We start from the raw sequence: 51523 nt of genomic DNA on the forward strand, positions 1-51523 counted from the left end.
ACACTACCATTATTCTTTAGTACCTTAGTATATTTGACAAAAAGCTTTGTTTTTAAAAAGTAAAATAGAAGCTTATGAGAAGATTCATTTTGTAGCAATTTCTAAAATACGAGACATTTATATATTAACCTTTTTTACATGCTAAACGCATCAATAAAAATAATATTTTTTTATTAAGAACGGTCATCTATCCCCGATCCTGTTACGGATAAAAGATAAATAATGGTTTTTTGTAGAATACTACTTAGGAAAAAGTTCAGTATGAACAAAGGAGGGTTATTTGTGTAATTCTTCTTTCAATATGGATCAAGTGTGGTGGTGAAGGATATGGTATGGCAAGACATGGTGATTCGATTGGTTGTGGCAGTATTCGCTGGGGCATGTATAGGAACCGAACGTCAATGGCGGCATCGGATGGCTGGATTACGAACGAATGCTCTTGTCTCATTGGGAGCCTGTTTATTTGTGATATTATCTGTCATGATTCCAGGAGAATCAAGTCCTACACGGATTGCAGCTCAGGTTGTAAGTGGAATTGGTTTTCTCGGCGGGGGAGTCATTATTCGAGAAGGTCTGAGTATACGCGGATTAAATACAGCTGCCACATTATGGTGTGCTGCGGCAGTAGGAACTCTTGTCGGGGCGGGATTTCTAAAAGTAGCTATAATAGGTGCTTTGGGAGTTGTGTTGGCAAATGTTTTACTCCGTCCTATCGCATTGTATATGAATAAAAAGTCTAGAGATTATATAAAAGAAGACATGAACTATGTAATATCTGCAACATGTTTAGATAAGGATGAGGGCCATATCCGAGTCTTGTTGATGCATTTGGTGCATGCAGAAGGCATCGGCCTTAAAGAATTGAATAGTGAAGACATCGAGAATAGCCAAAAAGTAAATGTACGTGCATTTTTACATTGTGACACGAAAAAAGCAGCACTTATTGAAAAAATAGTAAGCCGTTTAAGCCTGGAATATAGTGTAACCTCTGTCGGGTGGAAATCAATTCCTGAACAAGATAATGATTAAACTATTGAAAACAACTGAATCTAATATAAAGGTGAAAAAGAATAGCAGAAACACCGCTATTCTTTTATTAATTTTCTTTCCAATAAGCCGACCAATTGGTACATGATGGTAGCGAGTACTGCGATAACCAGTAGTGCTAAGAATACAAGTGTAAAGTTAAAAACTTGGAAACCGTAAATAATCATGTAACCCAATCCTTTCGATGAAACAAGGAACTCCCCGACGATCACACCAACCCATGAAAGGCCGACATTTACTTTTAATGTAGAAATAATGGTTGGAAAGCTTGCCGGCATGATCGCTTCTTTAAAGCATTGAAAGCGTGTCGCTCCAAGTGTTTGCAGCACTTTTAAGTAGTTGGGGTCTACTTCTTTGAACGAAGTATAGACGACAATGGCGGTAATGATAACGGAAATGATGACCCCATTAGCAATGATCGATGTATAGCCTGGACTTAAGGCAACTATGATGACTGGTCCTAGAGCGACTTTTGGCATCGCATTAAAAATAACAAGATAAGGGTCCAATATTTTAGAAATCATTGGTGACCACCAAAGAATAGCAGCGATAATGACTCCAAAAATCGTGCTGATCAGAAAGCCCGCCACGGTTTCCATTAGTGTAGCTTCTAGATTGATCATTAATGTCCCATCCTGAATTTTCTCTATACCTAAATGCCAAATTTTTGACGGTGAACTGAATATGAGCGGGTCAATCCAATGCATCCGGCTTAAAAACTCCCAACTTGAAAAAATGAGCAGGAAAATAATCAGCTGATAAAACCGGACCCAACGTTTTTCGATTTTAAGAGATTGAATGTAATGGTTATGGAGGAGTTCCACCTTATCCTTTTCCTGGTTCAAGCGACTCCAACTCCTTCCATATCATTTGAAAGATGCTTGTATAAGCTTCATGGTTTCTTGCTTCAAATGGTGAGAGTATTCTTAACTCCTCAGGCATTGAAAAAATTTTGTGAATCCTGCCGGGATTCGAAGCAAATAAATAAACTCTGTCACTCATCGCGATCGCTTCGCCAATATCATGGGTGACGAGAATGGCAGTCTTGCCAAATTCATCTAACGTACGGGATACCAAATCTTCAAGCTTTAATTTTGTTTGATAATCAAGCGCGGAAAACGGTTCATCCAGCATCAAAAGTTTAGGTCCTGTGGCCAGTGTGCGCACAAGGGCCACGCGCTGCCTCATTCCGCCGGATAATTGCTTTGGTAGTTGTTTTTCAACCCCTTGCAGACCAATTTGATGTAATAAGCTGAGCGCGGTCGTCTTTGTTTCTTCTGTGAGCTGTTTCGATAATTTTAGGCCAAGTAGCACATTTTCTTCAATCGTTTTCCAAGGAAACAAATAATCTTGCTGCAGCATATAACCAATTTCATTTTTTGAGGTCGATACTGGTTTATTCTCCAAAAGGACAGTTCCTTGAGTGGGTTTTAATAAGCTAGAGATAATCGAAAGTAGGGTCGTTTTCCCACACCCGCTGGGACCAAGAAAGGAGATGAATTCCCCTTCCTCTATTGTCAAACTTATATTGGAGAGGGCCGTGACAGCAGTGTCTTTGGTGAAATAGGTGTGATGGACATCTTGAACGGTCAAGAAGCTCATGATGACGGCCTCCCTTTCTGATTATTTTTTCATTACTTTCTCGGCAATGGCTGTATTGACAAGGGTTTTATAATCCACTTGCTTCGGCAGATCGCCGGCTTCTTTCATAATGTTTTGCAAATTATTCCATTCAACTTGATCCAGAATGGGATCAGTTGCATAGGAGCCCTGGTTCTTATAGCGGTCGATCACTGTTTTCATAATCTCGGGATCGGTATCGGGAAAATAGGATTTTACCGCATCGGCAATTTCCTCGGCACTATGGGTTTGCACCCATTGTTGTGCCTTATAAATCGCTCTTGTAAATTTTTCAATCGTTCCTTTATTTTTGTTAATATAGCTTTGTTTGGCCATGAAACTGGTATAGGGAACATGGCCGGATTCTTTCCCGAAGGAAGCAACAATATAGCCTTTTCCTTCTTTTTCAAAAATGCTCGCAGTCGGCTCAAATAATTGTACAAAGTCGCCGGTTCCGGAAGCATAAGCATTCGCAATATTGGCATAATCGATATTCTGAATTAATTTCACATCTTTATGGGGGTCGATGCCATGTTTCTTTAACACGTACTCCCCAACCATTTGCGGCATTCCGCCTTTGCGCTGTCCGAGGAAGGTTATTCCTTTTAATTGATCCCAAGTGAAGTGATCGATTTTCTTCCTGGAGAATAGGAAAGTGCCATCTGTTTGAGTCAATTGCGCGAAATTGATCGCTGGATCATCCGAGCCCTGAGCATACACATAAATGGATGTTTCGGAACCAACTAGCGCTACATCGGCAGCTCCCGTCAAAAGGGCAGTCATCGTTTTGTCACCGCCGGGTACGGTTGTCAAGGTGATATCCAGACCTTCATCTTTATAAAACCCTTTGGATATGGCAACATATTCAGGAGCGTAAAAAAGCGACCTTGTTACTTCGGCAATCCGTACTTTTTCCAGTTTCTTCGGGGCTTGTGTTTTCGTATTGTTAGTACATGCAGCTAAGGAAAACGTTAGCATAGTAATAAGGAAAAGGGAGAAACTGAGTTTTAGCCATTTTTTCATATCGGAACCTCCTTTAAACGATTTGAAAATTACAGGGCTGTTTGCCTAAAATATCGTATGAATGGGAAAAAAATGTGTGAATGCCTAGTTCCGAAATTTTTTATAAAGGGTCGAAAAGGATGAATGAATATAATGGTAAAATAATAGAAATTCAGCGGTTTCCTTCACCTAACCCTAATGTTGAATTAAAGATGGTTACATATATTTCCGAGGGATTTAGGGTCAAGGGCATGCTGGCTGAACCAAGGGCTGCCGGGAATTATGATGGGTTTCTATATTTGCGAGGCGGCATTAAAAATGTCGGGAAAGTCAGGCCGGCACGAATTGCCCAATTTGCCCAAGAAGGGTTTATTGTCTTTGCCCCATTTTATCGCGGGAATCAGGGAGGGGAAGGCAATGAAGATTTTGCAGGAGAGGATCGTGAGGATGCTTTTAGTGGGTTTTTGTTATTAAAGTCACTGCCAAGAGTAAAAAAAATTCATATTTTAGGATTTTCACGGGGCGGCGTCATGGCTCTTTTGACGGGCATTCATTTTCCGGAAGCAGCGTCTGTAGTTACATGGGGCGGGGTGACGGATATGGCCTTAACCTACATGGAGCGGAAAGATTTGCGGAGAATGATGAAGCGGGTAATCGGTGGCACACCTAGGAAATTTCCTGATCGGTATCGGTTAAGAACTCCATTATATAAATTGGAGAAGCTTGAGGCACCTGTTCTGATCATTCATGGCCTGAACGATCACAATGTTTCGATCGAGCATGCTTACCGGCTCGAGAGGCGGCTCAAAGCATTGGGCAAACCGGTCGAATCATGGTATTTTCCCGAGTTTACGCATTATTTTCCTCCAGCTATTAACCGAAAAGTTGTCTCTGATTTGACGAAATGGATGAAAAGTCATCACGAAAAATGATAAAATATAGGTATTAAGTGCAGAGGAGCGGATTAGTATGGGAATGCCCCTTGAATTAAATACGCTGATTGTAACAAAGGGAAGAGAGAAGCGGATAGAAGAGAACTTGTTTGTTTTAGAAAAAGAAGGCTACAGGCTTTATCCGATCGACATCCCCGTTGAGGTGAAAAAAACGCTGGAAAGTGACACAAGCGGAACAGCTGTGATCAAAAAAATCGAGTGGCAAAACCATCTTACTACGATAACGTATCAATTAATTTCATTAAATTCCACGAACTAAAGTGGGTATCAATGCCTGCTTTTTTCTTTTTGGCCGATAGATCAACACAAATTGCAGTGATATCAACACAAAATAAGACGATATCGACATAAAATGATGCAATATCAACAAAAAAGCTGGCACCATATCGGGTACCAGCTTTACTTTTACTATTAAGCAATCGGACCGCCTTTTTCGGAAATTTCCGGAGAAACGTTGGAGAATTTTTTGAAGTTTTCCCGGAATTTTACGGCTAATTCCTTGGCTTTCTGATCATATGCTTCTTGGTTTGACCATGTTTTTCTTGGCTGCAGCACTTCATCAGGAACGCCGGCAATATGAAGCGGGATATTTAAGCCGAAGTACTCGTCTTTAACCGTTTCAATATGGTTTAATTCTCCTTCAAGAGCCGATTGCACCATGGCTCTTGTGTAGGAAAGTTTCATGCGGCTGCCAACCCCATATTCCCCTCCAGTCCAGCCAGTATTGACAAGGAACACATTTACATTATGTTCCAATATTTTTTCTCCGAGCATTTCAGCATAACGGATTGCTGGCAGTGGCAGGAATGGAGCCCCGAAACAAGTCGAGAAGGTGGCCTCAGGTGATGTTACACCGCGCTCTGTTCCGGCAAGTTTTGACGTATATCCGCTTAAGAAATGGTACATCGCTTGTTCCTTCGTCAATTTAGCAATTGGTGGCAACACTCCAAAGGCATCTGCTGTTAAGAACACAATCGTATGCGGGTGGCCGGCAATGCTTGGCAGGACAATATTGTCAATCGCCTCAATTGGATAGGCAGCCCGTGTGTTTTCTGTCAATGTATTATCATCATAATCAGCAATTCGTGATTCCGGGTTAATAATGACGTTTTCTAATACGGTTCCGAAGCGGATGGCATCAAATATTTGCGGTTCTTTTTCACGAGATAAATTGATACATTTTGCATAGCAGCCGCCTTCAATATTAAATACCCCATTGGAGGACCAGCCGTGTTCGTCATCACCGATCAGTTTGCGGTTCGGATCGGCTGACAGTGTTGTTTTGCCGGTTCCTGACAATCCAAAGAATAAGGCAACATCACCTTCAGGTCCGACATTGGCCGAACAGTGCATTGGAAAAATATTTTGTTCTGGCAGTAAATAATTCATGACTGAAAAAATCGATTTTTTCATCTCGCCGGCATATTCTGTTCCGCCGATTAACACAATCCGGCGTTCGAACGAAATAATAATAAAGGTTTCAGATTTTGTTCCGTCAACAGCAGGATCTGCTTTGAAATGTGGTGCCGAAACAACCGTGAATTCCGCTTCATGGTTTAACAGCTCTTCTTCGGTTGGGCGGATAAAGAGCTGATGAACGAATAAATTGTGCCAAGCTAATTCATTAATCACTTGAATAGGCAGTCTGGATTTTTGATCTGCACCGGCAAATCCTTTAAAAACGAAAATTTCGTCCTTTTGCTTCAAGTAATCCAGTACTTTATAATAAAGGTTAGTAAAAGCTTGTTCGGAAATTTGCTGGTTTGCATTCCAGTCAATTTTATCTTTTGTTGATTCTTCAACGACAATAAATTTATCTTTCGGAGAACGGCCTGTATATTTGCCTGTTTCAGCACAAATAGCTCCGGTAGAAGTTAACGATCCTTCGTTTCTTGCCAAGATTTTTTCAACTAACTGTGGAACAGATAGTTGTACTTGTACATTGCTTTTCTTTAATAATTGTTTTACATCAGTGGGAATGTGAACAGAATTCATTTTTTCTGAAACCATCCTTTGCAAAATTTTTAACCATAAAAATAGTATATCACATTAAAACGAATAGTCTATACTAATAAATGAAATTATCATTTTTTATACTATATTCCTTATATTGCTTCAACAAGTGGAAAGTAATGGATTTTAATTTTCATCTATCAAAAGCCAAAAAATTATTGACAATATTCTTCATATTACGTTATGATTTTACCTTGAACGGATACTCTCTTATCCCGAGCTGGTGGAGGGACAGGCCCGATGAAACCCAGCAACCTGCAACAAAGAAAATGGCCGAATGACGGACATTTTCCGAGCAAAGGTGCTAAACTGATGCAAGGCTTGACCTTGAACGATAAGAGTGAAAGGCGCGCGAGAACAGTATTGCTCTGAAACCTTTCCTCATATGGAAGGTTTTTTTGTTTTTTGCGAAGGATATTTATCATGGAGTTTAAAATAAATATTCCATTTTTATTTCATACTACAAAGGGAATGAGTTCCGTTTCAACCCGAGGTTAAACGGGAAGGTCCATAAAAAGCCAAATCAGATAACCTCACTTACTTCATCAATATAGGAGGAATTCAGATTGTCTGCAAAACGTCGTTTGTTTACTTCTGAATCAGTAACGGAAGGTCATCCGGATAAAATCTGTGACCAAATTTCTGATTCCATTTTAGATGCCATTTTAGAAAAGGATCCTAATGCCCGTGTTGCGGCTGAAACATCCGTTACAACCGGATTGGTTCTAGTTGCCGGTGAAATTACCACATCTACATATGTAGATATTCCGAAAATTGTCCGTGAAACGATTAAAGAAATTGGCTATAATCGTGCGAAATACGGTTTTGACTCAGAAACTTGCGCTGTTTTAACATCAATTGATGAGCAATCTCCTGATATTGCTATGGGTGTTAACCGTGCGCTTGAAGCACGTGAAGGTCAGATGTCTGATGAGGAAATTGAAGCGATTGGTGCAGGGGACCAAGGATTAATGTTCGGTTTTGCCTGCAATGAAACAAAAGAGCTAATGCCTTTGCCAATTTCCCTGGCTCATAAGCTGGCCCGACGCTTAACGGAAGTACGTAAAGACGAAATTCTTCCTTACCTGCGTCCGGATGGAAAAACACAAGTTACAGTAGAATATGATGAGAATAACAAACCTGTCCGTATTGATACGATTGTTATTTCTACTCAGCATCATCCGGAAATTTCACTGGAGCAAATTCAACGGAATATTAAAGAATATGTTATTAATCCGGTTGTTCCGCAAGAATTAATTGATGAAAATACCAAATACTTCATTAACCCGACAGGACGTTTTGTAATTGGCGGACCACAAGGGGATGCAGGGTTAACTGGCCGTAAGATTATTGTCGATACGTACGGCGGTTACGCACGCCATGGCGGTGGTGCCTTCTCCGGTAAAGATCCGACGAAGGTTGACCGTTCCGCTGCCTATGCAGCCCGCTATGTGGCGAAAAACATTGTCGCAGCTGGTCTCGCGGAAAAATGCGAAGTACAGCTTGCCTATGCGATCGGTGTTGCCCGTCCGGTTTCCATTTCGATTGATACATTCGGCACAGGGAAAGTTAATGAAGAAGTTCTTGTTGAGTTAGTTGAGAACAATTTTGATTTGCGTCCAGCAGGAATTATTAAGATGTTAGATTTAAGACGTCCAATTTACAAGCAAACTGCTGCCTACGGACACTTTGGTCGTTCTGATGTGGATCTTCCTTGGGAGCGGACCGATAAAGCGGAGGCCCTGAAAGAACAAGCGGCAAAATAAATAGTTAACCAATAAAATGGGAGTTGCAAATTGCATAAAACTCCCATTTTATTTTTGTTTAAGTCTCCTTTTATCGGGTATAGAGGGTTTAAGTAGGACAATAGAAGTAAAAAATGGAGATACGTTAAATTTTCCTATTGTTCACAGTGCCATTTTTAATAAAAAATGTTAGTATTAAATAGTGTGTTTTTTTGAAGAATACCCTTTACGGGTGATATGAATGGAGTAGGTGAAGTACATAATGTGTGGCTTTATTGGTTGTGTACACGAGAAACCGCAGGATTATCGTGAAGATCAGAAACAGCTGTTTAAAAATATGAATAATATTATTACCCACCGTGGACCGGATGATGATGGTTATTATGTTGATGAGCATATCCAATTTGGTTTCCGCCGTTTAAGTATTATTGATATTGAGTCCGGTCATCAACCGCTGACTTATGAAAATGAGCGCTACTGGATTATTTTTAACGGCGAAATTTATAACTATGTTGAGCTTCGGGAAGAGCTTTTAAAGGAAGGCCTAACATTTTCGACAAGCTCTGACACAGAAGTGATTATTGCCCTTTACAGCCATATAAAAGAAAAGGCCGTGGAAAAGCTACGCGGAATGTTTGCCTTTGTTATTTGGGATAAACAGGAACAAACTCTATTCGGTGCACGTGATCCATTTGGTATTAAACCGTTCTTTTATTTGGAAGATGGAGACAAAACTTTCTTCGCTTCAGAGAAAAAAAGTATCTTGCTGGCACTTGAGAACGATGTACTGAATTATGATGCCCTGCAGCATTATTTAACCTATCAATTTGTTCCGGAGCCAGATACGCTTTCATCCGGAATTAAAAAGCTTGAACCGGGCCATTATTTTACGAAAAAAGCTGGCGGAAAAATGGACATCAAGCGTTATTGGAAGGCAAGCTTTAAGCCGGTGAATCAATCAGAAGCTGATTTCATTAAAGAAATTCGCGATGTATTGTTTGATTCGGTTGAAAAACATATGCGCAGTGATGTTCCAGTTGGTTCTTTTCTTTCTGGCGGGATTGACTCTTCGGTCATCGCTTCTATCGCGAAAGAATTCCATCCGTCTATTAAGACGTTTTCGGTCGGTTTTCAGCGCGAAGGCTACAGTGAGATCGATGTAGCCAAAGAAACAGCAGAGAAGCTTGGGGTTGAAAATATCAGCTATGTGATCACACCTGAAGAGTATATGAAGGAAGTACCGAAGATAATGTGGCACATGGATGACCCTCTCGCAGACCCGGCATGTGTTCCGCTTTATTTTGTCGCACGAGAAGCGAGAAAGCATGTTACAGTTGTTCTTTCCGGAGAAGGTGCGGATGAGTTGTTTGGTGGCTATAATATTTACCGTGAACCACAAGATTTGGAAGTTTTCAACAAAATTCCGCGGGTTGGGAAAGCATTGTTAAGAGGAATTGCCAACATAATGCCGGAAGGAACAAAAGGCAAGAGTTTCATTGAACGCGGGACGACCCCGATGGAAGAGCGTTATATCGGCAACGCCAAAATGTTCACAGAAGAAGAGAAGCGCGATTTGTTAAACGTGTATCGGGAAGGATTGAACTATACGGACGTTACAAAGCCGCTTTATGAAGAATCAAGAGGCTATGACCCTGTAGACAGAATGCAATACATCGATATTCATACATGGATGCGTGGGGATATTTTACTGAAAGCAGACCGCATGACAATGGCACATTCTTTAGAGCTCCGTGTGCCGTTCCTTGATAAAGAGGTATTCAAGGTGGCGTCTAAAATTCCAACCAGCTTGAAAACAGCCAACGGAACGACCAAGTATGTTTTAAGAAAAGCGGCTGAAGGGGTTGTTCCGGATCATGTTCTAAACCGTAAGAAGCTTGGATTCCCAGTGCCGATCCGTCACTGGTTAAAAGCAGAAATGGATGATTGGGCGAAAAACATCATTCGTGAAAGCAATACAGATCATTTAATCAATAAATCCTATCTGCTTAAACTCTTGGATGATCATTGCCTTGGAAAAGCAGATAACAGCCGGAAAATTTGGACTGTGCTGATGTTTATGGTTTGGCATCAAGTATTTGTTGAAAAAGTATATTCATTCCAGTCTGAAGAAAAGATGCTGGCAGCGGTAAAACAATAATGGAGAAAGACACCCAACTAAGCGATGGGTGTCTTCTTTATGCAAGGGATTTTTTTCCTGACAAAGAAATCTTCTTGTATCAATGTTTATTGATCTTTGTGGTAAAATATAAAAATTAAGATTTGCTGTTTGTAACTTATTTTCTAGGGGGAAGCAAGATGTGGAAGTGGGAAGCAGATGAAGAAGCAAAAGCGGTAATCGTGATGGTGCATGGTGCCATGGAACACCATCGCAGATATGGCTGGCTGATTGAAATGTGGCGTATGTCGGGCTTTCATGTCATTATGGGTGATCTTCCCGGCCAGGGCATGACAACAAGATCCCGCCGCGGCCATATTGATTCTTTCGATGAATACATATTTGAGGTAAAGGATTGGATTCAGGCAGCCTACCGTTATGAATTGCCGGTGTTTTTACTTGGCCATAGTATGGGAGGATTGATTGCCATCCGCTTGATGCAAGAACAAAGGTTAAATATTGCCGGAGTTATATTGTCATCACCCTGTTTAGGTCTTGTCCAATCCCCGCCAAAATTATTAGAAATTATGTCCTATGGTTTAAATTTTGTTATTCCTACTTTAAGAGTGAACTCCGGTTTAACCATTCAAATGGCAACTAGAAATAAAGATGTCTGGGAAGTGGATTCGAATGATACGCTGTATGTGACAAAGGTTTCTGTCAGATGGTATCGTGAACTTGCCCATGCGATGAAGCAGGCTTTTCTTAATCTTGGCAAAACCCAGGATATTCCGCTCCTTGTGATGCAAGGCGGAGATGACAAAATAGTAAATAAACTTTCTGTTAAAGAATGGTTCAATCATGTTCCGTTGTCTGAAAAGCGATTTAAGGAATGGCCGAAATGTTACCATGAAATTTTTAATGAACCTGAACGGGAAGAAGTTTTTGATTACGCAAAAGACTTTGTACTGGGACAGTTAAAAGCAATTGGCTATATTGTTTAACAGCCTTGCGATTATTCCTTGCATGCCAAGATCAAAATTTAAACGTTAAAGAAAGGTTGTCGTTTTGAATGATGCCAATCACACTTATGTCGAGGGTATATCGCAAAATACTGCCAGCTGTTCATCAAGAATTAGCTTATTGGAAGGGAAGGGCAGAAAAGATCCCCAATCCGGAACTTAAGAAACAAGCTCTTGCCAGCATCGAACATAAAGCCTTTCATTGCGAGGGAGGAGCGATTCTTGCCTTGACAGCTGGGGAGAAATATAAAAAAGCAGTAAAGTTTATCGTCGCTTATCAAACCATTAGCGATTATCTCGATAATCTTTGTGACCGCAGTACATCACTTGATCCTGATGATTTTGCCGCCCTTCATGAATCCATGTCGGATGCACTTGTGTTAGAAACAGTAGAGAAGAATTATTACCGCCTTCGCAATGATCAGGACGATGCCGGTTATTTGCATGATTTATCCTCGACATGTCGTTCTATTTTGAAGGATTTAGAAAATTATGATCTTATTCAAACTTATTTACTCGAACTTTGCCAGTATTATTGCGATCTGCAAATTCACAAGCATGTGAAACAGGAAGAACGAGTACCCCGGCTTGAAAAATGGTTTCAACATCATAAGAACGGATTGCCGGACATGGAATGGTATGAATTTTCAGCCTGCTCGGGTTCGACGCTAGGGATCTTTTGCCTTACTTCTTATGCGATGCGCGAGGATTTTAAAGCAAGTGATGCGTTAAATATCCGGAATGGTTATTTTCCTTATATTCAAGGTTTGCATATTTTGCTGGATTACTTTATTGATCAAGAAGAGGATAAGGCTGGAGGCGACTTGAATTTTTGTACATATTATGAAAGTGAGGAAGCACTTTTTAATCGGCTTACCCATTTTGTTACGGAAGCAGACCGCCATACGAACTGTCTTCCCCATAAAAAATTCCATCAGCTGATTAATCGTGGGCTGCTTGGCATTTATTTGTCAGATTCCAAAGTGCGAAAACAAAAAAATGTCCGCAAGCTTGCCAAAAAAATTATCAAATCAGGCGGGTGGGCCAGTTATTTCTTTTATTTTAACGGTTTGGCCTATCGCTCGCTTCAAAGATCGGTTCCTTCATTTGTTACCAAGATGATCGCGAGATGACAACCTTTGCCGTACAAAAGAAAAACCAGGTATGGCCTGGTTTTTAACGTTTTTCAATAGCAATAATAAACGGCGGGTTATTTTGTTGGTTAATATATTGGTATTGCAACACATGAGCGAAATTTTGGTCTATTTGCCGGCAATAGTGTAATAATGATTCACGTTCCTGAGCACCGCCTTCATGACCGTGGTAAATAACAAGCACAATGATTCCTTCAGGTGCCATGATGGTAAGCAGCTGTTCGATTGCGGCGATAGTCGTTTCAGGGCGGGTAATGATCGTTTTATCACTCCCCGGTAGGTAGCCAAGATTAAAAATACCGCCTGTGATCAATCCATGGTGGGCTTGTGGAATGGAACTGGAAATTCCTTCGTGTCCTTTATGAAAAAGGGTTACACGCTCAAGCAGGCCGCTTTGGACTAAACGCTCCTTTGTTGCTTGAATGGCCTGTTCCTGTACATCAAAGCCATACACTTTTCCGGTTTTACCAATCAGTTCAGCAAGAAATACAGTATCATGTCCATTTCCAACAGTGGCGTCAACAACAATATCTCCAGGTTTCACACACTTTTGCAATAAAATCTTTGCAAACGGCAGAATTCGGTCCAGTTTCATGATGGATCTGCCTGCCTTTCATTGTAAAACTTCCCCTGCCAGCTATCTCTTCGCTTCAACTCTGTATCGATCGAATTCAATACTTCCCATTTATTTACACTCCACATCGGTCCGATCATAAGATCAATCGGCCCGTCACCTGTAATCCGATGTATAATCATTTCCGGCGGTAAAATTTCCAATTGGTCACACACTAAGTTTACATAGTCTTCCCGGGAAAGAAACTTGAGCATTCCTTTTTCATATTGCTTGACCATCGGAGTGCCTTTTAGCAAATGAAGCAGATGAATCTTAATTCCCTGAACATCCAGCTTGGCTACTTCCCTTGCAGTTTCCATCATCATGTCATAGTTTTCCTGCAGAAGGCCGTTGATAATATGGGAGCACACCCGTATACCGTGTCTTCTAAGTTTATGGACACCTTCGATATAGCATGGAAAATCATGAGCCCTGTTAATCAGCTTTGCTGTCTCTTCGTGAACGGTTTGCAAACCAAGCTCCACCCATAAGTACGTTCTTTCGTTTAATTCAGCCAAATATTCGACAACATCATCGGGGAGACAATCAGGACGGGTAGCGATCGATATACCGACAACGTTTTCTTGTTTAAGGACGGTTTCATACTTTTCACGAAGAACTGATAAAGGTGCATGGGTATTCGTAAAGGCCTGGAAGTAGGCTAAATATTTGCCTTCTTTCCATTTTGTATGCATTTTTCCCTTGATTTTTGTAAATTGTGTTTCTAATGATTCGGTACGATTGCCGGCGAAATCCCCAGAACCGGCAGCACTGCAAAAGGTACAGCCGCCATAAGCGACGGTACCATCCCGGTTAGGGCAGTCAAATCCGCCATCTAACGCAATTTTAAATACTTTTTGGCCAAAGTGCTGGCGGAGGTGGTAATTCCACGTATGGTATCGTTTATTGTCTAGTGCATATGGAAAAGGTTTCGTCTGAAGCATTTCGAAAACCTCCTTGATTTTTTAAAAGAGTGCATAAAAATAATTTTACCATGAACACATACAAAGGTTCCAGTAATTATCAATTGTTTAAGGTTATAGGACAAAGAATCGCCGAACACAATAAGATATGAAGCAGAACGCTTCATTAGTTAGTTGAAGGGGGTTCTTAAATGGCTACTCGCGCTTCAATGGATGTTTTATCACAGCAAGTAGAGGATACAATTCGTTATGCTGAAGAGCAGTATAAACAAAGCAGCCTTGAAGAACACTATAATAACGATGATTATACAAAGGCATTGCAACAGCTGGAAGAAACATACAATGAAATTTGCAAAATGGCCATTAGTGCTAACGCACAGCAGCGGGAAGAACTTCATAGAATGAGGCTGCAAATTCAGCAGCTACAGAACAGTTTGATCCTGCAAGGGACTAGAGGAGGAGAACAGTTTTGAAAAAACGTTCGAAGCAGCAAAATCCTGAACAAAAGACGAGAAACGGTATTAATAATCAAGATCTGGAACTTGGCCGAGATGTGGATTTAGTCAAACAGGCGAAAAAGAAATATGAAAATACAGGTGGACAGCCTGTGAAATCAAAAATGCATCAGGAACCGGAACAATCATCGTAACATTTCAATATCTCCTAACTTTTGTTGGGAGATTTTTTACATATAAAAAGTATTGCACAAGAATAAAAAAAACCATAAAATGAGGGAATCGAAATAAATTTATACAAAGGAGCGATTTTGATGCCGCGCGTCTTATGGATGTTGGTATTGGGGATGGCAGTGAATATAATCGGTTCTTCTTTTTTATGGCCTTTAAACACCATTTATATTCATAATCATTTAGGGAAATCTTTGTCAATAGCTGGGATCGTGCTGATGTTGAATTCCGCAGCAAATGTAATCGGCAACCTGATCGGCGGTCACTTATATGACAAAATCGGCGGCTATAAATCCGTTCTTTTGGGGATTGGAATTGCTCTTTTGTCTCTGACTGGACTTTCAATCTGGAATGACTGGCCGCAGTATATGTTGTTATTTACAATTTCAGGTTTTGGGACGGGAATCATTATTCCGGCAATGTATGCAATGACGGGGGCAGTTTGGAAAGAGGGCGGACGGAAAGCCTTTAATACACTGTATATCGCGCAGAACATCGGGGTTGCAATCGGAACGTCCCTTGGCGGGTTTGTAGCAGATTACTCATTTAAACTTATTTTCTTTGCTAACACCATTATGTATGTCATTTTTCTCTTTATTGCTTTATTTGGGTATCGGAACATATCCACTCCTACAATGGAGCGCAAACAAGAAGCCCTGGTTGCTGTAATTGACAAGAATAGGACCAATCTGCAAGCTCTGTTGATTCTTTGTTTAGGCTACTTGCTGTGCTGGATTGCTTATAATCAGTGGACGACAACTATTGCATCCTATACACAGCAAATCCATATCTCCCTAAAGCAGTACAGCTTTTTATGGACAGTTAACGGCGGTCTTATCGTGCTTGGACAGCCGTTTTTAAACGGATTGTTCAAGCAGGTGAAAATGACACTTAAAATGCAGATGTTAGTTGGGATCGGCATTTTTATTGTTTCATTTCTTATAGCTGCAAAGGCTGGTTCCTTTACAGGATTCCTAACGGCCATGATCATCCTAACCATCGGAGAAATGTTTATCTGGCCGGCAGTACCCACCGTCGCCTTCAACCTCGCGCCAAAAGGCAAAGAAGGCACCTACCAAGGCATCGTCAACAGCTCCGCCACTGGCGGCAGAATGATCGGCCCCGTCATCGGCGGCCTCATCGCCGACATGTACGGCATGACCGTACTATTCATCGTCATGATCGGACTGTTCCTAGCAGCAATCATCACCACACTAACATATGACCGTGCTTTAAAGAAAAGAAAAGTAGTGGTGTCAGGCACCGTTCGTGGACAAATGTAGGTTTTGTCCACGTGGGGTGGACAGTGTTTAAAGTGGTTTCAATTTATGGTAAGCCAAACTTAAGAATTGCAATTTTTTGTAGGACAGGAATGCTTGGTGTTCTTCTTCTTTAATGTTTAAAACTTTTGGGTCTTGTTAAGTATGAAATTAGGCTCGGGTTTACTTGCATCTTGTTTGAAAATTTACTACAATTGTATGTACGTATTATATGAATATTTGAATGACAGTGATTAGGAGTAGTAGTGATTAAACCCCGCTTAAAGAGAGTTGACGGCTGGTGAGAGTCAACCGGGAAGATCATGAACTCGCCTATAAGTTGCAGACATGAACATCAGTAATGTTTGCCGTTTGCCGCGTTAAGGTGGATGAAGCGAGTGCAAATGCACTAATGTGGGTGGTACCGCGGGAAGATACATATAATCCTCTCGTCCCTGTTCGGGATGAGGGGGTTTTTTATTTATACATTAGGAGGAAATGAAGATGAGTTTCGATCATCAAAAAATCGAGAAAAAATGGCAAAAAAGATGGGAAGAAGAAAAAACATTTAAAACAACAGAAGAATATGGAAAACGTAAATTCTACGCCCTTGACATGTTTCCATATCCATCTGGAGCTGGACTGCATGTCGGACATCCAGAGGGATATACGGCAACAGATATTCTCGCCCGCATGAAGCGGATGCAAGGCTATAATGTATTACACCCGATGGGCTGGGATGCGTTCGGCCTGCCGGCAGAACAATATGCGCTGGATACCGGAAATGACCCGGCGGAATTTACAGAGAAGAACATTGACACATTCCGCCGCCAAATTAAATCTCTTGGCTTTTCTTATGATTGGGATCGGGAAGTAAATACGACAGATCCTGAATACTATAAATGGACACAGTGGATTTTCCTGAAACTATGGGAAAAAGGTCTTGCTTATATTGATGAAGTTCCAGTGAACTGGTGCCCGGCACTTGGAACGGTTCTTGCCAATGAAGAAGTAATCGACGGAAAAAGTGAACGAGGCGGCCATCCGGTGGAACGCCGGCCAATGCGCCAGTGGATGTTGAAAATTACCGCCTATGCGGATCGTTTGCTTGAAGACCTTGAAGAACTTGACTGGCCGGAAAGCTTGAAAGAAATGCAACGCAACTGGATCGGTCGTTCAAAAGGGGCAGAAGTCACCTTTCGAATTGACGGGCATAATGAAACTTTTACTGTTTTCACCACCCGTCCAGACACATTGTTTGGTGCCACTTATGCTGTGCTGGCTCCGGAACATGCCTTAGTGGAAAAAATCACAACAGCAGCGCAGCGGGCTGCAGTGGATGCCTATTTGGACCAAGTAAAAAGAAAGAGCGATCTGGAGCGTACTGATCTTGCCAAAGAAAAAACAGGTGTCTTTACCGGTGCTTATGCCATTAATCCGGCAAATGGTGAAAAAATGCCGATCTGGATTGCTGATTATGTTCTAGTCAGCTATGGTACTGGTGCCATTATGGCCGTTCCGGCGCATGATGAGCGTGACTATGAATTTGCCCGGAAGTTTGACCTGCCAATTAAAGAAGTGGTCGCCGGTGGTAACATTGAAAAAGAAGCCTATTCTGGCGATGGCGAACATATTCATTCTGATTTCTTAAACGGTTTAAACAAAGAGGATGCCATCCAGAAAATGATTTCCTGGCTTGAAGAAAACGGGATCGGCACGAAGAAAGTCACCTACCGCCTGCGCGATTGGCTGTTCAGCCGCCAGCGTTATTGGGGAGAACCGATTCCGATTATCCATTGGGAAGACGGCTCAATGACGGCTGTACCAGAGGATCAGCTGCCGTTAACATTGCCAAAGACGAAAGAAATTAAGCCGTCTGGAACAGGTGAATCTCCGCTCGCCAATATTGAGGAGTGGGTAAATGTTGTAGATCCGGCAACAGGAAAGAAAGGCCGCCGTGAAACCAATACAATGCCGCAATGGGCGGGAAGCTGCTGGTACTATATGCGGTATATTGATCCGAAAAACGATCAAGCGTTGGCTGCCGAGGAAAAATTAAAACACTGGCTTCCGGTTGATATGTATATCGGTGGTGCCGAGCATGCCGTCCTTCACTTGCTCTATGCCCGCTTCTGGCATAAGTTTTTATATGATATTGGCGTCGTACCGACAAAAGAACCATTTCAAAAACTATTTAACCAAGGAATGATACTTGGGGAAAATAATGAAAAGATGAGCAAGTCCAAAGGAAATGTTGTAAACCCAGATGACATTGTGAAGAGTCATGGTGCCGATACCCTAAGATTATATGAAATGTTCATGGGGCCGCTGGATGCATCAATCGCATGGTCTACCAATGGTTTGGATGGTTCGCGCCGCTTCTTGGATCGTATTTGGCGATTGATGGTAGAAGAAAACGGTGAGCTGAATCCAAAAATTCAGCCAAATCAAGAGGCGTCCAGTTTGGAAAAAGTGTATCATCAAACTGTTAAAAAGGTGACAGAGGATTACGAAGGCCTTCGTTTCAACACCGCGATCTCCCAAATGATGGTCTTTATCAACGAAGCTTATAAAGCAACTGTGCTTCCAAAAGAATATATGGAGGGCTTTGTTAAATTGCTTTCACCAGTCTGTCCGCATATTGCAGAAGAGCTTTGGGAAAAACTCGGACACAGTGACACCATTTCATATGAATCATGGCCTGCATATGATGAAGCAAAATTAGTTGACGACGAAGTGGAAATTGTCGTTCAGGTAAATGGCAAGGTTAAAGCAAAACTGAAGGTGCCAAATGAAGCAACGAAAGAAGTGTTAGAAGGAATTGCAATGGATGACGACCGGGTGAAGGAACAGATTGAAGGAAAAACAGTCCGTAAAGTCATCACAGTACCAGGTAAACTTGTTAATATCGTTGCAAATTAATTGCATTTGGAAACTCTCGAATAAGGGAGAATGACTATTGGATAAAGGATTATACTTTTGAAAAGCATTCTCAAATGGAGTCTCATCTGCTGTGCGGGCTGTCGGGTCCGCATAGCACCCATAGAAAGGATGATTGGGATGGAAGAAATTAAAATCATTACACCAGAAGAATTACAACAAAAACTTAAGGCGGGCGAAAAACTTGAGCTTGTAGATGTAAGAGAAGATGAAGAGGTGGCAGAAGGAATGATTCCGGGGGCGAAGCATATCCGCATGGGGGACATTCCGGCCAGTCTAGATTATTTTGATAAGAATAAAGAATACATTTTTATTTGCCGCTCCGGCCGCCGCAGTGAAAATGTCTGCTACTATTTACAAGAACAAGGCTATAAAGTCCGCAATATGATTGGCGGAATGCTAAACTGGCCCGGAGACGTAAAATAACCGATTCCAATTTGGAATCGGTTTTATGATCGTCGATAGGAAAGCATAACTTTCCTATCGGCATAAGTATAACTACGTCTTATGAACCGTCTCACCGAACTTGTCAATGGGCGAGCTTTCTAATCAAACTATCTTTCATCAGCACCACACCAAAGATGATAAACGGCAGTATATTTACCACTGCTAAAATGTTGCCGAAAAAATCAGTGCCGGAAAGAAGCCCATGAATCGTTACCATTATATAAAGGATAGGGTTGAGTGCATGCAGCTTTCTCCACTTTTGGTAACCAATAACCTTCCGTAATTTAGAAGTAATAATCGTTAAAATGATAAAATACAATGCCAGTGTTCCGAGAGTCATCGACAACGGCTGATAGTCGGAGGCAAATGGTACCAGCACTTCCAGCCAATTAAAGGACATATATGAATCAATCAATAAGAAACCGATATGTCCGATCGTCAAAACGAGTGCCCAATTGGCGAGTGATTCATGCCAATACAAGGAGGTAGTCATTTTCCTTTTTCTTTTTTTCTGAACTTGTGAATAAAGTCCGACAATGATTGAAAGATATAACATGATATAAGCTACTGTACCTGTTGCTCGGATCATGTACCATTCATACATCTCCATTTTTATAAACCGCCCCCTCTCCAAATTTCACCGTTTTTATTGATTAACACGGCACCAAGTCCTTTTTTGTTTACCCATTCTTGTCCTTTTTTTTCTCCAAGTAACAGAACCGTTTTGGCCCACACATCCGCCACGATGGCAGTTGGTGCTGTAATCGTGGCAGAAACAATCGTGCTGTTAGAGGATGTTCCGGTTCTAGGGTCTATTAAGTGATGTCTTTCCTCGCCATTTACAAGCCACTTTCGTTTGGCAGAAGTTGAGGTGCAGACAGCACCGCCTTCCAATTGAAGGGAGGTAAGGATGTTAGCCGGATCAAAAGGATTCTCAATGCCGATGTTTAATGAACGCGGCAGCTCACCGAAAACACGAATATCCCCTCCGACATTGATAAAACCAAATCCGTGTTTTTCTAACAACTGAGCAGCACGGTCGAGGATCCAGCCTTTGGCAATACCGCCCAGATCGATTGTGGCATGCAGGATAGCTGTTTGTCTTTTTTCATTTAAGGTGACAGGAAATGTCCGAACAGTCTTGAAGTTTTTCGGGACAGTATCTGTCAATTCTTTTCCTCTAATCGTTTCAATCGAAGCGGCATATCCGTTCGTCTCAAGAGCTTCTAAAATGCCAGGATTAAACATTCCGGATGTTTCCCGGTAAAAACGCTCTGCTTCTCTTAAAATGAAATACATTTCAGGAGAGATGCTTATTTCATTTTCAAGCTGCTGATTTAATTTCGACAATTCACTATCCGGCAGGAAGCGGCTGCAAAGATTCTCCACGAACTCAAATTGTTTATAAACAGGAAGCAAATCATTGGCAAACAACTCATGACTAATGGAGATGGTCACCATTGTGCTCATAGAGTTAAATTGATACTGAAACATCAGGTTCCACCTGTCGTTGTATCAAAGCCGCGATGATGTCCGAAAGAACTTCCGTCGCTGGAAAATTGGTCTTGCTGATCGTTAGTTCCGGTGCTATTGTCAAAATTGCTGCCATCATTCGGATTGATTTGGGAACCAAATGTTTGGTTGAATGAATCCCCTTGACTGCTTGGCAGCCCAGCCCCATCTTGTGATTGTTGTCTATTCTGTTGAGAGCTATGATTATTTGTTTTGTCATTATTTGATAACCCAAGGTAAGACACCATTCCTGCTACGAGTGCTAAACTGCTAAAGCTGACACCCCAAGAAATTTTTTGTTTTTTATCCAATTGGATGGCTCCTTTCTTTTTCCTTAAGCTCAACATGAAGTTTACAAGTCCAACCTTAAGTTATACTTAAAAATTTCTGGAAATGTATTTTTAAAATTCAGAAAATAAGTCCATACTGTGAATAAAAAAGAGAGGAGAGAATCTTGGTGATTCAAGTGAAATTATTTGATCTTGAGCATGAAAAGGATTTGGAAAAGGAAATGAATCGATTTTTAAAGGGGCTGGATGAAAAGAGTCTACTGGATATTAAATATAATGTAGCTGCTTTTCCTGAAGAAGAGGAAGAAGAACAAATTTATTGTTTTTCTGCCATGGTTATTTACAGGGCCTGAGATTTTCAGGCCCGATCATTTTTGCTATAAAGAGCAGCGTTTGTGCCGGCAAGTCTCCCGGTTACAAGGGCAGCGGTAATATTATATCCGCCCGTATACCCGTGAATATCAAGAATTTCACCGCAAAAATATAAGCCGGGCATCAGTTTGGATGCCATTGTTTTTGGATCCACTTCTTTTACCGAGACACCACCGCCGGTGACGAATGCTTTTTCGATGGGCAAGGTGCCATTGACGCGAAACTGAAATTGCTTGCAGTGTTTGGCAAAGCGGCGGATTTTCTCATGAGAAATGCTGCCGCCTTGTTCAGCAGGATCGATTTCGCTTTGATCGAATAAAAATAGGAGATAACGTTCCGGCAGTAGTCCTTTTAAGGTATTTTTGATACTTTTTTTCGGTTCAGCTTTGATGAGCTTTACTATTTCTTGGAAAAGCCCCTCTTCCGTTTTTTCCGGAAGGGCATCAAGGCTCATGGTAACTTCTTGTAAATTCCATTTTTTCATTGCTTTGACGACAAACTGGCTCGATCGGAGAACAGCAGGGCCGCTAATGCCAAAATGAGTAAACAGCATGTCCATTTGATGGGTAATGATTGGTTTGCCTTTTGGGTTTAATACGCTTAATTTTATGTCCCTTAAAGATAATCCCTGAAGGGTTTTATTCACAATGAACGGTTCATTGGAAGTAATAGGCACTTCGGTCGGAAAGAGTTCCGTGATCGTATGTCCTGCTTTTTCCGCCCAGGCATAACCGTCGCCAGTCGACCCGGTTTGCGGGACAGACTTTCCACCAACAGCCAGGACAACCGCTTTGGCGCTGATGGTTTGTCCATCTTTTAACAGCACTGCTGATACATGGTGCTGATCATACATAACCTCTTCTGCTGCGCAATTTTTAAATACGTTTACGTGTAATTTTTCTAATTGTGATAATAAGGCGTCCACTACGGATTGCGCTTTGTTGGATACCGGGAACATCCGCCCGTGGTCCTCCTCTTTTAAAGCGACTCCCAGTCCTTCAAAGAATTTGATGATATCTTCATTGCTGAAAATTGAAAAAGCACTGTATAAAAATTTGCCGTTTCCCGGTATATGCTTTATGATTTCTTCTATTGGAAGTCGGTTCGTCACATTGCACCGCCGACCGCCGGAAATTGCCAGCTTCCTGCCAAGCTTGCTGCCTTTATCGATTAATAGCACCCGGGCTCCTTTTTCCCCGGCGGCAATTGCGGCCATTAACCCAGAGGGACCGCCGCCAATGACAATTACATCATATTCCATACTTTCACCACTTTCTAACCACTTCATTATAAACAAAAATAAAAAAAATAAAACGATTTACCAACTTTTTTCTCGAGAATAAAGGAATTGTTGGTAGCGTCCGAGGAAAAAGAGTTGTAAACTATCAGTAGTGTGCAAAAAAAGTCGAATGATCTTGCACGTCTACATACGCGATTGGGAAGGGATTCTATGCAGTCTAAGCTTTTAAGAGGAACATTTATTTTAACAGTAGGAACGATACTTTCAAAAATTCTTGGTTTAATATATGTCATACCTTTTTTCCAAATTGTCGGACTTAAAGGAACCACCCTGTATCAATACTCATACGTTCCATATACGATTTTTATTAGTATTGCCACTGCGGGGGTGCCGCTCGCTGTTTCCAAATTTATCTCGAAGTACAATGCGCTTGAAGAATATGCGGTAGGCAGAAAGCTGTTTAAGTCTGGAGCCTTGATCATGCTTTTGACAGGATTTCTTGCGTTTCTGGTTATGTATCTGGCAGCACCGGTATTGGCAGAAATAAGCACAACCAATAAAGCGGATTTGAAAGGCGTAACGACTGTAATGCGTGCCTTGAGTTTTGCTTTAATTGTCGTGCCATTTATGAGTCTTAACCGCGGGTATTTTCAAGGACATCAGTCGATGGGACCGTCAGCGTTGTCACAGGTTGTCGAGCAAATTGTCCGGGTATTATTTATGTTAATCGGTGCCTGGGCCGTCTTGAAACTATTCAAAGGGTCCATTGTTTCTGCTGTCAGTGTCGCAACATTTGCAGCATTAATTGGTGCAATAGGCGGACTTCTTGTATTATTCTGGTATTGGTATAAGCGAAAGGCTTATTTAGATGAACTCCTTCTTCATGATAAGGGTACAATCGATATTTCCTTGGTCGAAATTTATAAAGAAATCTTCATATATGCTTTTCCGTTTGTGTTAGTCGGAATTGCCAATCCGTTATTCCAAGCGATCGACCAGATTACATTTGAAAGAGCGATGGTGGCGATCGGAAAAACAAAAGAAATGGCATCTGATTATTTTTCTATTTTAAACTTTGAATCACAAAAAATTGTCATTATACCAGTTTCATTGGCAACGGCTTTTTCCTTAACACTGGTACCAAGTATAACGAAAGCATTCGTAGTTGATGATATGAAAAACATGAATCATCAGCTAAATCAGACCTTTCAAGTCCTGTTATTTCTGACATTGCCTGCGTCGATCGGACTTTCGTTATTGGCAGAGCCGGTTTATACGTTATTTTATACACATGATCCAGTTGGAACGGAAGCGTTAAAAGTTTATTCACCTGTGGCCGTTCTGTTCTCGCTTTATTCTGTAACCGCAGCGATTCTGCAGGGAATAAATGAGCAGCGCTTTACCGTATTAAGCTTACTTGTCGGCTTGTTCATTAAATTATCATTAAATATTCCATTGATCAAATCTATGCAAATCAGTGGGGCGGTATTGGCAACAGCACTGGGATATGCTGCAGCAATAATGATTAATTTAATTGTAATTAAAATGTTTTCCCGCTATCATTATCGTTTTGTTTGGAGACGGAGCCTGTTAATTGTCATTTTTACAGCGATTATGTGGTTTTGCACCGGGATTGTCTATAAATTGTTGCACCTATTTCTTTCGCCAGCTTCTAAAAGTCAATCTGTCATCATTGTCCTGATCTGTGGCTTGACAGGAGCAGCCATTTATTTTTATCTCGGGTTAAAATCAGGTTTGGCTCACCGCTTATTTGGTGACAGGCTTGACCGGTTTACATCCAAATTAAAAAAGCCGAAAAGGAGAAAAACAGTTGAGAATTGATAAATTGCTGGCCAATCTGGGCTACGGCAGCCGCAAAGAAGTAAAGCAGCTGCTTAAAAGCGGTGCTGTTAAGGTGGATGACTGTGTGGTGAAGGATCCCAAACAGCATGTCGATCCGAACAAACAGACGGTCACGTTAAATGGAGAAGTGATTGAGTATAAAGAATTTATCTATTTAATGATGAACAAACCGCCGGGAGTCATATCGGCTACAGAGGACAGCATAGATGAAACCGTGATCGATTTATTGGAACTTGAGGATCAAATTTTTAATCCATTTCCGGTCGGAAGACTTGATAAGGACACGGAAGGGCTTTTGTTGATTACAAATGACGGCCAGCTGGCCCACCGGTTGTTATCCCCGAAAAAACATGTTCCCAAGACATATTTTGCGGTAATTGACCGTGAAGTGACCGAAGACGATGTGAAAAGTTTTGCTGAAGGTGTTGTATTAGATGACGGCTACAAAACTAAACCGGGGGAACTCAAAATTTTAAAATCCGGGATTCGTTCGGATATTGAATTAACGATTACGGAAGGCAAGTTCCATCAAGTCAAGCGAATGTTCGAGGCTGTCGGAAAAAAGGTTGTATATCTGAAGCGGATCTCAATGGGGCCGCTCAAGTTGGATGAAACACTCGAACTTGGGGAATATCGTGAATTGACCGATGAAGAAATAGAATTATTAAAAAATGATCAAAGTAAGTAAAAAGCAGCCGATTTCCGGCTGCTTTTTAATACGAAAAAATAAGTAACCGGCTCAACTATGGGTATCTTAATAGTATGAAACTCGGGATTAGGGGGAATTGCTCGTGAAATTGACGCACCAGCAGGCTATTGAATTACACGGCTTTAATAACTTGACGAAATCGTTAAGTTTTAATATGTATGATATCTGTTTCACAAGAACGAAGGAAGAGCGGGAAGCTTATTTACAGTATATTGATGAACAATACAGTGCCCAAAGGCTGACAGCAATCTTAAAAAATGTTTCGGAAATTATTGGCGCTCATATCTTGAATATTGCGAGTCAAGATTTTGAACCAGCTGGGGCAAGTGTGACGTTGTTAGTATCCGAAACTCCGGTGAAACATGCAACAGAAGAAGCGTTTGAGGAATCACCGGGTCCGCTCCCGGAATCAGTCGTCATGCAGCTAGATAAAAGCCATATTACCGTCCATACCTATCCGGAATATCATCCAGATGAAGGAATTAGTACATTTAGAGCTGATATTGATGTAGCCACCTGCGGGGAAATTTCACCGCTCAAGGCACTCCATTATTTAATCCGCTCATTTGAAACAGATGTCATGATCATTGATTATCGGGTGCGCGGCTTCACTAGGGATAAAGATGGGTATAAATTATTTATTGATCATGAGATTAACTCGATTCAAAATTACATACCCGAGGATGTTGGCGAAATGTTTGATATGATTGATGTCAATATCTATCAGGAAAATATTTTTCATACCAAATGCAAGCTCAGGGAATTTGATTTAAATCATTATTTATTCGGGTATACAAAAGACCAACTGACACCGGAAGAATGTACAGAGATTACGGAAAGAATCAAAATGGAAATGGATGAAATTTTTTATGGAAAAAATATTGTCTAAAGCCTGATCACCTCGGGCTTTTATTTATTTTACATGTAATGGGGCTAGATTCTATCATTATACATGATCTAGCACTCATTTTTCTTTATTGTAACATATTGTTCCACAGCCTTGATGTATATTTTTGAACTTTGTCCCATAGATTGGAATGGGGGGATGAGGATGCAATTTTATTATGGGCAGCAAATGCCATTAAGGATATTGGATGAGGCGGAGTTTTGGAAGCATCAGGAGGAGGAGCATACAGTTGTCATTCGTGAGCTTGTGAAAGGGCTTGAGCCGGAATTTATCGATGCATTGAATAAATGGGAAACTGCATTAGCCGAAACACACCAGCAGGTTTTACGCTACATTGAAACCGTGATCCGCTCCGGGTTACAGGTGTCGGATCAATTATACCAACAAGTGCTGCAGTTGGTTTCTTACTGCTTGGAACAAAGCCAAGCATTCATTCATCTTTGTGAACAAATAAAAAACCATAGCAATGCAGTGAGCAGCAATCATACGGCAAAGGTCGTCTTGACCCATATCATTCGTGAATCTGAATATTTTATCGGCATTGCCCAGACATTATTGCTTCAAGACAGCAATCAATAAGAAAAGCGCAAGCGCCTTGGTCAGCCCCGACAGGCAAATGTTCTACAGCCCTAAAAGTCTGGTTTTTGGACTTTTAGGGCTGAAGGTTATTTGTCCCGAGGGGCTAGGCGCTGGAGCTGGACAATTCTCGAAGTCAAAATTTATACTTTCTTTACTTTTCATAAAAAAAAATGCCCCAAATGCATGGCATTTGGGGCATTTTCTATATGATCATCTTCTTATTATTATACAATTGCAGTTCCTGTTCGTTTTCTGTATCCTGGCGCTTTTTCTTGATCCGCAGGTGATAAATTAAATAGCAGGCTGCAACAAACGGAATGGCACAATAGATAGCAATCCGTTGATCCGGGTCAAAAATCAGACTGACGAGAACCGCACAGTTTAATACTAAACCGAGTACCGGAAGGAATGGGAACAGCGGTGTTTTAAACTTAAGATCGCTGACCTTCCCACCTTCGCGAATAAATTTACGACGGAACGCAATTTGAGAACCTGTGATCGAAATCCAGCCGACTTGGGCACCCAGCCCGGCAATGGAAATAAGCCATAGAAAGACGGTTTTTTCAGCTACTACACTTGATAATAGGGATAATAAAGCAATTCCAATCGTAATCATAAGAGCGTTTAACGGAACGCCTCTTTTTGTTACTTTCGTTAAGATAGGACTAGCCATTTTTTCTTTTGACATGGCGTACAGCATCCGAGTTGCGGCATACAAACCGGAATTCGCAACCGAAAGCAGCGCGGTCAAAACAACAAAGTTCATAATATCGGCTGAGTACGGAATGCCGATGCTGTCAAATACTACTACAAATGGACTTTCGATCACTCCGGCTTTGGACATTGGAATTAAACCGGCTAGAACAAAGATTGCTAGCACAAAAAAGAATAAAGTACGCCAAACCGTTTGTCGGATCGATTTTGGAATCGTCTTCTCCGGATTTTCACTCTCACCGGCAGCAATCCCGATTAATTCAGTTCCTTGGAACGAGAAATTCACGGTAATCATCGTCATCAACAGGGCGGTAAGACCGTTAGGCAATAGACCATGTGTCGTGAAATTTCTGAAATATGGTGCTGCTTGTCCGCCTTTCATATGGATAATACCGAACATGGCAGCTCCACCGAGTATAATGAATGCCAAAATGGCTAAAATCTTAATGCTCGAAAACCAAAATTCCGCTTCGCCAAATGCACGTGCTGAGAGTGCGTTTAAACAAAATAAGACAGTTGCAAAAACTAAGCACCATACCCAGACTGGAGAATGCGGGAACCATCGTTGCATCGATTGCCCTGCCGATAATAGTTCTAGTGCAACGGTGACGGCCCAACCCAGCCAGTAAAGCCATCCAAGTGCAAATCCTGTACCAGGGCCGATGAATTTTGTCGTATAAGTTTGAAAAGAACCTGAAATCGGCATGGCAACGGATAATTCCCCAAGGCAGAGCATCGTTAAGAACATAATAAAGCCTCCGACGATATAAGAAAGAATGGCACCCATGGGCCCTGCCTGGTGAATCGTATAGCCCGAGCCTAAAAACAGCCCCGAACCAATGACTCCCCCAAGTGAAATCATAAATAAATGCCTGGTTTTCATTGTTCTTTGCAATTCATTGTTGTTTCCAGGTAATTGCATTAATTTTCCCCCTTCGTTTGCAGAAGTTAAAGCGTTTCCAAAAATCGAAAACCTGTTATCATTATTTTGCCATAATTATAGTATAACTAGTAAGTAAAAAGGAAGAATAAAATTCATGACAAATTATGGTGTAAGAATGATATAAGTTTTCAGTAAATTTAAATGCAAATTTCATGCCAAGAAATTTATCGATATTTACTGCAACTTTTGAAAATTCCAATGCCAAAAAAATTGGCATTCGTATAAAAATTTTGCGGGGCTTATGCCAAATTTTTTGTATAAACCGGAGCAATTATTAAAAAGGAGTATGACTAAAAAGCAAAGCCTGTCCTGTATTTAAAAAGGACAGGCTTGGTAAAAAGCAATCAATTTTAAACCCAGCCCCTGAGTTGGGAAGCTTCGGCGATTTTTTTAATTCCCGTCATATAGGCGGCTAAACGCATATCCACTTTGTGTGCTTGCGCTGTTTGATAAATGTTTTCAAAGGAACGGACCATTACTTTTGTTAACTTTTCTTCGACTTCTTCTTCCGACCAATAGTATCCTTGATTATTTTGCACCCACTCGAAATAAGAAACGGTTACACCGCCGGCGCTGGCAAGGATATCAGGAACAAGTAGAATGCCGCGTTCTGTTAAGATGTTGGTTGCTTCCAATGTTGTTGGGCCGTTCGCTGCTTCCACAACGATCGATGCTTTTATATTATGTGCATTTTTGGCCGTAATTTGATTAGAAATTGCAGCAGGAACGAGAATGTCGCAGTCCAATTCAAGCAGTTCTTGATTCGTAATTGTATTTTCAAATAGTTTTGAGAAAGTCCCAAAGCTGTCTCTTCTGTCAAGGAGGTAGTTGATATCAAGGCCGTTTGGATCATAAATTCCGCCGTATACATCCGAAACTCCAACTACTTTTGCACCGGCATCGTGCATAAATTTAGCTAAGTAACTGCCGGCATTTCCAAAGCCTTGAATCACGACACGTGCGCCTTTTAACTCGATGCCTTTTTTCTTGACGGCTTCATCAATACAAATGGTTACGCCGCGGGCCGTCGCTGTTTCCCGACCTTGGGAACCGCCGAGTACTAGCGGCTTGCCGGTGATGAATCCAGGTGAATCAAATTCGCGTAACCGGCTGTACTCGTCCATCATCCAGGCCATAATTTGCGAATTGGTATAAACATCCGGTGCCGGAATATCTTTTGTCGGCCCTACCACTTGGCTGATGGCCCTGACGTAACCGCGGCTTAAGCGTTCAAGCTCGCGGAAAGACATATTCTTAGGGTCACAAATAATTCCGCCTTTACCTCCGCCATATGGAAGATTGGTAATACCGCACTTTAAGCTCATCCAAATGGACAAGGCTTTTACTTCCTCTTCATTTACTTCCGGGTGAAACCGGACGCCGCCTTTTGTCGGGCCGACGGCATCGTTATGCTGGGAGCGGTATCCAGTGAAAATTTTCACTGTACCATCGTCCATTCTCACCGGAATACGAACTGTTAAAAGTCTGAGCGGCTCTTTTAATAGCTCGTACATATCCTCCTTATAACCTAATTTTGTCAACGCCTGTTTGATTACCTTTTGCGTCGAGTAAAATAGATTTAGTGATTCTTTTTCTTCCTGTTGTTCTTTTTCTAATGTATCAAGTACTGCTGTTGTGGACATCTAAGACACCTCGTCAAAGTAGTGATAAAATTTGTTAACCTAATACTTTATTGATTTTTTCAAACGCCCAGTCGATTTCTTCTTTTGTAATGATTAGTGGCGGAGCAAAGCGAATGACATTGTCATGTGTTTCTTTACATAATAAGCCTTCTTCTTTTAATTGCTCGCAATATGGTCTTGCTGCTTCGGTCAATTCCACGCCGATAAATAAACCTTTACCCCGTACTTCTTTAATTTTTGGGTTAGCAATGGATTTTAATTTGTTAATAAAATAAGTGCCAAGTTCCATGGAGCGTTCCGCTAGTTTTTCTTCTTCGATTACTTCTAATGCCGCGATCGAGACGGCGCAAGCCAATGGATTTCCGCCAAAGGTGGATCCATGAGAACCGGCGTTAAAGACACCTAAAATATCTGAATTGGCTACAACACAGGAAATAGGCATAACGCCTCCGCCTAGCGCTTTTCCTAAAATATACATATCAGGCGAAACGTCTTCCCAGTCACAGGCAAACATTTTTCCGGTACGGGCAAGCCCTGCTTGGATTTCGTCGGCAATAAATAAGACATTGTTAGCTTTACATACCTCGAAAGCTGCCTTTAAGAAGCCTTCCGGTGGAATAATAATACCGGCTTCACCTTGGATTGGCTCAATTAAGAAGGCCGCAGTATTTGGTGTAATAGCCGCTTTCAGGGCTTCAAGATCTCCGTATGGAACCAGCTTAATGCCAGGAACCATCGGCCCAAAGCCGCGTTTGTAATCCGGGTCCGATGATAGTGAAACAGCACCCATTGTCCGGCCATGGAAGTTGCCGATGCAGGCGATAATTTCAGCTTGGTTATCGGCGATGCCTTTCACATCATAGCCCCAGCGGCGAGCTGCCTTAAATGCAGTTTCCACTGCTTCTGCGCCAGTGTTCATCGGAAGCGCCATATCTTTGTTCGTCAGCTTGCAAATTTTCTCATACCAAGGTCCAAGCTGATCGTTATGAAATGCACGGGATGTTAATGTCACTTTTCCAGCTTGTTCAATTAAAGCCTGAATGATTTTTGGATGACGATGCCCTTGGTTAACAGCGGAATAAGCACTCAGCATATCCATATAGCGGGTGCCTTCCGGGCTTTCTACCCATACACCTTCCGCTTTTGAAATCACGATTGGTAGCGGATGGTAGTTGTGAGCGCCAAATTTCTCAGTTTGCTCAATAATTTCTGTTGATTTGCTCATGGTTGTATTCATTTTGTATTCCTCCTGTGATTTAAAGTAATTCAGAAGTCGTTTTTGCCTGCATATGCAATAATAAATAATCAGGACCGCCAGCTTTGGAATCGGTACCGGACATGTTAAAGCCTCCAAATGGTTGATAGCCGACAATGGCTCCTGTACAGCCGCGGTTAATATAAAGGTTACCAACATGGAATTCACGGCGTGCACGTTCAATATGTTCACGATTGTTGGAGATCAATGCACCAGTTAATCCATAGTCCGTATTATTGGCAATTTCCATCATATGTTCAAAGTCACGGGCTTTACAGAAAGCAAGTACTGGTCCGAAAATTTCTTCCTGCATCAGACGAGCCTTTTCATCTACATCTGCAAAAATGGTTGGCTGGATAAAGTAACCTTTTGATTGATCTCCTTCACCGCCAGTCATGAGTCTGCCTTCTTGTTTACCGATTTCAATATAACTCATGATTTTATTGAAAGATTTTTCATCGATAACAGGTCCCATATAGTTGTCTGCTTCTGCCGGATTGCCGACTGTAAGCGTTTTGGTTAAGGCGACAGCTTTTTCAAGTACTTCATCATAGACATCTTGATGGACAACAGCGCGGGAACCTGCTGAGCATTTTTGACCCGAGAAACCGAATGCAGAATAAACAATGGAAGCAACAGCAGTATTCAAATCGGCGTCTTTGTCAACCACTACGGTATCTTTTCCGCCCATTTCTGCAATAACGCGTTTTAGCCAGATTTGTCCCGGTTGTACTTTCGCAGCCCGCTCATAAATGCGGCAGCCGACCTCGCGTGAACCTGTGAAGGAAACAAAGCGTGTTTTTGGATGATCAACCAGATAGTCGCCGATTTCCGCACTGCTGCCTGGAACGAAATTCAATACGCCTTTTGGAAGACCAGCTTCTTCCATAAGCTCTACGAATTTTGCAGCAATAACCGGTGTTGAATTGGCTGGTTTTAGAAGAACGGTATTTCCTGTCACAATCGCAGCGACGGTCGTACCTGCCATAATGGCTAATGGGAAGTTGAATGGTGAAATAATGATTCCGACACCAAGTGGAATGTAGTGATATCCGTTCATTTCCCCAACACGGCTTTCTACAGGCATGCCGTCTTTGATACGGACCATTTGCCGAGCATAATATTCAAGAAAATCGATGGCTTCTGCAGTGTCAGCATCAGCTTCCACCCATGGCTTGCCAGCTTCTTTCACTAACCAGCTGGAAAACTCATGCTTACGGCGTCTTAAGATTGCTGCTGCCCGGAATAAGATATTGGCCCGATGTTCTGGGTTCCAATTTTTCCAAGTTTCAAAAGTTTTAAGGGCAGCCTGCATGGCTTTTTCAGCTAATTCTTTATCGGCCATCGATACAGTGCCAATGACTTCTTCCTTATTTGCCGGATTAATAGAAACGATTTTTTTGTCTGTGGTAATCTTTTCGCCGCCAATTACAAGCGGATATTCTTTGCCAAGCTGTGATTCAACATATAATAAACTTTCTTTAAAAGCTTTTCGATGTTGTTCATCTTTAAAGTTGGTTAACGGTTCGTGTGTATAAGGTCTCAATCTAGTTACCTCCTAAGTTAGTTTACATTTATTGATTATGCAAGTATCGTGCCAACCTTACCCGTCTAGAATTTTTGCAGTTTTTTTATTGATAACGGTTACATAGCCAAATTTTTTTTGCGCAAAATAATTTTATTTCTGGAGATTTCCTGCAAAAATATTTTGCGTTATGAGAGAATATTTGATTAAATAGGATTAGAATGAGCGTTTAAAAGGAGCTTGAAATTCGTGGAAAAGAGCAAAGCAACGATAGATTATTTACAATATCTCAACCAAATGTATCAACGAATTTTAGATGAAGTGGATGTAGGGGTCCATGCTGTCGATGAGACAGGGAAGACCATTATCTATAATAAAAAAATGATGCAGATGGAAGCAATGGACAAACAGGATGTTCTTCATAAAAATCTGCTGGATGTATTTATGTTTAAAGATCATCAATCTAGTACGCTAGTAAAAGCGATTCAAGAGGGGAAAGCAACTAATAATGTGAAACAAACCTATTTCAATAATCGCGGGCGTGAGATTACGACCATTAATAATACGATTCCGATTTTTGCAGGCGGCAAGCTTCAAGGAGCAGTGGAGATTGCCCATGATGTGACAAAGCTGGAAAAACTGCTGAAAGGAAATATGAATACAAATGGTTCCACGCGATATACATTTGACAGTATTACTGGCACCAGCCCCGCAATTCAGGAGGTAGTTGAAGCAGCAAAGCGGGCTTCAAGAACGTCATCCTATGTTCTGATCGTAGGCGAGACAGGAACCGGGAAGGAGCTTTTTGCCCAAAGTATACACAATGCCAGCAGCCGCTTTTCCGGGCCGTTCATTTCACAAAACTGCGCGGCACTGCCTGATAATTTAATTGAAAGTCTATTGTTTGGAACAAAGAAAGGAGCTTTTACGGGAGCGGCGGATCACCCGGGTTTATTTGAACAGGCTCAAGGAGGGACATTGCTGCTGGATGAGATTAATTCGTTAAATTTAAATTTGCAGGCAAAATTACTTCGGGTTCTGCAAGAAAAAACAATAAGGCGGATTGGTGATACAAAGGATACGCCTATTGATGTCAGGGTAATTGCTAATATGAATGAAGACCCAATTGATGCGATTGCCAATAATCGCATGCGCAAAGACTTATATTATCGTTTAGGGGTCGTAACCATCTTTATTCCGCCATTAAGAGAGCGGAAAGAAGACATCCCGCTATTGGTACAAAAATTTATTGAAAAATATAATGATCGGTTTTCAATGCAAGTCAAAGGTTTAAGCGAAGAAGTGCAGCAAGCTTTTCTTGAGTATGATTGGCATGGCAATATCCGTGAGTTGGAGCATATCATTGAGGCGGCAATGAACATTATGATCGATGAAGAGATTATCCAATATGCCCATTTGCCATTCCAATTCCGCAATAGAATGAAGTTAAAAGAACGGATGATTCCCATTTCCTCGGCGCAAAACTTCATCGAGGAAACGAGAGAGACAATTGTCCCGCTTAAAGAGCAGTTGGAGCAATTTGAGAAATCTTACATTAAAGAGGTACTGAAAAAAAATGATTATAATATATCCAAATCAGCGAAATTGTTAGGATTAAGTCGCCAAAGCTTGCAATATCGCATGAGAAAGCTGATGATTGATAGTATTCAGCATTAGCAATAGAAAAATCTCCATTTCATACTGGTGAAATGGAGATTTTAATTACTTTGAACGGTTAAGAAGCTGCCTTTTTTGATTGATTAGTAGGCTTAATCTCTTTTCTCTTCGCTTTGAATGATAGAATAACCAAAATTCCCAATGTAAAAAGAGCTACTGTCGAACCAATGACATTGTTCGGATTGAGGAGAAACCCGATAAAAATAATACATAGAGAAAAGATGCACATAACGGTTGTATAAGGAAACCATTTTAATTGAAACGCTGGTATATTTTTGTACCTAGGGCGAAGCTTTAATTGTGCAGCACAAATGCTGATCCAAATGAACATCACGGTAAAACCGGGAATGGTCATCAAATAACTAATAACTTGGCTTGGTGTTACATAGGCCAAATAAACTCCCAATAAAATAAACATGCCAGTCAGCATAATTCCGGCTATTGGAATACCGGTTCCAGATGTTTTCAATAGCGCTTTTGGCGCTGCGCCATTTTGTGACATGGAGTACAACGTCCGGGATGTTGCATAAATTCCTGAATTAGCTGCTGAGAGAACAGCTGTTAATAGCACAAAATTCATGATTTGGGCTGCACCAGGGAGGCCAACGCTGCTGAAAACTTGAACAAATGGACTGTTCTGTCCAGTAACATGGTTCCATGGCATCATTCCGCAAATAATCAAAATGGGAAGAATATAGAAAATGATAACTCTTAGGACGGCTCCTTTTATAATCTTTGGCAGAACCCGTTCGCTGTCCTTTGTTTCCGTAACGGCTACCCCGATTAATTCGGCACCTCCATATGAGAACATGACAACTAAAAAGGCGCTGAAGGTTCCCTTGAAACCGCTCGGAAATAATCCTCCATGTGATAGATAGTTTGATAGTGGATGATGAACGGTACTTGGGATCACACCTGCAAGCAACAGCACGCCTAAAATAATAAACGCAATTAAGGCGATAATTTTAATGGCGGCAAACCAAAACTCCAGTTCCCCGTAATATTTTACTTGAAATAAATTGATCCCCACGATCACCGCTGCACATAGAAAACTTAACAACCATAGCGGTGCATCCGGCAGCCAAAATTGCAGGAAGCTTCCGGCTGCCAGTAATTCAACAACTATAACAATAATCCAGTTAATCCAATAGAGCCATCCGACAATAAAGGAGAAGCGAAAGCCGAACGCTTCGTGCACAAGGTGCTGGACATTGGAATTGGGAAACGCCAGCGCCATTTCTCCTAACGCCGCCATGATAATAAACAGGATGACGCCGCCGATTAAATAAGTAAAAACGACACTTGGTCCGGCAAGAGCCAGTGTATCAGCACTTCCTTTAAAAATCCCTGTACCAATCATTCCTGCTAATGCCATAAACTGTATATGCCTTGGCAAAAGGCCTTTTTTTAAATCTTGATGTTTTTGTTTCATGATACTCCCTTTTCTCTTTCGCTTAAACGCTTTTAAGCGGTAAAGTGTTTTATATTAATATATCATTTTTTAGGATGAAGTCAATAATTGCCGACAAAAAAGCACGCGATCATTTCGCGTGCTGCTCTTCATTCTTCTTTAGTTTTCTTCCTATTTAAGATGACATCTTTACTTTTCTTTGCGTAGTCGTCCATTTTCCGCGGCTTGGGCTTTTAACCAAGTCATTATAGGCTAATACATTCAAATCTCGTTGTATGGTGCGAGGAGTGATACCAAATTCCTCTACAAGTTCCTGCGTCGTGACAATGCCGTTATCGCGGATAAACATGTAGATACATTTGATGCGGTTTAACATTCGGTTAGTTGAAGGTTTCAAAGAACCACTCCCTATCCTTTTTCTAAACCAATGACGTTTTCCCTCTACCGACAGCCTTTTGAAGAAGATTCTTCACGAATATGTAATTTTCTTTTCCGCGCAGCATCTCCTTTGCATAGATGGATGAAGTGCTACTTGATGTCATACATTTAACCTTATTGTACCCATCATTTCAAAAAATTTCTACTACAGTAGTAAAGTTTTATGAAAATATTTGTATTGATCCTCCTTTCCACGTATTCTTACTATAAAATATGGAACAAAGTATAGAATTTATGATCATTATTTGAATTTTTAGTAAATTTGTTATAGGTTTTTTGACAAGAAGAGTCGCCTAGTAAAGTCTTCGTCCTGCTTAAGCAAAATTGCGTTTAGATAATCGGTCATGATATTGTTAAAGAAATAATAGTAAGAATTAGGGGGTAATCGTATTGACAGCAATTAATTGGCTCGAAGAAGCAGAGAAAAGAAAAGAGGCCCTCATAAAGGATACTCAAAGATTATTACATATTAAAAGTATTTTGGATGAAGAAAATGCCACTTCCGATGCACCACTAGGAAAAGAAGTCAAGGAGGCACTGGATTATATGCTTAAGCTCGGGGAGAGGGACGGATTTGTCGCAAAGAATGTCGGCAATGTTTCTGGACATCTCGAGTTGGGCAATGGGAAAGAACTGGTGGGAATTCTTTGTCATGTCGATGTTGTTCCGGAAGGGGATGGTTGGACAAGCGATCCGTTTGGGGCTGAAATTCGCGGCGGAAAAATATATGCCCGCGGTGCACTTGATGATAAAGGGCCGACAATGGCGGCGTATTATGCCATGAAAATCGTTAAGGAGCTTGAACTGCCGCTTACCAAACGGGTAAGAATGATTATCGGCACGGATGAAGAGAGTAAATGGCGCTGTGTCGAGCATTATTTTAATGAAGAAGAAATGCCGACACTCGGATTTGCCCCGGATGCGGATTTCCCGATTATTAATGCCGAAAAGGGAATTGCTGACTTTGATATGGTTCAGACTTCACTACCTGATTCTAAAACAGAATCAACGGTCAAGGTTGCTAGTTTCGTGTCCGGAAAAAGATACAATATGGTTCCGGATGATGCGAAGGCGGTTATAGTGGTAAAAGGTGACGAAAAGGAAATCATTCGGCAGTTTACTAATTTCATGGACAGGTTTGGGATAGGATATCAATTCCAAACAGAAAAAGGTCAATTAACATTGACAGTTAAAGGCGTATCCGCACATGGAATGGAGCCGCGAAACGGCAAAAATGCTGGACTCTATTTGGCGGAATTTCTGTCCAAGCTTAACCTGGATGAGAAAGCATCCCATTACTTCCAATTTGTTTCTCGCTATTTCTTCGATGATTCGAGGGGCGTTCATCTCGGTGTGGCTTATACCGACGATGTATCCGGGGACTTAACGATTAATGCAGGGAAACTTTCGTATACTCCTGAAACCGGCGGCAGAATTGGCATCACATGCCGGTATTCTGTAACGAACAAAATGGAAGATACCAAAGCAAAGCTGGATGCACTTTTACAGAAGGAAGGCTTTACGATAGAAAACTATTCCGATTCGAAACCCCATTATGTTGATGAGAAAGAATTCCTGATTCAAACGTTAAAAAAGGTATATGAGGAACAAACTGGGGAAAAGGCCGAGCTGATTGCAATTGGGGGAGGAACTTACGCCCGGTCACTAAAAGCTGGTGTGGCATTCGGACCGTTATTCCCGGGGAAACCGGACGTTGCCCATCAGAAAGACGAATATATTGAAATTGACGATTTGCTTAAAGCAACAGCCATTTATGCTCAGGCTATTTATGAATTGGCGAAATAAAAAGATTTCGGAATAGAAGGGGATGGGATCATGGCTCAAGTAATCGTAAATGGAAATTTTGTAGATCGTTCTGAAGCCAAGGTAGATATTGAAGACCGCGGCTATCAGTTCGGTGACGGAGTATATGAAGTCATTCGTGTTTATAATGGAAAAATGTTCACCTTAGCAGAGCACTTGAAACGCTTTGCCAAAAGTTTAGACAGCATCGGGGTATCCCACGCGTACACTGAACAACAATTGACTGTGATGCTTCAAGAATTAATCGAAAGAAACAGCTTGAAAACAGGCATTATTTACATGCAAATGACAAGAGGTGTTGCACCGCGCAATCATGCCTATCCTGCCGGAGATGTACAGCCTACATTTGTCGCTTATACAAAGGGAATGGAACGGCCGGTTGAAAATTTAAAAAATGGTGTGAAAGCCATTCTGACAGAGGATATCCGTTGGCTCCGCTGTGATATTAAAAGCCTAAATCTTCTAGGAAATATTATGGCCAAGCAAAAAGCGGTCCTATCTGGCTGCTATGAAGCGATCCAGTATCGCGGACAGGCTGTGACAGAAGGAAGTTCGTCGAATATTTTGATCGTGAACAAGGATGTTGTCATCACCCATCCATCCGATCAGCGTATTTTAAAAGGAATTACGAAAGAAGTTATACTGCAATTATGCCGCACCAACCAAATCACTGTTGAAGAACGTGTCTTTACGCTGGATGAGTTGGCAGATGCGGATGAAGTGTTCCTGACAAGTACGACCGGTGAGGTCATGCCGATTATTGAAATTGATGGACGAAAGGTGAAAGATGGTGTACCCGGCTCCGTGACACGCAAGCTGCAAGAGCTATTTTCTAAAGAAATAGAAAAACAATGCGGCCCATTATACAATCTTTGAAATAAGACGTGAAAAATCACGTCTTTATTTTTATTAAATTAGATACAATGGAATGTGTAGGATTAGTATAAAGAAAAGGAAGGAATCGAATGGAGCAGCACTCTCATTATTTCTTTGCCGTTAAAATCTCCAAAGAAACGAAATTAGTGATGAAAGACCATCTTGAAAAATTGAAAGAAAAACTTCCGTTTAGCCGCTGGGTGCACTATTTGGATTTACATATTACTTTGGCGTTTCTCGGGGCTGCCTCTTCAGATAAACTGAAGCATTGCGATCAGCTTGTCTTGCAAGCTTTAGAAGAGTCAAACGAATTTACTTTAAATATTTACAAACTAGGCTTCTTCGGTCGTAAAAATGCTCCACGCGTGTTTTGGGCTGCTCCGCAAGAAAGTCCGGTATTAAACTCAATTAGACAAAGAGTCTATTCTGCTTGCGAGCAAGCGGGATTTGAACTGGAAACCAGACCGTTCTGCCCCCATATTACATTGGCAAGAAAGTGGAGGGGAGAGTTGCCTTTTCAGGATGAATTGGCTGCCTTTTGGGAGGAATTGCAGCCGAAACCGCTTCACTTTCAAGCAAGCGAAATTGCTTTATACAAAACACATCTTGGGCAGTCCCCGAAATATGAAGCAGTGAAAATATATCGTTTGCAAACTTGAATATCCGTAAACACTTATTAATTGAAGAAAAATAGCATATATTTGAACAAGAATGATGATTTAGGAGGAAGCAGATATGGAAAAGAGGGACTCGAATGATCGCTGCTGACCGGAAATTTCTTGCCTATTTGGATGATCTGAATATGATTACAATTCTTTTTCCCTTTTCCTATCATCATGGCAAGGCATCCTCTTTTTATATTTCAAATGGCTCGGAAATTCGTCCATTGTCAGTCATCAAGAAAGATAAAATTGAAAATTATGTTAAATATATTTGCAGGCTTAATTTTGAATTTCATTTCGGACGTCAATATTGGATTCTGGATGAGTATAACGGGAAAACAGATTTACAAATTGGCGCGGTGATCCGCACGGAGGCATTCGATCAAAAATTCTATTATGAAGGCGACGACCTCGGTGTAACATTCGGACAGGATGGTGTTTGCTTTAAGCTGTGGGCCCCAACAGCTGTACAAGTGAAACTAAAATTAAAGCCGCCTGAAAGCCCATTTGCAGAAATCATCAAGATGAAACGCTATGACCGCGGTATATGGTCTATTGTCATCAATCGTGAACTAGAAAACTACCAGTACAGCTTTCTTTTGCAAATTAATCAGGAATGGCGTGAAGCGGTCGATCCCTATGTGAAAGCCGTAACGGCGAACGGAAAATCTGGAGTGATTCTCAATCTAGAAAAAACACGAGAACCCTGGACAGAACTGCCTCCAATAGAAAGCCCTGTTGATGCAATCATCTATGAAACACATATCCGGGATTTTACCATTCACCCGGGCAGCGGGATTAAACATAAAGGATTATATCTTGGTGCCGGTGAACTTCATGCTAAAGGGAAAGATGGCGGAGCAACCGGATTGTCTTATGTTAAAGAATTAGGTGTAACTCATCTTCAATTACTTCCATTCAATGATTTTGCCGGTGTGGATGAATTAAATCCTGAACAAGAATATAATTGGGGCTATAATCCGCTTCATTTCAATACCCCTGAAGGTAGTTATTCAACTGACCCTGCCAACCCATATGCAAGAATTTGTGAATTAAAACAGTTAATTGAACAGATCCATCGTGCCGGACTTCGGGTGATTATGGATGTTGTCTATAATCATGTCTATATTCGGGAAGAATCATCATTTGAAAAGGTGGTACCCGGCTACTATTTTCGTCATGATGAACTCGGGCTGCCATCTAACGGAACTGGTGTTGGAAATGATATTGCCTCAGAACGGCGCATGGTGCGGAAATTTATTGTAGATTCCATCCGTTTTTGGATGGAGGAATATAATATTGATGGTTTTCGTTTTGATTTAATGGGGATTTTAGATATCGAGACAATGAAGGAAATTAGAGATGTCTGTAATCGGATTAAGAAAGATGCCATTATTGTCGGCGAAGGATGGAATCTGAATACGCCGCTCGCTTTCGAACACAAGGCGATCATCGCCAATCAAGATAAACTTTCGGATATTGCGCAATTCAATGATGTATTCCGCGATTGTCTAAAGGGAAGCACTTTTAACTTATTGGATAAAGGGTATGCTTTAGGCAATGAACATTATCTGGAGGCTGCCTGTGAAGCCATTACGGGAAGCATTGGGTACAATACGAATGGTCAAGGCTTGTTTCATGAACCTGTGCAATCCGTCAATTATGTGGAGTGCCATGATAATCATACACTATGGGATAAACTTCAAATTTGCCTTTCAGATGCCGATGACGAGATTCGGCGAAAATACCACCGGCTTGTGACAGGACTGTGTATATTATCTCAAGGAATTCCCTTTCTTCACAGCGGCCAGGAGTTCTTCCGCACAAAACAAGGTGAAGGAAACAGCTACCGCTCTCCAGATACGATTAATTGGCTGGATTGGGACCGGAAATCGGAGTTTAAAGATCATGTTGAGTATATAAAAGGACTTATTCACATCCGGAAAACATTTGCTTGTTTTCGGATGAGGACTGCCAAGGAAATTCAGAAGTGTATTCATCGTCTGCCGGCAGGCTCTCCAATAATTGGACTATTCTATCAAACAGACCAGGCAGAACTGGTTCTTGCTATTAATCCAAGCCTTAAAAACCATTCATTTCCACTTCCGGAGGGAGAATGGGCTGTTTTAGCCAATGAAGAGTATGCGAGCCGTTCTTCTCATAATGTCATTCAAGGGGGCACCATCATATTGGAGCCCATTTCATTAAATGTTTTGTTGAAAAAATAGTTACTTGACGAAAAAAGGCTATTGGAGCTAAAATCTAATAAGATAGCTATTGCAGAACTAGTTTCAATAGCTTTTTTTATTTGCTAAAAATTTAAGGATCGAATTTATTTGGACAGATCCATTAGATCGGCATAAATTGAAGGTGAACAGCTTTGGAACATATACTAGGACAAGAATGGGAAATAAGCCCTGCTGGAGGCGCAACGGGAGAAGCCTTTTATGCAAAGTTTGAAGATCAAAGGCTTTTTTTAAAGCGGAATTCCTCGCCGTTTCTTGCGGTACTGTCGGCAGAAGGGATCGTTCCAAAGCTTGTTTGGACGAAACGGCTAGAAAACGGTGATGTGATAACAGCACAACAATGGCTTGAAGGCCGTGAACTGAAACCACCGGAGATGAACCAAGAGCTTGTTGCCAAGTTACTAAAGAAAATTCACCGTTCAGAGCCGATGCTTGGAATGCTGAGCCGTTTAGAGAAATCACCGCTAAATCCAGATGCTTTTTTACAAGAAATCAACGGATTGGATGATAAAGTCCTATCATTACCATCTGTACAAAAGGCATTGCACTTCCTCTTAACGGAAAAAGATCATGTTTACAGTGAGGAGAAAGTGGTATGTCATGGTGATGTGAATCATAACAACTGGCTGCTTACGAAAGACAACCAGTTGTATTTAATTGATTGGGACGGGGCAATGATTGCTGACCCTGCAATTGATTTAGGCATGCTCCTATATTGGTACATCCCTGAAGAAAATTGGCAGGATTGGCTCAGCATGTATGGTGAAGTACTTACCGCCCATTTAAGGCTGCGTATGAAATGGTATGTAACGCTTCAGACCTTGTCATCGATTCAATGGTACAAGGATAAGGAGCGTCCGGAGGAAATGAATAAGTGGATCAATTTTTTATCTGAGATCCTTTAAATTATGAAAATTGACCGATTTCATTTACCCACTGGGACAAGTTTTCCCGATTCGCCAAAATATGCTGGTCCAAATCAGCTGTTTGGGCCCCTTGCTGGCTGTAATAGTAGATTTCCTGCAAAATGTTTTTTACATTTTGATCGATTTGTCCATTGACCATCAGGGATTTTACTAACCGTTCCAGTTGTTCACATTCTGCCACGGAACCTCGAGCATCAGTTTGATGATTGGTTAATATATCTGTAAGCAGTGTTACTTGGTCATTATGGCTTAATGGCATCCAAACACACCTCTCAAGTGAAAAGTTAAAAAGGAATTCACAGTTAGGTTGTGGATTCTTTTTTTGTTTATACATGAAATGGCAGAGTCCTTTAACAGGGAGTGCTTGCAAGCTTTTTGCAAGCGTGATATGTTTTTGAAAAAAAAGAAACAATAGGAGTGTCAGCATGAGACTTAGAAATAAACCTTGGGCGCAGGAAAGATTGGATCAGTATCCGCAATATGTTGTGCCTAATCCTGAAAGTTATAAAGGCAGATGGAATGAAGCATTTGACAGAAATCAGCCGCTGCATATAGAAGTAGGTACTGGAAAAGGACGCTTTATTACGGAAATGGCAAAGGCAAATCCGGAAATTAATTACATTGGAATTGAATTGTATAAAAGTGTTCTCGTAACAGCACTGGACCGTTTAATTGAAGCGGAATTGCCGAACGTTAAATTGTTGAATATCAATGCCGCGGATTTACAAAAATATTTTGCCAAGAACGATGTATCCAGAGTATATTTGAATTTTTCCGATCCATGGCCTAAGAAGCGACATGAAAAACGAAGATTAACCTATAAAGATTTTTTAAAGCTTTATGAAAGCATTATGGTTGATGAAGGGGAAATTCATTTTAAGACCGATAATCAGGGATTGTTTGAATATTCGCTGATAAGTTTTTCCGCATATGGTTTATTATTAACCTATATCAGCCTTGATCTTCATAACAGTGATTTTACAGGAAACATTATGACAGAATATGAAGAGAAATTTTCCCAACAAGGAAACCGGATTTATCGCTGTGAAGTAAAGTTTCGAAAATAATGTTTTGGGCAGCTTTTTATCAGGCTGCCCTTTTTTAGTTTTCTAAAAAGTCAGCCAATGGTAAACTGGAAGAAAGGGGGAAAAGTGATGGAATCATTAAAAATTGGTAATGTAAAAATGACCTGGCTGTCAGGCGGGGTCACGAATCTTGATGGAGGAGCCATGTTTGGTGTCGTTCCAAAAGCTTTGTGGTCAAAGAAATACCCGGTTAATGAAAAGAATCAAATTGAGCTGCCGACAGACCCGATATTAATTCAAATGGAAGGCATGAACTTGCTGGTGGAATCCGGCATCGGCCGCGGGAAGCTGACGGAAAAACAGCTAAGAAATTATGGTGTTACACAGGAATCAGATATTGAGGCTTCTTTAGAAACACTGGGACTGAGTCCGGAGCAAATTGATTATGTATTGATGACCCATTTGCATTTCGATCATGCTTGCGGCTTGACAACGCTTGCGGACGGACAGTATGTTTCCACCTTCCCAAATGCGAAAATTATTACATCACAGATCGAGTGGGATGAAATGAGAAATCCAAATATCCGCTCGAGAAATACATATTGGAAAGAAAACTGGCAGGCGATTGCGTCGCAGGTTGAAACCTTTGAAGAAACATGGAGTCTTGGTTCCATTAAGATGATTCATACTGGAGGCCACTCTAACGGCCATGCGATCCTCATCATTGAAGATAGCGGAGAAATTGCTGTCCACATGGCTGACTTAATGGCGACACATGCCCATCAAAATGTACTTTGGGTAATGGCTTATGATGACTATCCAATGGATTCCATTTTCGCAAAAGAAAAATGGCTTTCTTATGCTTTAGAGAAGCAGGCTTGGTTTACCTTCTATCACGATGCCTTCTACCGGGCGGTAAAATGGAGTCGGGATGGGAAGGAAATTGTTGAAAAAATTATTCGGCAAAAATAAAATAGCCGCATCTGCCATCAGATGCGGCTATTTGATCTAAGAGATGTTTAAACGACCGAACGTCTTGTGAGAAGCAAACTTCGGTAGATAAGAAGCGCTTATAACGCCCGAACCGCTTAGGAAAAGCAAACTTCGGTAGATAAGAGGCGTTCAAAACTCCCGAACTTCTAGAGCATTCTCATTAAGAAACCGCCTCTTCCTGCAATTGCCTTACCATTAAAATAGTCCCTGTTGAGGCATCAGCGATAAATTCGTATTGTTCTTTCTCGCCATTATGATTTCTGGAAATACCGCCTTTATAAACTTGATAAGATATATGATCTTTCTCAAAGGATTCAGGCTCCGTATAGATCCATGAACCATTAATCGGACCAACTTGTTTAAATTGCTTTTTTACCTGCTTTAAAATTTCATTAGGAGAAACTTTTGTGGCTCTGTTGATCATTTCGCAAACAGCATATCCTCCCAAAGCACCGGCTGCTGCACTAATCACAAACGTCTTCCAGTTCATTTACGGCCCCCCCTGAACATTTAAATTGAAAACGTCACATCGTTAAATCTTTTACAAGTATATCTTATTTGGACCGGAGAAGATAATATGACAGATAGAGAAAATGAAATATTGGTAAGGGATTCGAAATTTCTGTAAAATGAAACTGAATACATACTGACGAAAAGAGGAAAGGGATTAAACCATGAACGAACAAACTTTAAAACTGTTTCAAAGGTTAACGGAACTTCCCGGTGCTTCAGGAAATGAACATCTTGTCCGTAAATTTATGAAAGAACAGCTGTCCCAATACGCCGATGAAATTGTTCAGGATAAATTAGGGAGTATTTTTGGGGTGAAAAAAGGAAACGAACAAGGCCCGACTGTCATGGTTGCCGGCCATATGGATGAAGTCGGCTTTATGGTAACGGCGATCACCGATAATGGCATGGTGCGGTTTCAACCGCTGGGTGGCTGGTGGAACCAGGTTCTTCTTGCCCAAAGGGTCCAAATCATGACAAACAACGGACCCGTCATCGGGGTTATTGGTTCGATTCCGCCGCATCTCTTAGATGAAGATAGAAGAAATAGGCCGATGGAAATAAAGAATATGCTGATTGATATCGGGGCTGATGATCGTGAAGATGCGATAAAGATTGGAATCAAGCCAGGGCAGGCGATTCTGCCGATCTGTCCATTCACCCCAATGGCGAATAAGAAGAAAATTTTAGCGAAGGCCTGGGATAATCGTTACGGCTGTGGTCTTGCCATAGAACTTTTACAAGAATTGAAAGATACAACCTTGCCAAATATCCTTTATTCAGGGGCTACCGTCCAAGAGGAAGTCGGGTTGCGCGGGGCACAAACAGCGGCCAATATGATTAAGCCGGATATCTTTTTTGCCCTGGATGCCAGCCCGGCCAATGATGCGAGCGGGGACAAAAATGAATTCGGCCAGTTAGGAAAAGGAACATTGCTGCGCATTCTGGACAAATCCATGGTGACACACCGCGGGATGAGAGAATTTGTCTTAGATATGGCTGAAACACATCATATTCCATACCAGTACTTCGTATCACAAGGCGGAACGGATGCCGGCAAAGTTCATATAGCAAATGAAGGGGTTCCAAGTGCCGTAATCGGAATTTGCTCAAGATACATTCATACCCACGCTTCGATTATTCATGTGGATGATTATGCTGCTGCTAAGGAGCTATTAGTTAAACTGGTTCAGGCTTGTGACAAAACAACAGTAGAAACTATTAAATCCAATAGTTAAGAAATGGGGTTTGGCTGTTATCCAGCATGCCCTTTTTACAGGGGTGAACAATCATGAAAGTCATCATCGGATCTAAAAATCCAGCTAAAATCGCTGCAGTGAAAAATGGTTTTTCACAGCTAGAAGCGGAATTTATTGCTTTAGATATTCCATCAGGTGTCAGCGCCCAGCCGTTTTCTGACGAAGAAACCATTAAAGGGGCGGTTAATCGTGCAATGGGAGCGTTGAAAGAAGGAAGTGGCGATATTGGCATCGGTCTGGAGGGCGGTGTTCAGGAAACAAGTGCAGGACTGTTTATTTGCAATTGGGGAGCACTTGCAGCCAAAAATATGAAGCCAATCATTGCCGGCGGGGCAAGAATCCTACTGCCAGAGGAAATAGCAGCAAGACTCCGGGCCGGGGAAGAGCTTGGTCCGGTAATGGAGACGTTTGCCAAACAAAAAAATGTTAGACACCATGAAGGAGCCGTCGGAATTTTTACAAATGGCATGGTAAACCGTGTCGACATGTTTACGCATGTGATGAAGCTTTTAGTAGGACAATATACATACGCACTTGAGCCATTAAAAAAATAATACTGGTCTTTAGTGATTGCATATTGATAGACGCAGAGATATTGACATTGTTATAATTTAAAAGAGGAAAATAACATTGGGAGGTGCAAGACGAATGAAAAATTTAGAATCAATCGAGCAATTTGAAGAACTAAAAAATCATGGGAAAACGATCTTTATGTTTTCGGCTGCATGGTGCGGAGACTGCCGTTTCATTGAACCGGCTCTACCAGAAATTGAAGCCAAATTTACCGACTATACATTTATTCACGTAGATCGCGATCAATTTATCGATTTATGCCAACAGATGGATGTTTACGGTATTCCAAGCTTTATCGCCTTTGAAAATGGAAAAGAACTTGGCCGATTTGTCAGCAAAGACCGGAAAACACAAGAAGAAATTGAAGCATTTATTACAGGATTAGAATAATCCCGTTTCAAAGCCTCTATTTTCATTATGTTGGAGATGGAGGCTTTTTCATGTACAATAATTATTAGTCTCTTTACGGGAGGGATCAATATTGAACGTCAATCAAATAAGGCGGGAATTAGAAGCGAGATTATCCAGTGAAAACCGGAAGATTTCTTATGACCGCGACAAGGAACAGCTTCGAATTGAAAGCAAACAAACTGGAAAGGGCATCACGATTTCATTGCCGAAAGTGACGGCCAAATGGCACAGCGACAAGGAACAAGCATTAGAAGAAATTGTTTATTATGTGGAGGAAGGCCTGCGGGCGATGGAGGATACGATCCAGTTAACAGACCATGAAAGAAGAATCTTCCCGGTGATCCGTTCTGCCTCATTCCCAACGGAAGCTGAAGCAGGTGTCCCGTTTCTTTTGGATGAACATACAGCGGAAACAAGAATTTATTATGCTTATGATTTAGGAAAAACATACAGGCTGATTGACTCGAGAATGATGGAAAAAGAAGACTGGGTGCCGAGCCGTATCAAAGAAATTGCATTATTTAATGTTAGGTCGCTTACCACACCGCTAAAAGAGGACCAAGTGGCCGGGAATATTTTTTATTTTCTTAATACAAATGATGGATATGATGCGAGCAGGATTCTAAATAAGGTCTTCCTGAATGAAATGCAAGGGAAAATCACCGGAACAATGGTTCTTGCTGTTCCTCATCAAGATGTCTTAATTATCGGGGATATTCGTAATGACCGGGGGTATGATGTTTTAGCACAAATGACGATGAGCTTTTTTACAAGAGGGCATGTCCCGATTACAGCATTGTCGTTTTTGTACGAAAATGGGGAATTAGAACCAATTTTTATTTTAGGGAAAAACAAATAAGGAATTTAAAGGAGGATCACTTGAAAAAAGTGGTCTTTTTGTATCGCAAAAAATCACTCAAGGAGATATTTCGACTTAATTCTGCGGAAATCTGTCGAAAAAATCATAAATACTGCTAAAATAGAAAGATAGAAGATTGAAGGAAAGAGTGGTAGTTTTGAACTGGCTGCAAAACTTGTTGCAAAAGTTAAAAAAAGATGATGAAGAAGAAATTATGGAATCCACATTTGTTCAGGAAAAACAGGAAAGTATTCCGATGATCAAAAAAGACGCGATGAAGGATTTAGAAGCGAAAATCTCTTATCGGTACCCTAAAACAACTTCTCGCCGCCTAGAGGCATCAAGAAAAACATCAGAAGAATTTTTTCAACAAAGAAGAAAAAAGCGGATGAATGCTAAAAATATGAAACAGGAACAGCAGGAACCAATACGGATGCAAAATGAGAAGCAAAAGGAAAAAATAGATCAAAAGCCAAAAAGTCGGGGACCTTTTCATCCGACAGAAATTCCTTCTCCCGTGTTCGGTTTTCACCGGCCAAAAGAAACAAAGATGGTTGTTGAACATGAATTAACTGGTTTTTTTGAAGAAGATTCAAATGTCGTTCCGTTGAAGGAAGCAGCAGCACGATCGCAGGAAGAGGATAAAGATGCTGCTCCATTCCAGAAAGAAACGGAAAGAGTAACAGCCGGAACGGATGACATTTCTGTTTACACGGAAAAGCCTCAAGGACAGGAAGGTACCATTTTAGAACAGGGTACATCTTCATCCAATCTGGAAAAACAGGAAGAAGCTCAAACCACTCCGCCGGCTCGCAGGACATCAGGACGTTCCCATTTGCCTTTTAATGTTTTGATGTTAAAGCAGGATCGAGAATCATGGGAAGCACAAAAGAGAAAACAGACAGGGGAGACAAAACTGGCCGCGGTACCCCAATTCGCAAAACGGGAGCCATTGCCTCGTGCTGAAATACAAGAGGTTCCAAAGGAGACAACATTACTCCGTCCTGAAAATCGGGAAAAAATAGACTCCCAATCAGCTAAGCTGCATTCGGGAAAACAAGACGAAGTACAAATACATGGGGAATATCGTTTTCCGAATACAAATCTATTAAGTCCGCCCATATCGGAAATAAAAGATTCTGAATGGATTTCCAAACAACAAGAACTATTAAACCGGACGTTGCAAAACTTCCATGTTGGAGCACATGTTGTTCATGTCACACAGGGGCCGTCTGTTACCCGATTCGAGGTACAGCCGGATCCCGGTGTAAAAGTCAATAAAATTACAAATTTAAGCGATGATATTAAATTAAGTTTAGCGGCCAGGGATATTCGGATAGAAGCTCCAATTCCCGGAAAACATACGATTGGTATCGAGGTTCCTAATCAGACATCACGTCCGGTCAGGATCAGTGAAATTATTCAAAGCGGGGTGTTCCAAACTTCAGACTCCCCGTTAACAGCTGTGTTGGGACTTGATATTGAGGGAAATCCTATTGTTACGGATATTAAGAAAATGCCGCACGGATTGATTGCAGGGGCAACAGGTTCAGGTAAAAGTGTATGTATCAATTCGATATTGGTAAGTTTGTTATATAAAGCAAGTCCCGAGGATTTAAGGCTTTTGCTGATTGATCCAAAAGTAGTGGAATTAGCCCCCTACAACCGCATTCCCCATCTAGTCAGTCCGGTGATTACAGATGTCAAAGCGGCAACGGCTGCCTTAAAATGGGCTGTTGATGAAATGGAGCGGCGCTATCAGTTATTTGCTCATACAGGTGTCCGTGATATCAATCGTTTTAATGAACTGGCCATTAAAGATAAAAGGTATAGTGATAAGCTGCCATTTATCGTGATTATCATTGATGAGTTAGCGGATTTAATGATGATGTCACCTGCGGATGTAGAAGAGGCGATTTGCCGAATTGCCCAAAAAGCAAGAGCCTGCGGCATTCATCTACTTGTAGCGACGCAAAGACCATCCGTTGATGTCATTACGGGCTTAATTAAAGCCAATATTCCGACCCGGATTGCTTTTTCCGTGTCTTCTCAAGTGGATTCGCGCACAATTATTGATATAAGCGGTGCCGAGAAATTACTAGGCCGCGGAGATATGCTGTTTTTGGAGAATGGCTCTTCAAAGCCAGTACGGTTGCAAGGAACCTTTGTAACAGACGAAGAAATTGATCTTGTTACAGATCATGTAAGGCATGAGCAAGAACCAAATTATCTGTTTAAACAAGAAGATCTTTTAAAGAAAGCCCAAGTAGCAGAAGTAGAAGATGAACTCTTTCTGGAAGCTTGCGAGTTTATTATTGATCAGGGGGTTGCTTCTACTTCAAGTTTGCAACGGCGTTTTAAAATTGGTTATAATCGCGCTGCAAGGTTAATGGATCTTTTAGAGCAAAATGGTTATATTACCGGGGCGAACGGCAGCAAGCCGCGGGAAGTATTAATTACGGAAGCGGATTTGGATTCGATTCTCGATTCCAGCATAACAAATAATCATTCGTATTCTATATGAAGATCAGAGAAATACTAAATAATGGATAATCTGAAACAGCTAAAAAGATTACAAAATAGTTTTTATCAAAGAACAGTGCTATAATAGTGAAATGATTTGTATCTTGAAAAAATGTGCTCAAAGTGTTACTGATCGCAGATGTTGGCTGCAATCTTTGTAATGAGCAAATACAGACAAATGTCATATACTGTTTTTACAGATAGACGTTGGGTAGTGT

Annotated in this window: 48 protein-coding genes, 1 riboswitch and 1 other annotated feature; of the genes, 30 read left to right on the top strand and 18 right to left on the bottom strand. The window is 41.2% G+C overall.

Annotated elements, in window-relative coordinates:
- The first annotated feature begins 327 nt into the window (after positions 1-327).
- Positions 328-1029 carry an MgtC/SapB family protein gene (locus BFU02S_RS03720; protein WP_066366769.1) on the top strand — a complete coding sequence of 234 codons (702 nt, stop codon included), beginning with the start codon at positions 328-330 and terminating at the stop codon, positions 1027-1029.
- A gap of 56 nt (positions 1030-1085) precedes the next feature.
- On the opposite strand, the gene BFU02S_RS03725 is transcribed toward BFU02S_RS03720, so the two are convergent.
- From BFU02S_RS03725 to BFU02S_RS03735, 3 genes are read right to left on the bottom strand one after another with little or no spacing between them, the layout of a single operon-like run.
- Positions 1086-1892 carry an ABC transporter permease gene (locus tag BFU02S_RS03725; RefSeq protein ID WP_066366771.1) on the bottom strand — a complete coding sequence of 269 codons (807 nt, stop codon included), beginning with the start codon at positions 1890-1892 and terminating at the stop codon, positions 1086-1088.
- A complete protein-coding gene (locus BFU02S_RS03730; RefSeq protein WP_066366773.1) occupies positions 1873-2649 on the bottom strand; it encodes an ABC transporter ATP-binding protein in 777 nt (258 codons plus the stop codon). The genes BFU02S_RS03725 and BFU02S_RS03730 overlap by 20 nt, the downstream gene beginning before the upstream one ends.
- A 21-nt stretch (positions 2650-2670) precedes the next feature.
- Positions 2671-3690 (bottom strand): ABC transporter substrate-binding protein, encoded by a 1020-nt coding sequence (locus tag BFU02S_RS03735; protein ID WP_066366777.1) that lies wholly within the window; start codon positions 3688-3690, stop codon positions 2671-2673.
- A gap of 119 nt (positions 3691-3809) precedes the next feature.
- Between BFU02S_RS03735 and BFU02S_RS03740 the strand changes: the two genes are divergently transcribed.
- Positions 3810-4601 carry an alpha/beta hydrolase family protein gene (locus tag BFU02S_RS03740; protein ID WP_066366778.1) on the top strand — a complete coding sequence of 264 codons (792 nt, stop codon included), beginning with the start codon at positions 3810-3812 and terminating at the stop codon, positions 4599-4601.
- A gap of 37 nt (positions 4602-4638) precedes the next feature.
- Positions 4639-4881: a DUF2584 domain-containing protein gene (locus BFU02S_RS03745; protein WP_066366781.1), complete on the top strand. Its 243-nt coding sequence runs from the start codon at positions 4639-4641 to the stop codon at positions 4879-4881.
- A 152-nt stretch (positions 4882-5033) separates the two neighbouring features.
- Here BFU02S_RS03745 and pckA read toward each other — a convergent pair whose 3' ends face one another.
- Entirely contained in the window at positions 5034-6617 is a 1584-nt protein-coding gene (pckA, locus tag BFU02S_RS03750) for a phosphoenolpyruvate carboxykinase (ATP) (RefSeq protein ID WP_066366783.1), read from the bottom strand.
- 225 nt (positions 6618-6842) lie between these two features.
- Positions 6843-6976, top strand: a riboswitch (SAM riboswitch).
- Positions 6977-7201: 225 nt separating this feature from the next.
- Between pckA and metK the strand changes: the two genes are divergently transcribed.
- The 4 genes from metK to tbcS all read left to right on the top strand — a co-directional run bounded on the left by metK (position 7202) and on the right by tbcS (position 12651).
- The gene (gene metK, locus BFU02S_RS03755) at positions 7202-8401 is read left to right on the top strand and encodes a methionine adenosyltransferase (RefSeq protein WP_066366785.1); all 1200 of its coding nucleotides are present in this window, start codon (positions 7202-7204) and stop codon (positions 8399-8401) included.
- Positions 8402-8642: 241 nt separating this feature from the next.
- A complete protein-coding gene (gene asnB, locus BFU02S_RS03760; RefSeq protein ID WP_066366787.1) occupies positions 8643-10538 on the top strand; it encodes an asparagine synthase (glutamine-hydrolyzing) in 1896 nt (631 codons plus the stop codon).
- 158 nt (positions 10539-10696) lie between these two features.
- Positions 10697-11500, top strand: coding sequence for an alpha/beta hydrolase (locus tag BFU02S_RS03765; protein WP_066366788.1), 804 nt, complete (start codon positions 10697-10699; stop codon positions 11498-11500).
- 68 nt (positions 11501-11568) lie between these two features.
- Positions 11569-12651: a tetraprenyl-beta-curcumene synthase gene (gene tbcS / locus BFU02S_RS03770; protein WP_066366791.1), complete on the top strand. Its 1083-nt coding sequence runs from the start codon at positions 11569-11571 to the stop codon at positions 12649-12651.
- Positions 12652-12694: 43 nt separating this feature from the next.
- On the opposite strand, the gene mnmM is transcribed toward tbcS, so the two are convergent.
- Complete coding sequence (gene mnmM, locus BFU02S_RS03775; RefSeq protein WP_066366792.1) at positions 12695-13267, bottom strand: tRNA 5-(aminomethyl)-2-thiouridylate-methyltransferase MnmM; 573 nt, start codon at positions 13265-13267, stop codon at positions 12695-12697.
- Complete coding sequence (gene mnmL, locus BFU02S_RS03780) at positions 13264-14229, bottom strand: tRNA modification radical SAM protein MnmL/YtqA (RefSeq protein WP_066366793.1); 966 nt, start codon at positions 14227-14229, stop codon at positions 13264-13266. Before mnmL ends, mnmM begins: the two co-directional genes overlap by 4 nt.
- A 170-nt stretch (positions 14230-14399) precedes the next feature.
- Here mnmL and BFU02S_RS03785 point away from each other — a divergent pair, with 170 nt between their 5' ends.
- From BFU02S_RS03785 to BFU02S_RS03805, 5 genes are all read left to right on the top strand, one after another.
- Complete coding sequence (locus tag BFU02S_RS03785) at positions 14400-14681, top strand: YtzC family protein (RefSeq protein WP_066366795.1); 282 nt, start codon at positions 14400-14402, stop codon at positions 14679-14681.
- Positions 14678-14857, top strand: coding sequence for a glycogen biosynthesis protein GlgD (locus tag BFU02S_RS03790; RefSeq protein ID WP_066366799.1), 180 nt, complete (start codon positions 14678-14680; stop codon positions 14855-14857). Before BFU02S_RS03785 ends, BFU02S_RS03790 begins: the two co-directional genes overlap by 4 nt.
- A 120-nt stretch (positions 14858-14977) precedes the next feature.
- Positions 14978-16177, top strand: a complete 1200-nt coding sequence (locus tag BFU02S_RS03795) for an MDR family MFS transporter (RefSeq protein WP_066366800.1) — start codon at positions 14978-14980, stop codon at positions 16175-16177.
- Positions 16178-16394: 217 nt separating this feature from the next.
- Positions 16395-16613, top strand: a binding site (T-box leader).
- Positions 16614-16657: 44 nt separating this feature from the next.
- Complete coding sequence (gene leuS / locus BFU02S_RS03800; protein WP_066366838.1) at positions 16658-19075, top strand: leucine--tRNA ligase; 2418 nt, start codon at positions 16658-16660, stop codon at positions 19073-19075.
- A 138-nt stretch (positions 19076-19213) separates the two neighbouring features.
- Positions 19214-19519: a rhodanese-like domain-containing protein gene (locus BFU02S_RS03805; RefSeq protein ID WP_066366850.1), complete on the top strand. Its 306-nt coding sequence runs from the start codon at positions 19214-19216 to the stop codon at positions 19517-19519.
- Between the two features lie 103 nt (positions 19520-19622).
- Here BFU02S_RS03805 and BFU02S_RS03810 read toward each other — a convergent pair whose 3' ends face one another.
- Genes BFU02S_RS03810 through BFU02S_RS03820 form a run of 3 tightly spaced genes read right to left on the bottom strand, consistent with a single transcriptional unit; the run spans position 19623 to position 21363 of the window.
- The gene (locus tag BFU02S_RS03810) at positions 19623-20150 is read right to left on the bottom strand and encodes a ferric reductase-like transmembrane domain-containing protein (protein WP_066366851.1); all 528 of its coding nucleotides are present in this window, start codon (positions 20148-20150) and stop codon (positions 19623-19625) included.
- A 2-nt stretch (positions 20151-20152) separates the two neighbouring features.
- The gene (locus tag BFU02S_RS03815; protein WP_066366854.1) at positions 20153-21034 is read right to left on the bottom strand and encodes an FAD:protein FMN transferase; all 882 of its coding nucleotides are present in this window, start codon (positions 21032-21034) and stop codon (positions 20153-20155) included.
- Positions 21034-21363: a hypothetical protein gene (locus tag BFU02S_RS03820; protein ID WP_066366855.1), complete on the bottom strand. Its 330-nt coding sequence runs from the start codon at positions 21361-21363 to the stop codon at positions 21034-21036. The genes BFU02S_RS03815 and BFU02S_RS03820 overlap by 1 nt, the downstream gene beginning before the upstream one ends.
- A 146-nt stretch (positions 21364-21509) precedes the next feature.
- On the opposite strand from BFU02S_RS03820, the gene BFU02S_RS03825 reads away from it, so the two are divergent.
- Positions 21510-21695 carry a sporulation protein Cse60 gene (locus tag BFU02S_RS03825; RefSeq protein ID WP_066366856.1) on the top strand — a complete coding sequence of 62 codons (186 nt, stop codon included), beginning with the start codon at positions 21510-21512 and terminating at the stop codon, positions 21693-21695.
- A gap of 5 nt (positions 21696-21700) precedes the next feature.
- Here BFU02S_RS03825 and BFU02S_RS03830 read toward each other — a convergent pair whose 3' ends face one another.
- Entirely contained in the window at positions 21701-22975 is a 1275-nt protein-coding gene (locus BFU02S_RS03830; protein ID WP_066366859.1) for a BaiN/RdsA family NAD(P)/FAD-dependent oxidoreductase, read from the bottom strand.
- Positions 22976-23164: 189 nt separating this feature from the next.
- Between BFU02S_RS03830 and BFU02S_RS03835 the strand changes: the two genes are divergently transcribed.
- From BFU02S_RS03835 to BFU02S_RS03850, 4 genes are all read left to right on the top strand, one after another.
- Positions 23165-24796, top strand: a complete 1632-nt coding sequence (locus BFU02S_RS03835) for a putative polysaccharide biosynthesis protein (RefSeq protein WP_066366861.1) — start codon at positions 23165-23167, stop codon at positions 24794-24796.
- A complete protein-coding gene (locus BFU02S_RS03840) occupies positions 24786-25505 on the top strand; it encodes a pseudouridine synthase (protein ID WP_066366862.1) in 720 nt (239 codons plus the stop codon). Before BFU02S_RS03835 ends, BFU02S_RS03840 begins: the two co-directional genes overlap by 11 nt.
- A gap of 103 nt (positions 25506-25608) precedes the next feature.
- Positions 25609-26415 carry an adenosylmethionine decarboxylase gene (speD, locus tag BFU02S_RS03845; protein WP_066366864.1) on the top strand — a complete coding sequence of 269 codons (807 nt, stop codon included), beginning with the start codon at positions 25609-25611 and terminating at the stop codon, positions 26413-26415.
- Between the two features lie 162 nt (positions 26416-26577).
- Positions 26578-27012 (top strand): DUF2935 domain-containing protein, encoded by a 435-nt coding sequence (locus BFU02S_RS03850; protein WP_066366865.1) that lies wholly within the window; start codon positions 26578-26580, stop codon positions 27010-27012.
- Positions 27013-27214: 202 nt separating this feature from the next.
- Here BFU02S_RS03850 and BFU02S_RS03855 read toward each other — a convergent pair whose 3' ends face one another.
- The 4 genes from BFU02S_RS03855 to pruA all read right to left on the bottom strand — a co-directional run bounded on the left by BFU02S_RS03855 (position 27215) and on the right by pruA (position 33113).
- On the bottom strand, positions 27215-28648 hold the full coding sequence (locus BFU02S_RS03855) for an amino acid permease (RefSeq protein ID WP_066366867.1): 1434 nt from the start codon (positions 28646-28648) through the stop codon (positions 27215-27217).
- A gap of 371 nt (positions 28649-29019) precedes the next feature.
- Positions 29020-30312: a Glu/Leu/Phe/Val family dehydrogenase gene (locus tag BFU02S_RS03860; protein WP_066366870.1), complete on the bottom strand. Its 1293-nt coding sequence runs from the start codon at positions 30310-30312 to the stop codon at positions 29020-29022.
- 34 nt (positions 30313-30346) lie between these two features.
- Positions 30347-31549 (bottom strand): ornithine--oxo-acid transaminase, encoded by a 1203-nt coding sequence (locus BFU02S_RS03865; protein WP_066366873.1) that lies wholly within the window; start codon positions 31547-31549, stop codon positions 30347-30349.
- Positions 31550-31568: 19 nt separating this feature from the next.
- Entirely contained in the window at positions 31569-33113 is a 1545-nt protein-coding gene (gene pruA / locus BFU02S_RS03870) for an L-glutamate gamma-semialdehyde dehydrogenase (RefSeq protein WP_066366875.1), read from the bottom strand.
- 276 nt (positions 33114-33389) lie between these two features.
- Between pruA and BFU02S_RS03875 the strand changes: the two genes are divergently transcribed.
- Positions 33390-34769, top strand: a complete 1380-nt coding sequence (locus BFU02S_RS03875) for a sigma-54 interaction domain-containing protein (RefSeq protein ID WP_066366918.1) — start codon at positions 33390-33392, stop codon at positions 34767-34769.
- A 58-nt stretch (positions 34770-34827) separates the two neighbouring features.
- On the opposite strand, the gene BFU02S_RS03880 is transcribed toward BFU02S_RS03875, so the two are convergent.
- The gene (locus BFU02S_RS03880; RefSeq protein ID WP_066366877.1) at positions 34828-36201 is read right to left on the bottom strand and encodes an amino acid permease; all 1374 of its coding nucleotides are present in this window, start codon (positions 36199-36201) and stop codon (positions 34828-34830) included.
- Between the two features lie 154 nt (positions 36202-36355).
- On the bottom strand, positions 36356-36577 hold the full coding sequence (locus BFU02S_RS03885; protein ID WP_066366879.1) for a DeoR family transcriptional regulator: 222 nt from the start codon (positions 36575-36577) through the stop codon (positions 36356-36358).
- A 431-nt stretch (positions 36578-37008) separates the two neighbouring features.
- On the opposite strand from BFU02S_RS03885, the gene pepV reads away from it, so the two are divergent.
- The 5 genes from pepV to BFU02S_RS03910 all read left to right on the top strand — a co-directional run bounded on the left by pepV (position 37009) and on the right by BFU02S_RS03910 (position 43131).
- Positions 37009-38424 carry a dipeptidase PepV gene (pepV, locus tag BFU02S_RS03890; protein WP_066366881.1) on the top strand — a complete coding sequence of 472 codons (1416 nt, stop codon included), beginning with the start codon at positions 37009-37011 and terminating at the stop codon, positions 38422-38424.
- 30 nt (positions 38425-38454) lie between these two features.
- Positions 38455-39318, top strand: coding sequence for a D-amino-acid transaminase (gene dat, locus BFU02S_RS03895; RefSeq protein WP_066366882.1), 864 nt, complete (start codon positions 38455-38457; stop codon positions 39316-39318).
- A gap of 89 nt (positions 39319-39407) precedes the next feature.
- Complete coding sequence (gene thpR / locus BFU02S_RS03900; RefSeq protein ID WP_066366884.1) at positions 39408-39977, top strand: RNA 2',3'-cyclic phosphodiesterase; 570 nt, start codon at positions 39408-39410, stop codon at positions 39975-39977.
- Between the two features lie 95 nt (positions 39978-40072).
- The gene (gene pulA, locus BFU02S_RS03905; protein WP_066366885.1) at positions 40073-42208 is read left to right on the top strand and encodes a type I pullulanase; all 2136 of its coding nucleotides are present in this window, start codon (positions 40073-40075) and stop codon (positions 42206-42208) included.
- A gap of 152 nt (positions 42209-42360) precedes the next feature.
- Positions 42361-43131: a phosphotransferase family protein gene (locus tag BFU02S_RS03910; RefSeq protein ID WP_066366888.1), complete on the top strand. Its 771-nt coding sequence runs from the start codon at positions 42361-42363 to the stop codon at positions 43129-43131.
- A gap of 1 nt (position 43132) precedes the next feature.
- On the opposite strand, the gene BFU02S_RS03915 is transcribed toward BFU02S_RS03910, so the two are convergent.
- Entirely contained in the window at positions 43133-43411 is a 279-nt protein-coding gene (locus tag BFU02S_RS03915) for a YtzH-like family protein (RefSeq protein WP_066366891.1), read from the bottom strand.
- 166 nt (positions 43412-43577) lie between these two features.
- Between BFU02S_RS03915 and trmB the strand changes: the two genes are divergently transcribed.
- Both trmB and BFU02S_RS03925 read left to right on the top strand, forming a co-directional pair.
- On the top strand, positions 43578-44219 hold the full coding sequence (trmB, locus tag BFU02S_RS03920; RefSeq protein WP_066366894.1) for a tRNA (guanosine(46)-N7)-methyltransferase TrmB: 642 nt from the start codon (positions 43578-43580) through the stop codon (positions 44217-44219).
- A gap of 87 nt (positions 44220-44306) precedes the next feature.
- Positions 44307-45149: a YtnP family quorum-quenching lactonase gene (locus BFU02S_RS03925; RefSeq protein WP_066366897.1), complete on the top strand. Its 843-nt coding sequence runs from the start codon at positions 44307-44309 to the stop codon at positions 45147-45149.
- A 181-nt stretch (positions 45150-45330) separates the two neighbouring features.
- Here BFU02S_RS03925 and BFU02S_RS03930 read toward each other — a convergent pair whose 3' ends face one another.
- Entirely contained in the window at positions 45331-45660 is a 330-nt protein-coding gene (locus tag BFU02S_RS03930) for a PepSY domain-containing protein (RefSeq protein WP_066366900.1), read from the bottom strand.
- Positions 45661-45844: 184 nt separating this feature from the next.
- On the opposite strand from BFU02S_RS03930, the gene BFU02S_RS03935 reads away from it, so the two are divergent.
- The 5 genes from BFU02S_RS03935 to BFU02S_RS03955 all read left to right on the top strand — a co-directional run bounded on the left by BFU02S_RS03935 (position 45845) and on the right by BFU02S_RS03955 (position 51306).
- Positions 45845-46918: a M42 family metallopeptidase gene (locus BFU02S_RS03935; protein ID WP_066366904.1), complete on the top strand. Its 1074-nt coding sequence runs from the start codon at positions 45845-45847 to the stop codon at positions 46916-46918.
- Positions 46919-46971: 53 nt separating this feature from the next.
- A complete protein-coding gene (locus BFU02S_RS03940; protein WP_066366907.1) occupies positions 46972-47493 on the top strand; it encodes a DUF84 family protein in 522 nt (173 codons plus the stop codon).
- Between the two features lie 94 nt (positions 47494-47587).
- Positions 47588-47902: a thioredoxin family protein gene (locus tag BFU02S_RS03945; RefSeq protein ID WP_066366909.1), complete on the top strand. Its 315-nt coding sequence runs from the start codon at positions 47588-47590 to the stop codon at positions 47900-47902.
- A gap of 91 nt (positions 47903-47993) precedes the next feature.
- Positions 47994-48782 carry a DUF1444 domain-containing protein gene (locus BFU02S_RS03950; RefSeq protein ID WP_066366913.1) on the top strand — a complete coding sequence of 263 codons (789 nt, stop codon included), beginning with the start codon at positions 47994-47996 and terminating at the stop codon, positions 48780-48782.
- A gap of 433 nt (positions 48783-49215) precedes the next feature.
- Positions 49216-51306: a DNA translocase FtsK gene (locus BFU02S_RS03955; protein WP_439950985.1), complete on the top strand. Its 2091-nt coding sequence runs from the start codon at positions 49216-49218 to the stop codon at positions 51304-51306.
- Positions 51307-51523: the final 217 nt, after the last annotated feature.

The sequence above is a fragment of the Neobacillus fumarioli NBRC 102428 genome (assembly GCF_001591485.1).
Lineage (GTDB): Bacteria > Bacillota > Bacilli > Bacillales > Cytobacillaceae > Neobacillus > Neobacillus fumarioli.

Excerpts from the sequence above, each read along its gene's own strand:
- BFU02S_RS03720 (WP_066366769.1), top strand. The coding sequence starts at position 328 with ATGGTATGGCAAGACATGGTGATTCGATTGGTTGTGGCAGTATTCGCT.
- BFU02S_RS03730 (WP_066366773.1), bottom strand. The coding sequence starts at position 2,649 with ATGAGCTTCTTGACCGTTCAAGATGTCCATCACACCTATTTCACCAAA.
- BFU02S_RS03735 (WP_066366777.1), bottom strand. The coding sequence starts at position 3,690 with ATGAAAAAATGGCTAAAACTCAGTTTCTCCCTTTTCCTTATTACTATG.
- BFU02S_RS03740 (WP_066366778.1), top strand. The coding sequence starts at position 3,810 with ATGAATGAATATAATGGTAAAATAATAGAAATTCAGCGGTTTCCTTCA.
- BFU02S_RS03745 (WP_066366781.1), top strand. The coding sequence starts at position 4,639 with ATGGGAATGCCCCTTGAATTAAATACGCTGATTGTAACAAAGGGAAGA.
- pckA (WP_066366783.1), bottom strand. The coding sequence starts at position 6,617 with ATGAATTCTGTTCACATTCCCACTGATGTAAAACAATTATTAAAGAAA.
- asnB (WP_066366787.1), top strand. The coding sequence starts at position 8,643 with ATGTGTGGCTTTATTGGTTGTGTACACGAGAAACCGCAGGATTATCGT.
- BFU02S_RS03765 (WP_066366788.1), top strand. The coding sequence starts at position 10,697 with ATGTGGAAGTGGGAAGCAGATGAAGAAGCAAAAGCGGTAATCGTGATG.
- tbcS (WP_066366791.1), top strand. The coding sequence starts at position 11,569 with ATGATGCCAATCACACTTATGTCGAGGGTATATCGCAAAATACTGCCA.
- mnmM (WP_066366792.1), bottom strand. The coding sequence starts at position 13,267 with ATGAAACTGGACCGAATTCTGCCGTTTGCAAAGATTTTATTGCAAAAG.
- mnmL (WP_066366793.1), bottom strand. The coding sequence starts at position 14,229 with ATGCTTCAGACGAAACCTTTTCCATATGCACTAGACAATAAACGATAC.
- BFU02S_RS03785 (WP_066366795.1), top strand. The coding sequence starts at position 14,400 with ATGGCTACTCGCGCTTCAATGGATGTTTTATCACAGCAAGTAGAGGAT.
- BFU02S_RS03795 (WP_066366800.1), top strand. The coding sequence starts at position 14,978 with ATGCCGCGCGTCTTATGGATGTTGGTATTGGGGATGGCAGTGAATATA.
- leuS (WP_066366838.1), top strand. The coding sequence starts at position 16,658 with ATGAGTTTCGATCATCAAAAAATCGAGAAAAAATGGCAAAAAAGATGG.
- BFU02S_RS03805 (WP_066366850.1), top strand. The coding sequence starts at position 19,214 with ATGGAAGAAATTAAAATCATTACACCAGAAGAATTACAACAAAAACTT.
- BFU02S_RS03810 (WP_066366851.1), bottom strand. The coding sequence starts at position 20,150 with ATGGAGATGTATGAATGGTACATGATCCGAGCAACAGGTACAGTAGCT.
- BFU02S_RS03815 (WP_066366854.1), bottom strand. The coding sequence starts at position 21,034 with ATGTTTCAGTATCAATTTAACTCTATGAGCACAATGGTGACCATCTCC.
- BFU02S_RS03830 (WP_066366859.1), bottom strand. The coding sequence starts at position 22,975 with ATGGAATATGATGTAATTGTCATTGGCGGCGGTCCCTCTGGGTTAATG.
- BFU02S_RS03835 (WP_066366861.1), top strand. The coding sequence starts at position 23,165 with ATGCAGTCTAAGCTTTTAAGAGGAACATTTATTTTAACAGTAGGAACG.
- BFU02S_RS03850 (WP_066366865.1), top strand. The coding sequence starts at position 26,578 with ATGCAATTTTATTATGGGCAGCAAATGCCATTAAGGATATTGGATGAG.
- BFU02S_RS03855 (WP_066366867.1), bottom strand. The coding sequence starts at position 28,648 with ATGCAATTACCTGGAAACAACAATGAATTGCAAAGAACAATGAAAACC.
- BFU02S_RS03860 (WP_066366870.1), bottom strand. The coding sequence starts at position 30,312 with ATGTCCACAACAGCAGTACTTGATACATTAGAAAAAGAACAACAGGAA.
- BFU02S_RS03865 (WP_066366873.1), bottom strand. The coding sequence starts at position 31,549 with ATGAATACAACCATGAGCAAATCAACAGAAATTATTGAGCAAACTGAG.
- BFU02S_RS03875 (WP_066366918.1), top strand. The coding sequence starts at position 33,390 with ATGTATCAACGAATTTTAGATGAAGTGGATGTAGGGGTCCATGCTGTC.
- BFU02S_RS03880 (WP_066366877.1), bottom strand. The coding sequence starts at position 36,201 with ATGAAACAAAAACATCAAGATTTAAAAAAAGGCCTTTTGCCAAGGCAT.
- dat (WP_066366882.1), top strand. The coding sequence starts at position 38,455 with ATGGCTCAAGTAATCGTAAATGGAAATTTTGTAGATCGTTCTGAAGCC.
- thpR (WP_066366884.1), top strand. The coding sequence starts at position 39,408 with ATGGAGCAGCACTCTCATTATTTCTTTGCCGTTAAAATCTCCAAAGAA.
- pulA (WP_066366885.1), top strand. The coding sequence starts at position 40,073 with ATGATCGCTGCTGACCGGAAATTTCTTGCCTATTTGGATGATCTGAAT.
- BFU02S_RS03915 (WP_066366891.1), bottom strand. The coding sequence starts at position 43,411 with ATGCCATTAAGCCATAATGACCAAGTAACACTGCTTACAGATATATTA.
- trmB (WP_066366894.1), top strand. The coding sequence starts at position 43,578 with ATGAGACTTAGAAATAAACCTTGGGCGCAGGAAAGATTGGATCAGTAT.
- BFU02S_RS03925 (WP_066366897.1), top strand. The coding sequence starts at position 44,307 with ATGGAATCATTAAAAATTGGTAATGTAAAAATGACCTGGCTGTCAGGC.
- BFU02S_RS03930 (WP_066366900.1), bottom strand. The coding sequence starts at position 45,660 with ATGAACTGGAAGACGTTTGTGATTAGTGCAGCAGCCGGTGCTTTGGGA.
- BFU02S_RS03935 (WP_066366904.1), top strand. The coding sequence starts at position 45,845 with ATGAACGAACAAACTTTAAAACTGTTTCAAAGGTTAACGGAACTTCCC.
- BFU02S_RS03940 (WP_066366907.1), top strand. The coding sequence starts at position 46,972 with ATGAAAGTCATCATCGGATCTAAAAATCCAGCTAAAATCGCTGCAGTG.
- BFU02S_RS03945 (WP_066366909.1), top strand. The coding sequence starts at position 47,588 with ATGAAAAATTTAGAATCAATCGAGCAATTTGAAGAACTAAAAAATCAT.
- BFU02S_RS03955 (WP_439950985.1), top strand. The coding sequence starts at position 49,216 with ATGCAAAATGAGAAGCAAAAGGAAAAAATAGATCAAAAGCCAAAAAGT.